This is a genomic window from Cytobacillus eiseniae, from assembly GCF_017874625.1.
Lineage (GTDB): Bacteria > Bacillota > Bacilli > Bacillales > Cytobacillaceae > Cytobacillus > Cytobacillus eiseniae.
The window spans coordinates 1-57671 of sequence record NZ_JAGIKZ010000018.1; the positions used below are offsets into that span (position 1 = coordinate 1).

Genomic DNA, 57671 nt, shown 5'->3' on the forward strand with positions numbered 1-57671 from the left:
GGCTAGAAGGTTGGTTTTTAACCTTCTGGACAGATTGGCTTGTGACCTCGAGGGGGTAGGCGCTGGAGCTAGACAATGAAAAGCGGAAGCGCCTTAATTTTAATCATTGTTTGCAAAAACAGCCTTAAAAAAAGAGATAGTAAAGGAGACTCTATGAGCAAGAAAACGAATCTATTTATCTCTATTTCTTTATGTACTTCATTAATATTGTTCGCGTCCTTTTTAATTTTTCATATGTACAATGAGAGCAAGGAAAAAGAACAAATCATTCACTCCATTCAAGCACATGCGACAAAACAATGCTTTATGGAAGCAAAAACATATAGTGAAATAATTACACTTGGAGCAATTGGAGATATCCTTATTCATGATTGGGTGTACAATGATGCAAAAACAGAAACAGGATATGATTTCACACCAATGTTCCAAGATGTTAAAACACTGCTCCAACAGCCAGATATTCTTCTTGCCAATCAAGAAACAATCCTTGGCGGAACTAAGATTGGTATATCTAGCTATCCAATGTTTAATAGCCCGCAAGAGGTTGGTGATGCATTAATAGATGCAGGCGTTGATATTGTCTCTACAGCGAATAATCACTCACTTGATAAGGGGGAGCGAGGAATTATCGCGTCACTTGATTATATGGATAAAATTAACCTGCCAAATGTTGGAACTTATCGAGATGATTCTTCTAAACAAGAGCTGCAAATATTAACGAATAAACGGATTAAGGTCGCTTATTTATCTTATACTTATGGAACAAATGGCATTCCTGTCCCTTCCGGAAAAGATTATCTTGTAAATTTAATTGATAAAGAGGCGATGAAAGAGGAAATCCACCGGGCAAATAATAAAGCAGATGTCATTGTGATGAGCATTCATTGGGGAAATGAGTATCAACGTTATCCTACTGTGGACCAAAAGGAATTAGCACAATTTCTAGTTGATGAGGGCGTTGATATTATTTTTGGTCATCATCCACATGTTCTTCAGCCAATGGAGTGGTTGACAACTGCCGATGGAACAGATGCACTTGTCGTTTATTCATTAGGGAACTTTTTATCGGGACAAAATAATAAATATAAAGATATTGGTGGAATGGCAACGATTAATGTGACAAAGACGATCGATCAGAGCGGGACAAGCATAAAATTAACAAACCCCAACTTTTTCCCAACCTATGTGTATAAAGTAAATAAAATACGTAATTATCGTATTATTCCATTAGAAAATGCCGGGAATTTCGGCATGGAAAATGCGAAAGGAAAATATGAAGAAATTCAGCAGCATATGTTAGGGAATTTGTAGAAAATGTTATATAACTTTCAAAATCTTTTAATAGTTCTTACTACCTATATATTATAATAGTAAGATAGAAAAGTTAATTAAGTTTTTAAGGGGGGATTATGTATGTCATTAAGAATTAAATTAATCGTTGGTGTTTTATCAACGATGGTACTTATCATCGCTGTGAGTTCAATCTTTACTTATACGTCTGTATCCCTTTTCTCAAAAAATGGAGAGGAATTAACGAATGGACTCTCTACTGATGTCAAAAGAGATGTAAGCGGGTTTGCAGAGCATTATGCAGGCACATTAACCTATCACGAAACAAAGAATGTGAAAGCCTCGATCCAAGATATTCTTACGAGAGCGAAAAGTGATTTAGCAACTGCCGCAAGTTTCAGCGAGGTATATACAAAACAGCCAGATGAACTCACGTCATTATTCGAAAAAATTGCTGGGCAAAATGATATTATTACGAATATGTATTTAGGGACTGAAGATAAAAATTTTATTATTTATCCGAATGATTATCCATTGCCAGCTGACTATGATCCAACAACAAGACCTTGGTATGCACCTGCTCAACAGAAAGAAGAAAGAGAATATATTATTACAGATGCGTACCTAGATGCTGGAACAAATCATTATATGATTACCGTTAGTTTGCCGCTTTATATTGATAATAAATTGTATGGGGTTCTTGGAGTTGACATTACCCTCGAAAAAATAACTGGAACAATCGCCGATACGAAGGTTGGAAATACAGGTTATGTCATTTTAACTGATAAAAATGGCTCTATTCTAGGCTATAAAGACACAGAGGCCGTTGTAAATAATGAAAACATCTCCTCTCTTCCTATTTTTAAAGAGAAAATCGATGGCAATGTGTATTTAGATATAGAACAAGTTACATATGTAAGTGATAAAGATGAAGAAACTGGATGGGAGATTTTTTCTGTTATCACCCAAGATGAAATTGCCTCCTTCTCTGACCAAATCTCTCAAAATATGAGCAAAAGAATTACTGAAGCAGATCAGGATTTGCAATCTATTTTAACCAAACTATTTTCAACCCAGATCATTATTATCATTATCCTGCTTCTAGTATCCATCTTAGTTAGCCTGTTTTTCGCTAAATACTTCATTGGACCAATCAAGAAACTATCCGGATTTCTAGCAAACGTTGCAAATGGGGATTTATCTAAAAAAATGGATGCTAAATCTAATGATGAAATTGGCATTTTATTTACTTCTGTGAATACGATGATTGATAGTTTAAGAAACATGGCTAATAAAATGAATCAATTGATTCAAGAGGTCGAAAAGGATTCAATTGTTCTTAAAGATCAAACAACTGTTTCAACTCATGTGACAAATACTGTAAGCTCTGCGATGAATGAGGTGGCTACTGGTTCTGAACAGCTTGTCTCAGATATGGTTAATATTTCATCTCATATTGAAAATAATGATGTTGCTGTTCAATCTATGTCCGAACGAATCAGTAAAATTGTTGAACAAGCACAAGAAACAAAATCAGTAACCGCTGATGGACAATTAGCCATGAAAAATATGAGTAATAAAATGAATAGCATTGTATCCCAATCCGTTGAATCTTCTTCGATCATGATGGCACTTGATCATAAGCTTCAAACAATTAATGAAATTACAGCTTTAATACAGGGTATTGCTGAACAAACAAACCTCCTTTCGCTTAATGCTTCCATAGAAGCAGCACGAGCAGGAGAACAAGGTCGAGGATTTGCAGTCGTTGCACAGGAAGTGAAAAAACTCGCTGAACAAAGCAGTGATTCTGTCGGTAAAATTTCCGGACTGATAACAGAAATCCAAGAGGATTCCTCTAAAGCACTCGTTAATATTACTATTGGACGGGAGTCAGCTGTTCAAGGTGCTGAAATGGTGAATGAGACAGAAAATAGTTATGCAAATATGTTCCAATTTATAGAAAGCCTTGCAAATGATATCGATGAAATTGCTGGTTCAAGTGAAAAGCTTTCAGTAAATAGTCAATCGATTGCTGCTTCAGTTGATAGTGTCATTTCCATTTCCGAACAAACATCTGCTGGGGTTGAGGAAGTAACGAGTATGACAGATGAACAAGTTCAATCTGTTCAAGAAGTAAAAAATATATCCGAGAGCTTGCACAAGCTTGCTTATGAGTTAAGAGAATTAATTGAACACTTTAAAGTCTAAAAGGGAAAGGCTCCTTTCTAAAGGATTGTTGCTTTTAAATCAAAGATTTGAATGAATCTGGTTGATCAACTAGGTCGGTTGATTGGAGCGGAAGGTGCGAGATCCTCGAAAATGCATTCGCATTTCCTTCGTGCGGTGTGAAATCTAAGAAGCCAATTCCAATGTCCTGCGGGATGCGTGGGACAGCTGAGACCTAAGCAGGAGCGGATGCTCCGAGGAGGCTAAAGCGGACCACCCCGCGGAAAGGGAGCATCCTGGAGTGGAAATCAACCTTTACCAACTTTTTCTTAATAAGCAACAATGTTTGCGAAAACAACCTAGGGAAAAGAGCAAGGGCAGCCGCTCTTGCTCCTTCCTTTTTACATCGATAGCTGATTATATTATCCTTATTAAATGACTTAAAAGAAATGATGGGCTGAAAATGGCAAAATAACTTAGAAGATTTCTAAAGAGGTGACGGTATTGAGCAAACTTGAAAAGCAGAAAAATACTCTGCCCTTTATACAGCTAATCCTGTTTCTAGCAATCATTATAATTGTTCAATATAAACTTTTCATGCTTGCCTTTACGGTCCTAGCTATTTTTATTATTTATTCAGCGATTACAGGAAAACAAAAAAGAGTTTTCTTATGGATGTTAGCAGGTTATACAATAGGCTATGTGATTTTCTTATTCGGAGATCGTTTAATAGAGCTTTTGCCCTTTCATATCAATATATTAATGATCCTAAGTCGGATGCTATTACTCATTCCAATTATTATTATGATGTATATTGCCTATAAGTTTAATGAAAAGATGAATTTTTATTGGACAAAGCCGAATTGGCAAGCAAAAATATCCTTTCCTTTTATATGGACTGGATTTCATTCAATCTCTATCAAACTATTTTTAATCATTGCGATTAGCATAAATATCATCAGTTTTTTTCCTTTTATTTTACAAATGAGTCATCAATTAAGTACTTTCTTTATTCTATTTCTACTCTTATTTTCTAGTATAAATGCTATTTTAGAAGAAATTTTATGGAGGGGGATTATTTTAACTCGATTAGTTGATCTAGCTGGAGAAAAGACTGCTCTCCTTATCTCTAGCTTTGCATTTGGTCTTTCCCACTTAATATTAGGATACTCCTTTCTTACTTGTATGCTGTTTTCAATCGGAGGGATTTTCTATGCTGGAATGACCATTCGATCAGGAAGCATCTATCCAGCGATCATTTGGCATTTCATATTTAATATTTTGATGATCGCAAGTGGTTTAATCCCCTTCATCAATTAGATCGAATGAAAAAATGTCAATACAAAAAATAAGAGTTAGCTCACTTGAACAGCTAACTCTTTTCTAATCTGCTTATCATCTCCAGAAGACCTTCCCTTTGAAGAATGATTCTTTGATGATCCCCAATTAGATCAAAATGAGAATAGCCATCTTTTCTTTTATGTATCCATTCTGGACGTAATTTATGGCCTTTTCCCCATTGGGCTAACCTTTCTAGATCATCACAGCCCACCTTTGTCACTGTCGTACATCCGGGAAAGCGATCGTCTACCCAATAATGAGTCAGAAAAGCAATTTCTCCCCGATCAATTTTTTCTTTCCATGCTTGAAGATCCTTCCTCTTTAAACCAAAGGCCAACCGTTTCACCACCTTATTTAGAAAAGCGCAAAAAGCTTTTCAGTTCTTTGCGCTTAAAATCTCATTTAAACATCTGCTGTTTGTCTTTTTGCTTTTTCATATGCTTCGTGCCAATCAGGAAATTTTTTCCTAACCGAGATCGGGCGGAACGTATCCTTTTTAACACATACATGCTTAGTCATTCCTGTTACAGCTAGTTCTTCCTCTTCATTAAAAATTTCATATCCGTACTTCACACGTAAGCCATCATATTCATCAATCCACGTTTTCACAATCGCTTTTTGCCCATAAAGGAGTGGCTTTTTATAAGAGACTTGAACATCAAGAACTGGAGAGATCACCCCATCTTTCTCCATTTCAGCATAGTTAAAGCCTAGATCCTTCAATATTTGTGTTCTCCCTAATTCCATCCAAACCAAATAATTGGCATGATAAACAACACCCATCTGATCTGTTTCAGCATATCTCACTTCGATTTCTCTTGTTGAAACTAGCATTTTTACTCCCCTTTTCCTATCCGAATTAAAGCTGTTTCAAAGTCTTCCTTCTCTAAGATTGAAACACTTTCTATATTTAGGTCTACCTTCTCCTCAACCATTAACCTCATTGCTTGGGATTGAATTACTTCATCAATTAGATTTGTGGCGAAACGTCCATTTCCATTAATTTGAATTTTAATTAATGCTTGCTTTAGAAACTCTATAGCCTCTTTCGTTAAGGAATATTGATAAGACGAGGCATAAGTATGAATAATCTCCAATAATTCATCGACCGTATAATCTGGAAAATGGAAGAACTTTTTAAATCTTGATTTTAGCCCTGGATTGCTATTTAGTAATGCTTCCATTTCCTTTGGATAACCAGCTAAAATAACGACTAAATTTTCATTATGCTTAGTCATTTCATCTACAAGTGTATCAACAACTTCTTTTCCAAAATCGCTTTGTGATGAAGAAAGGAGTGAGTATGCCTCATCAATGAAAAGAACGCCTCCTAGCGCCTCACGTATCGCCTTTTTGGTTTTTATAGCTGATTGTCCAACATAGCCAGCGACAAAATCTCCTCGACTCGTTACAACTAAATGACCTCTTTTCAGCATTCCACATTCTTTCAACAGCTCTGCATAAATCTTCGCAACCGTTGTTTTTCCTGTTCCAGGGTTCCCTGTAAAAACGGAATGCAGCTGAATAGGTACAATTGGTAATCCTTTTTCTCTCCTTATTTTCTGGACTTTCACAAAAGAAATCAGCATTTTTACTTCTGATTTGATTGTTTCAAGTCCAATTAATTGGGTTAATTTCTCACTTGGATGAATGGATTGGATCGGTTCCTTTATTAAAAAATCTTCCTCTTCAAGAAGTGTATAAGCCAAAATATGCTTGTCCAGTCTTTCTTGTGCACCCTTTTTAAATATCGCATCTAGGATAATATTTCTAACAGTACGGGCGTTTCCAAATGTATCATCTACACGCTCTTGTTCTAATCGATGCTCAAGTTCTTGTAAGGCAGCTGTAGTTAGCACATAATCATTATCGGCTGCGAACTTCTCCGCAATTCTTCTAAGTTCCTGATTGGAGTAGTCAGGCAAATGAATATGATTGGCTAGAGGAAAGCGACTTCTTAATCCTGGATTTGCGTCTAAGAACTGTCTCATTTCATCTGGATATCCTGCAAGTATGACGGCAAACTTCCCACCATATTCTGAACTGCTCATTAATGACACAAGCGTATCAATTACTGTCTGCCCGTAATCATTACTCGTTTGTCCTTCTCTTTTTAAAGTGTAAGCTTCATCAATAAATAAAACACCGCCAACGGCTCTTTCCACAATGGCTCGAACATTCTCCTCTGTTTGACCGACAAAAGAGCCTACGAGCTGCGAACGATCCACTTCAACTACTTCCATATGAGGAAGTACACCAAGTTCATGATATATTTTTGCAAGTAGACGGGCAATGGTTGTCTTTCCTGTTCCAGGGTTTCCTGTTAGGATCATGTTTAAACTCAATTCATCCTTCACTTGATACCCTAATGTTCTTCTTTCCTTTTGATACTTTAAAAACCGATAATAATCGTTCACACGTTCTTTCACAGCGGTTAGTCCAACCATTTCCTCTAGCTCTTCGAGTGCACTAAGTTCTGCACTCTGCTCTTCTTTTTCTTCTTGAAACAAGTCAAGCCAATCTCTTTTGATCATTTCAATCTTATCTAAATGCATTTTCATTTCACTATAATAAGTTGATGTATAAAACATGCCGGCAATTGATTGATCATATTCCTCTGAAGCCTTTAATAACAGCACGGTTTCTTCAGTCACTGTTTCCACTAACGAAATCATCTTTTCGTACAATAAAAACAATGGATGATCCTTTTGGATATTTAATTTTTCCTTTTGCAGCAGATCCTGTTCTTCTTCTGCCTGATCAAGGAATTGTCTGCAGATGTTTAAAAATTGCTCTGCGGTTTTCTTTTTAGCTTGTCGATTATCTGTTTCTCTGAGTGGAGGAAAGGCTAATGTATCTAAAAGCGTCTTCTTACTTTTCCAATCAAATTGTGCTAAAAATTTTGTGGCTCTCAGATTATTTGCATTCATTTTGCTTGCCTTTTGCAGCAAGGCGATCGAAAGTGTCTCCTGCTTTCCATGCCCCATCTTTGAAAGTGCAGCAAGTGTTAACAGCTCTGAAATAAGCTCCTTCTCTTTCTCTTCGTCTAACGTTTTAATAATTGTAAATAGTTCTGCTTCATTTTTTATGTATCCGTTCGTAGTAATTTCCTTTTCCCATTGCAACTTCTTTGCCAATATTGAATTCGATTGTTGTTGGTTCATCATTTCTCACACTTCTTCTATTGTGTTTTCCATCACTATCATATCATATTTTTTTAATAGCAAGATTAGAAAAGACCTGTCTCTATATGAACAGGCCTTAAGCAAATGATTTATTGATACTCATTTTGATTATATCCATTTTGTCTAGCTTGGCTTTCGTCTTGTATCTCAGCTTTCATTGCTTCAATGCTTTCCTTCCGACGCTCGTTTTTTGCTTGAATTTTTTCCTGTTCTTCATTATTTGAAAGTGATAATGATTCTTCAGCAGCATTCATATTTTCTATTGTATTCTCAACCATTGTTTGCAATTTTTCTACATTATCATTTCGATTATCAGGATTCGGTTTATTATAAGCCATATTCATATTCCTCCTATGTTTCGTTTTGTACTGCGAGATTAGTTTGTGATTTCGGCAGCAAAAATATCAAGGAAAAGATTGGTTTCGTAAATATGTCCAGTGGACGGCAACAATCCGCCAAGCTATTGGCAAAACCTATTCATGTTAAAAGACTAAATTAAAAACCACCGCACAAGTTAGTGAGCGGTGGGGATCCTTCTTTATTCGCCTTTTGTTTGCATGACTTGTGGCACTCCAGCAGTATTGCTTTGCATTTTCTTGCCTTTATTGCCTCCATAGCCACGAGGCTGTGTACCAATATGATTTGGATTATATTTTCTTGCATCCCTTTTTGGATTACTCATAGAATATCCCCCCTCATTTAAAGTATTGCCACATGAGGAAGGATTCATTTATTGAAAATATTGTTATTCAGCTTTATTAAGATGCTTTTGCTCTAATCGCGCTTCTATTTTTTCCATAGCAGCTTGATCTTTTAATATTTGACGTTTATTTTCAGAAACAAGATCGGCGAACGAACGTTTTCTTGGTTTTCTCATTGTTTTTCACCTTCCTTTAATCCTATATTAACAGTTATTATTGACAAAACACTTTGTAATTATTACAACTTTTTGAAAATTTATATAGAGAGACATTTAAATCGTCAGCCAATTTGTTATTCAATCCTAATATATTCCAAGTAACCCCGTGCTTTATGGTAATATATAGTTAGGCATTTAAATAATACAGACATTTAATGGAGCAAGTGCGACATAATATTGTATCTGTTTGCGTTCTGTGTGTGAACTATTTATAGTGGGTATTTTCTGAAACATCAAAAGGAAGGTGATTGTGGTGAAAACAATGGGTATTCATTTAGGGTATTTCATCGCCCTTTTTATCCTCTCTTTCATATCCTTTTTTTTACTATTTGGTGCTGGGTTTGTAGGGAAAATTAACACATTTATTCTATTTATCCCTTTTGTTTTTAGTGTGTTGTGGATCAGTAGTTACATATGGTATATTTTCAGAAAAAATCTAAATAAGTTACCGTTATTCCATCTGACAAAAAGATGGGAGATGATCAGCTTATTGTTTTCAGGTATTTTTACAGTGTATAGTTTATTTTTAACAACTTTGATTCTTACTCCGATAGATGCTGCTCCTTTATGGATGTTTCTTGGAACACCTGTCATACTGCTTCTAATTTGGTTTTGGCTACTTTACACATACAAAAAGAATAAAAGTAAATATACTCAAAGAGTTTTTGGTTCGGTTCATTTTATCATTTCTTTAATGTATACTTATCAAATTTGCAGTTTTTATATAAACAATACTTAAAAATATAATAGTAACTGTGCTTAAAATACTGGGTGCAAATTTGAATTTTAATATACGAAACTTCACACATTCATCGGTTTCTTCTATACGCTTTGACACAAATTTCAATTCAAAAAGCTTGAGGCTCATTTTATTCCTCAAGCTTTTTAAATTACTGATTCATTTGATTTTTTGTCGATTATGACAAGACTGATTACTTTGAGATTGATTATCTATAATCCAGCATATTCCTTCATCATGTCAAAAGTCATTGCGCTTAAATGTTTATGGCGAATGATTCCTTCTTCATCAATAAAATAGGTAGTAGGAATTGTAAGGATTTTATAGATAGAGCTTACTTTATCCTGCTCATCAATTAGAATTGGAAAATTTACTCCCATATCTTTTGCAAAGCCTGCAACATCATTTTTCGGATCAATATTTACCGCAAGAATAACGACCTTATCTCCTAATTTTTCATGAAACTTTTGCATGTCAGGCATTTCCTTTTTACAAGGTGGACACCATGTAGCCCAGAAATTTAACATGACCTTTTGGCCGCTGTAATCAGATAGTTTCACTTTTTCTCCAGCCAAATTCATTAATTCAAAGTCGGGTGCCTTTAAACCAACTTCTAAGCCCGGGAGGTTGTTCACCTGAACAGATTGAGTTTGTTGGTCTTGTCTTTCTTCCTTTTCCATTGCTTGAACAATCATTACGGTCATCATTCCGAATAGAATGACAGCTGCTATAATCTTTTTTATCATGCTGTTCAACACCTTTATATATATCTATATAATCGTATTGTAACCTAGAGCCCTTGAAAAGATAAGGCGATTCGAGACAAAAAGCCATGGTTAAATGTGACAATTTAGTAAACAAAAAAGTGTTTGACTCCCAATAGGAATCAAACACTTTTCCGATAATAATTAGTTTGCTAATTTTTCACGAAGGACCATTTGTAAAATACCACCATGACGGTAATAGTCGATTTCTACTTCTGAATCGAAACGTACGAGTACTTCAAATTCCTTCTTGTTTCCAGCTTCATCTGTAGCTGTCACTTTTACAAAATCACGTGGTCTTACATGTTCATCGATTTGTACATCGATTGTTTCTTTACCAGTTAAGCCAAGTACTTCGGCATTTTCCCCATCCTTGAATTGAAGTGGAAGAACGCCCATTAATACTAGGTTTGAGCGGTGAATACGCTCATAGCTCTCAGCAATAACCGTTTTAATGCCTAATAAGTTTGTCCCTTTTGCTGCCCAGTCACGAGAAGAGCCCATTCCATAATCATTACCAGCAAGAACAACAAGACCAGTTCCATCTTCTTTGTACTTCATGCATGCATCATAGATTGAAGTCACTTCACCAGTTGGCCAGTAAGTTGTGAATCCACCCTCTGTGCCCGGTGCAATTTGGTTACGGATTCGAATGTTAGCGAATGTTCCGCGCATCATCACTTCATGGTTTCCACGGCGTGAACCATAAGAGTTGAAGTCACGTACTTCTACTCCATTTTCACGTAGGTACTTTCCAGCTGGCGTATCTTTTCCAATTGCTCCTGCAGGAGAAATATGGTCAGTTGTAACAGAATCACCAAATTTACCAACGACACGTAAACCATTTAATGGTTTTACTTCATCTGGATCAGGCGTTAAGCCTTCAAAGAATGGTGGGTTCTGGATATATGTTGATGTTTCATCAAAAGAGTATAGTGGTTCATTGCTTGTTTGGATTTTATTCCAAAGCGCATTATCGCCAAATACATTTTCATACTCTGTACGGAATAAGTCTGGTGTAACTGTACGTTTAACAACTTCATTGATTTCAGCTGTTGTTGGCCAGATATCTTTGAAGAACACATCCTTGCCATCCTTATCCTTACCAATTGCTTCATTTTGAAGGTCAATATCAACTGTTCCAGCAAGTGCATAAGCAACGACTAACGGCGGTGAAGCTAAATAGTTCGCTTTTACAAGTGGATGGATACGTCCTTCAAAGTTACGGTTACCAGAAAGAACAGATGTAACAAGTAGATCAGATTCTGCTACTGCTTTTTCGATCTCTTCTTTTAATGGACCTGAGTTACCAATACATGTAGTACATCCATAACCAACAAGGTTAAAGCCTAGCTGATCAAGATATGGAAGCAGCCCTGAATCACGAAGGTATCCTGTTACTACCTTTGAACCTGGTGCTAAAGATGTCTTCACAAATTTAGGAACTTCCATGCCAAGTTCAACCGCTTTTTTTGCAACTAAGCCAGCACCAACTAGAACATATGGATTAGAAGTGTTTGTACAGCTTGTAATTGCAGCAATCGCAACGGCACCAGTTTTCATTTGAGTAGAATCGCCAGTATTGAAGTTTACCGTTACTTCCTTGTCGATTTCTTTCTCATCTAAACCAAAGCCTTGGTTTCCTTGAGGAGCCGTAAGTGCTTTATTGAATTCTTGCTGCATTGCTGATAATGGAATTAAATCTTGTGGACGCTTTGGACCAGATAGATTTGCTTCAATTTCAGAAAGATCGATTTCAACGATGTTTGTGTAAACAGGCTCTAATGATGGATCAAAGAATAAACCATTTTCTTTGCTGTATGTTTCAACTACTTTGATTTGTTCTTCTGTACGTCCAGTTAAACGCATATACTCAAGAGATTCAGCGTCTACAGGGAAGAATCCACAAGTTGCTCCATATTCAGGTGCCATATTAGCAATGGTTGCACGATCAGCAAGTGGCAATGCAGGCACACCTGGACCATAAAACTCAACAAATTTGCCAACAACGCCATGAGCACGAAGAACTTGAGTTACTTTCAATGCAAGGTCAGTAGCAGTTGCTCCATCTGGAAGCGCACCTGTTAACTTAACACCGACTACTTCTGGAACAGGGAAGTATGAAGGCTGGCCAAGCATTCCTGCTTCTGCTTCAATTCCACCTACACCCCATCCTAGTACACCAATTCCATTGATCATTGTTGTATGAGAATCTGTTCCCACTAATGTATCAGGGAATGCTTCAAATTCACCGTCTTCGTTTTCAAGCGCATGCACAACATTTGCTAGGAATTCTAAGTTTACTTGGTGAACGATCCCAGTTGCTGGTGGAACAGCACGATAGTTATCAAATGCCTTTTGCGCCCAGCTTAGGAATTGGTAACGCTCTGCATTTCTTTCAAATTCTAATTCCATATTTAATTCTAATGCTTCTGCCGTACCGAATTTATCGACTTGTACAGAGTGGTCAATGACTAGGTCAACAGGCTTAAGTGGGTTGATTTTATCTGGATCTCCGCCCATATCAGCCATTGCTTTACGAAGGGATGCAAGGTCAACAACAGCCGGAACCCCAGTAAAGTCTTGAAGAATAACACGTGAAGGTTTGAATGGAACGTCAACCTCTCTTACTTCATCAGTTCCCCATTTTGCTAAGTTTTCAACATGTTCCTTCGTAATGACACGTCCATCATATTGTCGAAGAACAGACTCTAATAATACTTTAATAGAATAAGGTAGTTTTGAGACGTTACCAACACCAGCTTCTTCAAGTGCAGCTAGATGATAATAGTGATAACGCTTTCCGTCTAATTCAAATGACTTACGGGCTTTAAATACATCATTTTTCGCCATGGGTATATCCCCCTTTTACAGAATTTACAGGATCAATAATAGTAATTGTCGAAAAGTTGGAATTTTCATCTATCCTAACTTTTCTCACAATTCTTATCTTAATACAATGAATGACATAAGTAAATAACAAGAAAGTTATTGGCTTCAATAAGATTTACTTATGTTAAATTCACTTTCTTCCCGATTTTTAGGAAAAAAGCGAAAAGCAATGGAGATAGCAATTTATATTCACATTGATTTACTTCATTTATATTATCTTACGAAAGTATTTCTGCGTGCAAATGATGGGACTGATTAATCGCTGCATAATTTTCCATGTATAAGACAAACTTATACATGGAGGTGAAAGATTTGGCGAAAAAAAGAAAAGCAAAGCACGTGTCCCAAGGGATGAATGATGCCAATGGCCAAGGAATGGGTGCAGGGTATAACGAAGAATTTGCGAATGAACCACTGACAGAGGCACAAAAACAAAACAATAAAAAAAGGAAAAAAAATCAATAGCAAATGAAAGAATACCCAGCAAGTACGAGCTGGGCATTCTTTTTATACTCATAAATTATTGGAATTCATTTACTTCACGAACCATTGTGCCTAAATCCTGTTGGAATTTCTCTAATTGTGCACGCTGTGTTTCTGAGGCAACTTCAAGCGCATTTTCAATTTGCTCATATGCCTCATTCACTTCCTGCTTTAAATGCTTGAGCTGATGGCCATAGTTGGCAGAATCTCTTACAATTTCATAATATAGTTCCTCAGCATCTTCCATGCCCTGTTGTGCAGCTTGAAATGCTTGTTGTTTATTTTTATGATATGGCATAACCTTTTCACTCCTTCTTATTTTGTACAATTAAATTGTGCAGACCTTCAATAAAATATTCCGTATAAATTCCCATTACTCTCCCATCCTATTGGTAGGAGGGATGAATAAATGAATAAGAATGATGGCAAAGATATGCGAAAAAATGCACCTAAAGGGGTTAATTCTGGGCAACCCGAACCCCTTAGCGGATCAAAGAAAGTGAAAAATCGCAACCATACAAGACAAAAGCATAATTCAAACCATGATATGTAACGAAAAGACAGCTGTGGCTAAAACTGCCGCAGCTGTCACTTTAAAATCCAGAAAGTGCATGTAGAATTTGCTCTTCTTCCTTAGGTGTGACTGTCCTTAAGTCAATTAAAACCTCATCCTTTTGAATACGAACAATAATTCCTGGAGAAAACCCTAGTCTTAATTTTTTTTCAAGCTGGTCAGCTTGAAGGTGTTTATGTTTAATTGCAGCTACATAGGTTGGAATCTCTACATCAGGCATTGTTCCCCCACCTACTTGGCCAATACTCTCTTTTAAAACAGCAATATAATCGTGGGTGATATTTTCAAGCTTATGTACAAATGCGCTTGTCCTCTCTCTTAATTCTTCCTTTGTTAGGAGTAAATCTCTAATAACTGGAATAGCAAAAAACCCATTCTCTCCTTTTGCATAATCGAGTAATGTCCCTTCTAAAGCGGCTAATGTCATCTTATCGACACGGAGAACGCGTGCAAGCTGATGTTTTTTTAATTGATCAATCAGCGGCTTTTTCCCAGCAATAATCCCAGCTTGAGGACCACCCAATAATTTATCTCCACTAAATGAAACTAAATCAGCACCCATTTTGAGCACCTCTTTAACAATAGGCTCATCTCCTAGTCCATGTCGGTCAAATGGATAGAGGGCGCCACTTCCTAAATCTTCGTAAAATATCACATTCTTTTCTTTTGCAAGAATAGCTAACTCTTTTGTTTCGACTGTTTTCGTAAATCCAATGACTTTGAAATTACTCGTATGTACTTTTAATACCATTGCGGTATCTTCTGCTATCGCATGTTCATAATCAGAAAGATGTGTTTTATTCGTTGTTCCAACCTCTACTAGCTTCGCACCACTTTCTTCCATAATGGAAGAAATTCTAAATGACCCGCCAATCTCCACAAGCTGTCCCCTAGAAACAATGACTTCTCGATTAGTAGCTAACGCCTTTAAAATGAGGTAAACAGCTGCCGCATTATTATTAACAACCATAGTAGCCTCTGCACCAGTTAATTCTTTAACTAAAGCTTCAACATGACTATGTCTAGAACCACGTTTTCCTTCCTCAAGCTTATATTCTAAATTTGAATAGTTGAGTGCTGTTTCAACGACATGCTTGATCGCATTTTCACTTAAGCGTGCACGTCCAAGATTTGTATGGAGGATGGTTCCGGTCGCATTTATCACTTGTTTTATCGTATAGCTGTATTTTTTTTTCGTATCTTTTTCTAATGCTTGAAATACCCAATCATTAAACTCCTTGCTTCCAGGCGTTGGTCCTTGCCAAATTTCATTTAATAATTCTGTCCGAATGTCTTCAAGCAGTTGTTTTAATTGACTTGTTAGATGAATAGAATCAATCCCATTTTCCTGCATCAATAAGGTGAATTGCTTATCCTTTTGAAGTTCATGAACGGGAGGTAGATTTCTAAGCAGTTTCTTCATATATATCCCTCCAATCCTTCCCAATTATATTATATACTATTTGAAAATGTTTGCTTTATGAAGATAGACCATAAATTAGTTTACATAATTATATTATTGTAACTATATTTTCCGAATTAAAAAACCTCCTCCAAAAGCAGAGAAGGTTTCTACAAAATGATTATAGCATTTTTTCAATTATGTCCTTTGCCTTTGGAAATAAGCCGATTTCTCCCTTGGAATAAACCTTTTCTCCATTCACAATCACTTCGAATTCCCCACCAGACCCAGGAATTAATTCCATTTTTGTAATGTTTGAACGAAAATGTGTGAAAAGCTCTTCCGCAAAACTGGCTGCCTTTGGCGCATAATTACATTGCATACAAAATTCGATTTTTACTTCGTAGGTTTTCATTAGTAGGAACCTCCAAGAAAAATTCATTAGTAAATATCTATCATACACTTCCATTATTTCATAAAGGAATCATTTCAATCAAGTGATTTTCATTCTTAATAGAGGTATACTGATGAATGGAGGTGTTACTCGTGAGTGATCAAGAAATAATCCGCTTAACTTCTTTATCAACAAAAGCTGGCTGAGGCTGCAAAATTGGTCCTGAGGACTTGTCGCAAGTTTTGCGACTGTTGCCAAAGCAAGATCCAGTTCCAGAATTGCTTGTTGGCCATGAAACGAGCGATGATGCTGGTGTATATCAATTAACAGATTCAATTGCATTAATACAAACAATCGATTACTTTACCCCGATCGTCGATGATCCATATATGTTTGGTCAAATTGCTGCTGCTAACGCTCTTAGTGATGTGTATGCAATGGGTGGACAGCCGAAAACAGTGTTAAATATTGTTGGCTATCCTGTAAAAAAACTAGGACCTGATATGTTAGGCGAAATACTTAGAGGTGCAGCAGATAAAGTCAAAGAAGCAGGCGCAATTACGGTAGGAGGCCATTCAGTTGATGATCAAGAGCCTAAATTTGGTCTTTCTGTCACCGGGATTGTTCATCCGAATCATGTTTGGAAAAATGTTGGTGCCAAGCCAGGCGATGTGCTCGTCCTAACTAAGCCGATTGGTGTTGGAATAATGACAACAGGTATAAAGCGTGGGGTCGTTACTAAGCAACAAGAAGAAGAAGTGACTGAAACAATGGCCTTATTGAATAAATCTGCTGCTGAAATTTTATCTGCCTATTCTCCGCATGCGGTAACCGATGTCACTGGCTTTGGCTTACTTGGTCATGGCAGTGAAATGGCAGGAGGAAGTCATGTTAGTTTTATGATTGATTATGAACGCATACCGATGCTAGATGGTACATATATATTAGCGCAAAAGGATGTTATCCCAGGTGGATCAAAAGCAAATCATAAATGGCTAACAAATGAAGTATTCTATGGAAATCTCTCTACTAATGAACAACTTATTCTATGTGATGCCATTACTTCTGGTGGATTACTCGTATCCATGGACGAAGAAGATGCCACTCAGTATGTCAAGCAGTTACATGAGGCTGGACTCTCATATGCTTCCATCATTGGACGAGTAGTTGAAAAACAAGAAAAACTCATCTATATCAATAATTGAAGGTGATCAAGGTGAATGTACAGGCATACTTAAAACGGATTTCAGTTACGAAGGAAGAGCCGTTAACATTAGCATATTTAGCAAAACTTCAAAATAACCATATGGAAAACATTCCGTTCGAAAATTTAGATGTCACACGTAAAGTTGAAATTAAATTAATCACCGAACGCTTTTTTGAAAAAGTCATGGGAAATGGGCGTGGTGGATTTTGCTATGAGCTTAACGGATTATTCCAACAGCTATTATCAAAGCTAGGGTTTCATTCCCAACTCATCGCTTGTACCGTGAGAAAAACTGAAGGATGGGCAAAAGCTGATACTCACGCTGCAATCATTGTTCACTTAGACGAGCCTTATCTTGTTGATGTTGGCTTTGGTGACTCTGTAAGGCAGCCAGTTCCTTTAAATGGAGAGGAACGAACAGATGTTAGCGGAACCTATCGAGTGATGCAAACTGAACAAGAATCATTTGATTTACAACGCTTTGAGGAAAATCACTGGAAGACTCTCTATCGTTTCACAACCACTATGAAGTATATTGAGGATTTTGCTGAAGGATGTTTATATAATCAAACATCACCAGATTCGACTTTTACCCACGGGGATATTGTCACCATTGCAACTCCAGATGGCCGGATCACCTTATCTGGCTTAACCGTAACACAAACAAAAAATGGGCAAAAAGAAAAGTGGGAGCTTTCCGAGGAAGAAAAAAGTGCGTTTATTGAGAAGTATTTTCATATTCATATTTAAATAGTGCAGGAACTAGGTAAGCTTGAGGAATCTCTTCAAGCTTACTATTTATTAGTGCTGATCCCTTTTAAACCAATCTGCACTTTTTTTTGCCAATAGAATTGATATAAAACACTTGCTTTTTTCACTGATTTAGGTTGTACAATTGGTTATGCCATTGTTCTAAAATATTTACTATATTTTCTCGTACCTTTAAATAATCATTTTTGTATAGTAGTCGAAAATAAAAACCTCGTAAAAAGTTAACAACATTAGACCTCTTCCAAAAAAAGTTTAAGCTATAACCTTCGTTTCTTAGTAGTTCCTTTAGTGCATTTGAAATTGTTAATATCCAAATTTCAATATCACTTTCAGTTAATCCTTTCTCCATTAGGGCTTCTACCGCAAAAATTAGTCTTTCGGCTTCATCATCGACATATGGTAATTCATTTATGCTTTCTTTGAACAAACATATTTTGATTATTTCGAGACATTCGGATGATAAATCAAATTTAAAATGTGGATGCCTAATAGCTGCTGTTATTAAATCAGCTCCATGCGCAATACTATGTGCCCATCCTTTGCATTCTACATAGCCACGAATATCTTTTTCAAGTTTCAAATACTCAATACTTTCCTCAATTGCTTGTATCAAAATATTCTCTGACAGAAACCGCTTTACTGTGTCTTTTTCTAAGATTAGTGCAATAATTAAAGCGGAAAAAGAACGAGTAAATACTGAGTCACCCTCTTTTTGACCAATATCCAAAAATAAGTGACTAAGGCAAACCTCAAGAATATGTTCCATTTGTTTTATAGTTAAATAATCTTCTAATATTAGTTTTCCAAATGTATTATAAATTAGTGTATCCCTCAGTTTAGGGTCAACTGAGCCTACATTATCCAACATTCTGTCAATAAGATTATCTAAATTATTATGTTGTAGTGTTGTATTGAAATTTTTCAGTTCTGACTTTAATGTCATACTTTCATCCCTCTTTTAAAAGATCTTTTTACAATCCGATGTGTCATCAACAGCAGAAGCACATTTATATTCCATCTTCAGAAATTCAAATGTACTACCATTTGTATCTTGCATAAATGTCTCTACAACTTTAAATCCAACATTTATATATAGTTTTATTGCTCTTTGATTAAAAGTTGCTACTGATAATGTGATTTTTTCAGGTATATATTCTGATTGAATAAAGTTAATACATGCCTTTAAAAAAGCTATCCCTTTGCCGTTTCCAGTTAAATCTGGTCTCATTCCTAAACCAATATCAAAAGTTTTCTCGGCAACTTTATAAGTACTGAAAAAAGCTATCAATTCATTTTCTGTTGTTACGGCAAACGTTGTATTTCCTCGTTTTACTGGATTCAAAAATTCTTCTAAATCTTCTTGATCAGCTTCCATATTATAAAAAGAATACTCACCATCATAGTGCCAGTTATATGCAATAATCTCTGCTTGTTTTTGTGTCAAAACACTAAATATATAAGTCATATTCCCCTCCATCAACACAATAACTAATAGTACTTATTTTTCTTTTCCCTGTTTTAATAACCCTATAATTTCTTTTTTTTGTTCACGACAATCTTTTTTAACATTTACTATGAGCTCTTATATGAAACAAAGCAGTTATATAGTTTAACGCCCCTTCGAATGAGGGTCTTATCTTTTTACACGATTATTCCTTACACTTCTATAAAAGAAACTAAGTGCAAATATACCTACTATCGAAAAGATGAAAATCTTAAAAATCCCCTGCTGCCCACCAAAAGAACTAGTAAATTCGTATTTACCTTCTCTAAATGCCTTTATATATCTTCCTTCAGATTCTTCAATAGCAATCGCTTGTTCTGGATGAATGCCTTGAATCGAATAATACTTCGTTCCTTTTTTAAATGTATTTGAGAAGTTACCAGAATAAGATTCCATGTCTGAGTATCTAGTAACACGACCGATCTTTTTATCAATTTCATTCACATATTCATCACTTAAGACATAAATATATCCATCCCAAACGACAAATTGATAAGCCCATGAAGTCGCTAACGACTTACTTGGAATGAATAAAGTACTTAACAAAACAAATATTAATGATAGAGATAATAAATAGTTAGTCCTCATTTATAATTCCTCCCTATATAAATGAGACGAGAACAATTTATATTCATTGCAATCGTTCCTCATACTAAGTATCCCTCAAATGACATATATGAAGCGCCCTCTCACTTTACATCAATAAAATGTTTTAAATAACTGAAGCATCTTGTTAATCTATCACAGTTGCCGCTTCAATATAAATCTATGAAAAACGGATAGCTAAATTCTGTTCTATATTGAATAATTGCCTCAATTGGTTCATTGCTATTCGATTCGGTATTCAAAATAGTTTTCTCTTTAATAGATCCTTCGTACCAGATTTGGTTGTTATTATTTTTCTGTAACTCCTCTGTCCCTTCAAAATATATTTCAAAGTCTTCTGAATTATAATGTTCAAAAATTTCTCTTTCACTCAATTCAGTTATTACCTTTTGATAGACAACAAGGGTTGGATATCCTCCATTCCCCCATGGGCCACCGCCATAGATCACCCCATAATCAAAATCTTGATCAATAACTGTAGTTTTTATAGGAAGCTCAAATTCTAACAATCGGTTTGCATATTTCTTGGCGTAAACATATTCTTGACCAACGAAAACATAAACCATAAATAATATAAATAACCCGATCAAAAGAATAGTAACAGTTATTATCCACTTTACGTTCCTTTTCACGAAAAACACCGCCTGCAAAATGAAGAAACCTTTGTCGTTATCTAGAAAAAGCAATCATACTCTGTTGAAGAAAAACTCTTAATTATTCCACTTATAATAAACAAACTTTAAACGGTTCCCATTCATTTCAAAATCTTCCTCATCTGTTGATACATGCTTAAAGCCATTCTTCTCCAACACTTTTTGTGAGGCTAAATTGTTAGTTGTCGTTTTTGCTAAAATCTGTTCAATACCTTGCTCACTAATTGTGCTTAATAACAGCCTTAATACTAGATTTGCGATTCCTTTCCCCGTATAAGCTTCTCCTACTCTATAACCGATATAAGCCAACTGACGAGATTTATCAATATCTACTAAGTTCATTCTTCCAAGGATTAAACCCTTTTCATTCTTAATTAGATAATAATATGATAGCCCTTTTGCTTGTTCATCAAGCAAGGCTTCATTCCTTATTTTAAAAGTCTTCAAATTATAATACTCTTCTCCACGACCTGGTACCATTTTCTCAAAATAATCTCTGTTTTCAAGTTCAAATTCGTATAACTTTATTGCATCCGCTTGTTGTAATTTTTCCAGTGTAACTTTCATAATGATTCTCTACCTCGCAATGATCTCAAATTATTTTTAGTCTACTATCCTCCTACGCTAAATCTACTGTATCCTGTTATTTAATACTCCAGATCGATTGTAAGTTAACTTCAACAAAACAAGTGGCAATTCCCTTAGATTAACGCTTGTTTTTATTGAATTTATTTTTGATTTTCTTAACATTTACAGCTCGTCGTGATTGTTCTTTTAAATTTGGGTTTTCTTCAAGGTTAAATAATACTGTCTCACCAGCAGTTAATTGCTTAAACCCATCCATCTGAATATTACTAAAATGTACCCAAGCATCCTCTTCTCCTTCAATCGAAATCCATCCCCATCCCTCTTCAACATGAAAGATTTTACATACACCTTCTATGTTATATCTCATTTTATCCCCCTTTTCTCCATTTATATTTATTAATACAATTAAATAATTATAGATATATTTTCTCTATCGAATGAACAAATAGTATGCTAATATTTTATCAATATATTATTTTGGAATGATTTTAGTTAAATTAAACTCAAGCTTAGACAGAAAGTGGGAAATGTTATGCAAGAACAAAAGTTGGCAAGAGGCCTTAAAAACAGGCATGTGCAACTAATTGCAATCGGTGGGGCAATCGGAACTGGATTATTCCTTGGGGCAGGAAAATCAATTCATTTAGCAGGACCATCCATTTTATTTGCCTATATGATTACAGGCGTCATTTGCTTTTTGATCATGCGCGCACTTGGAGAACTGCTCTTAAGCAATTTGGAATATCATTCTTTTGTTGACTTTGTTAAAGATTATTTAGGTAATATGGCAGCTTTTATCACTGGCTGGACTTATTGGTTTTGCTGGATTTCAATCGCAATGGCTGACTTAACAGCTGTTGGACTTTATACGCAGTTTTGGCTGCCAAATGTACCACAATGGATGCCTGGGCTCATTGCACTTATTATTCTGCTTTTCATGAACCTGGCCACTGTAAAGCTTTTCGGTGAAATGGAATTCTGGTTTGCATTAATCAAAGTGATTGCGATTCTAGCATTAATTGTTATTGGTATATTCATGATTATTAAAGGTTTTGCTACTGATTCAGGTGCATCCAGTTTTGCAAACTTATGGAACCATGGCGGCATGTTCCCTAATGGAATAAATGGGTTCATCCTTTCTTTCCAGATGGTTGTATTTGCATTTGTAGGCATTGAACTAGTAGGACTGACTGCAGGTGAAACTGAAGATCCTGAAAGAGTGATTCCGAAAGCAATCAATAATATTCCTATTCGGATTTTAATATTTTACATCGGTGCACTCACCGTTATTATGAGTATTTATCCTTGGAATGCGATTAATCCAATGGAAAGTCCCTTTGTTCAAGTATTCGTTGCCGTTGGTATCGCAGCAGCAGCGGGTATTGTCAATTTTGTCGTACTCACATCCGCAGCTTCAGCATGTAACAGTGCTATTTTCAGCACAAGCCGGATGCTATACTCACTTGCTAAAGATAAAAATGCACCTGTGCCACTTACTAAACTTACTTTAAGTAAAGTACCTTCTAATGCATTGTTCTTTTCAACTGTAGTTATTCTCATTGCCGTTGTTTTGAACTATGTGATGCCAGAGGGAGTTTTCACACTAATTACTAGCATTTCTACTGTATGTTTCCTCTTCATTTGGGGGATTACTGTTATTTGCCATTTGAAGTATCGTAAAACAAGACCAGATTTAGCAAAAGTAAATAAATTCAAATTACCGCTTTATCCATTTGCCAATTACTTAATTCTCGTTTTCCTTGCATTCATTTTTGTTGTGCTCGCACTAGCGGAAGATACTCGTATCTCATTATTCATCACACCTGTTTGGTTTATTCTGCTAATTGTGATTTATAAGGTACGTGAAAAGAAAACAAATCTTGCAGATCAGTGTAACTCAGTCAAAAATTAAGATAAAACAAATCCCTGTCTGTTAATAGGACAGGGATTTGTTTTATCTTAAAAAGGAACAATGAACAGTCCTATTATCGTTCATTCCTTTCTTATATTTAGATACAAAACGATGAGATTAGAACATCTGGTTTGCCATTTCAATCAGTTCTTTATCCGATTGTTCCGAAGATATTTGTGTATTTAAATAAAATATATTAAAATTAGCATCGTTTACTTGGAAGAATATAGAGGTAGCATATTTCCTACCAACAATTCCATTTTTTAATTCTACTTCATGGTAATGAGCATTTTCAGGTTCCCGGGTAATATCACTTGGGAAGTAGGCTTCAATTTTAAGTATTATTAATTCTTCTTGATTTTTTGAATGAATATCAAAGGTAGTTACTAGTGTTTTTCCATCATTATTCATATCAATTATCCGTGCTGGCTGAAATTCAGTTGATTCGAATGGCAATCTTAGTGGCAATTTCATCTTGAAAGGAAGAGCCTTTAAACTATTCTTTATTGAAGTTGCTTCATATACTGCGAATGACACCTCCCCCTGTTCATTATAGGCAGTATCAATTATGTTCAGTTTTGATGTATCTAACTTTCCACTTTTGTTTTCTTGACACCCAACGAGGAGCAATAAAATAAGTAATGACAGCAATAACTTATTCAAAACATCCCTCCACCGAATGATTTAATCTGAATATTTATAATACATTTTTATTTTATCATACAATCTATCCTGTGTATTACTGAAAAGTGGCAAATGATAAGAGTTTTTACCAAACGCAACTTACTTGCCTATTGTTTACTTTTATAAAACATTACAAAAAGGTTGCTCTAGACCCACCCGCATTTCAAGTTGTATCATGTTCAAGGGATGATGGGAGGCAATGCGTAATGGAAGAACAAAAATATAAGAATCTTAAATTAGGAGAGCGTGGGGCAATCATTAGTATACTCGCCTATATCGGTCTTTCGATCATAAAATTAGCGGTTGCGTATAGTAGTGACTCTGCTGCATTAAAAGCAGATGGACTTAACAATACAACCGATATTATTGCATCAATTGCCGTACTCATTGGACTTAAACTATCGCAACGTCCGCCTGATAAAAATCATCGATATGGACATTGGAAAAGTGAAACAATCGCTTCATTGGTCGCCTCATTTATTATGGTTGCAGTAGGTATAGAAGTGTTAATTGAAGCGATCACCTCGATGTTTCAAGGGCAAAAAGAAACACCAAATATTACGGCAGCCTATATTGGTATATTTTCTGCACTAGTTATGTATATTGTTTATCTATACAACAAGCGGTTAGCAAATCAAATTAATAGCAAGGCTGTGATGGCAGCCGCAAAAGATAATCTTTCAGACGCGTGGGTAAGTATCGGAACAGCCATCGGTATACTTGGCTCCCAATTAAAAATGCCTTGGCTGGACACAGTAACTGCTGTAATAGTCGGATTATTAATTTGTAAAACAGCCTGGGACATCTTTAAACAAGCATCTCATGAACTATCAGATGGATTTGATGAAAAGAAAATTCAACTTTATCAGGAAGTCATCCAAAAAGTAGATGGAGTGAAAGGAATTAAAGAAATTAAAGGAAGAAACTACGGAAATAATGAGGTCATTGATGTAGTCATTCTTGTTAAATCCACGTTAGATATTAAAGAAGCACACGATATCGCTACACATGTTGAAAAAGTTATGATGAACGAATACGGGGTATATGATGTACATGTTCATGTAGAGCCGAATTAATTCATTAGCGGCAAGGTGCATCCGCTTCTCATGTGTATCTATCAATTCATAGTCCATTATTCTTTACTTTGTAATATTGAAACGCTTCTTAATTGAATAACTTCTCCAATACTAGGTTACTGATTATGTAATTTCACAAATAAAGTAATAATACTGAGTTAAGAGGATGGAGAAAGGATCCTATTTAACTCTTTGGAGGCAGTTTCAACGATTTTTCTGTTTAAAAGGGCTTCTATCTATCTTATTGAAGACACTTTCGACGATTTTTCTGTTCATTCAGGGCTCTATACACCTTATTGAAGACTCTTTCAACGATTTTTCTGTTCGTTCAGGGCTCTATGCACCTTATTGAAGACACTTTCGACGATTTTTCTGTTCATTCAGGTCTCTATACACCTTATTGAAGACTCTTTCAGCAATTTTTCAGTTCATTCAGGGCTCTATGCACCTTATTGAGGACTTTCGTCGATTTTTCTGTTCATTCAGGGCTTTATGCACCTTATTGAGGACTCTTTCAATGATTTTCCTGTTCATTCAGGGCTCTATACACCTTATTGAGGACTCTTTCGACGATTTTTCTGTTCGTTCAAGGCTCTATGCACCTTATTGAGGACTCTATCAATGATTTTCCTGTTCGTTCAGGGCTCTATACACCTTATTGAAGACACTTTCAGCAATTTTTCTGTTCATTCAGGGCTCTATACACCTTATTGAAGACTCTTTCAACGATTTTCCTGTTCATTCAGGGCTCTATACACCTTATTGAGGACTTTCGACGATTTTTCTGTTCGTTCAAGGGCTCTATGCACCTTATTGAGGACTCTTTCAATGATTTCCCTGTTCATTCAGGGCTCTATACACCTTATTGAAGACTCTTTCAACGATTTTCCTGTTCATTCAGGGCTCTATACACCTTATTGAGGACTCTATCAATGATTTTCCTGTTCGTTCAGGGCTCTATACACCTTATTGAAGACTCTTTCGACGATTTTTCTGTTCATTCAGGGCTCTATACACCTTATTGAAGATATATTCAAGACTTTGTTAATACAATGAAGATGGTTGCCTCTTTGTTTTTCTGAAAATTATCTGAACTAAAACCGTACATACAAAATCAATTCATCCATTCTGCTCTTCACTGTATTTTCCATAAAATATATGGAATAAAAAAACCCAATTCCCCAAAAGTGTATGGAGAAGTAGGGCTTTTTTCATTTCATGCTCAATAAATTACATTCTATATTGTATTAACACTCTTTATTCAAAAAACACATCTGGATATTCAACAACTCCCGAAATCTTGTTAAGTGCATTTTCATATAGTTCAATTGCCATAAATGCTTCATCTGGTACTTCGAAGGGTGCTTTTATCCTCCATATCGATGCTTTTTTGAACCCAAATTTCGGATAATAATCTGGATGACCTAAGACAACTACCGAATTGAATCCCATTTCTTTAGCATCCTCTAATGCTTTATGAATTAATTGTCTTCCTACACCTTGATTTTGATACGCTGGCAAAACCGAAATCGGGGCAAGTGCCAATGATTCTCCAACCATTTGATTATCATTCATAATTTTTATCTTAGATAAAAGAATATGCCCAACTAATTGATCGTTATCTTTATCCAATGCTACTAAAGATAATGCTGGAATAAATGCATCGGATTTTCTTATTTGAGATACTAAATTATGCTCATTTTGATCACTGTATTCTGCAGTTTCAAACGCATTTTTTACTACTCTTTCAGTTAATTCATAGTCCTCAACCCGCTCTTGCTCAATAATTATGTTCATCTTTAACGGCTCCTATTCTAGTACCAAAGTTCTCGTCCTATTCATCTCTTCATACCATCAATTTTCTCTTTGATCTCTATTCTTCCTTATCTCTTTTTGAATTTTACGTAGGGCTTTTTTCGAACCACGTTCGATATCATGCTGCATTTTTCTTGTTTTATAATCTACAAATAATGTTTCTAGATCATATCCTTCTGGATATAATTCCTCTGCCTGCAACTCAATGGCAAGCCGCTTCACATGTACATCAATCATTCCTCCATTATAAAACACTCCCACATTATTGTAATTGTCTATCTCTTTATATACAATTCCATAGTCATTATAGTCTAGTAACTTTACACGATCCCCTTTTTTGTATTCATACTCCACTTTGGAATTCTCACTGATAATCTTCGGCTTTCTCGTTTTCCCTTCCTTAACCGTATCTAAATGATACTCTTTATTCTCCATATAGCCTTTTGCTTTTTGCAGGACATTTTCTCGTATGTTCATTTTTTTAGAAATCCAAAGCGCATTGCTTTCTCCAGATTTGCCGATCAATAACTTATATTTTGGTTCCAAAGTTTCACTATTAAATTGCATCGCTGCATTCATAAAGTCGGTATGCATTTCTGAAAAGCGTTTGATTTCACCATAGTGAGTGGTTGCAACTGTGATACATCCCATATGATAAAATTCTTCTAAAATAGCGATCGCAAGGGCCGATCCCTCATTCGGCTCAGTGCCGCTGCCTATTTCATCAAATAGTAAAAGTGTATGATTATTGGATACTCTCATTATTTCTGAAAGGTTTTTCATATGTGATGAAAAGGTACTTAAAGCATTTTCTATGCTCTGATTATCGCCAATGTCTACAAATAGATTATCGAAAACGGACATTTCCGTCTCCTTGTCCGCGACAATGTGTAAGCCTGACATGACCGCTAATGATAACAGTCCAATTGTTTTAAGAACAATCGTTTTCCCGCCAGCATTAGGCCCCGTTATAATTAAGCTGCGATAATTATCCCCGATTTCAAAATGAAGGGGCACAACTTCTCCTGATAAAAGAGGATGTTTGCCATTTACTATTTTTATAAACCCATAATCATTTAATATAGGCTCGATACCATCCATCTGTTTGCTATACTTTGCCTTTGCAAATACCATATCATATTGACTAATCAGCTCTAGATTAATCTTAATGGCATAAATATTCTCTAGGATCATTCCTGATAAAGTAGCTAATATTTGATATTCTTCAATTGCCTCTTCAGCTTTGAGCATAGCGTGTTCTGTATTTAATTTTGTAACAGTACTTGGTTCAATAAAAACGGTTGACCCTTTAGAAGAAACTTCAATAATTGTGCCTGAAACTTGATTTTTAAATGAAGCTTTAATTGGAATCGTGTATCGATCATCTTTCTTGCTAATAAAGAATTCTTGAATGTACTTTTTATTGGCACTATTATTTAAAAATTTATTTAAACGTTCTGTCACTTTCTCTTCTACTGAATCAATGCTACTACGTATTCGTCTTAGTTCTCTGCTTGCAGCTGAATCTACTCGATTCCCTTTAATTGCAAAATCAACCTCTTCTTCGATATTTTTAAATTCTGCTATTGAATGAGCATACGATGAGAGGACAGGTGCAAAAAACTCTTTATCCAGCATAAACTTTTTAATTTTCCTACATCCTCTTAAAAAATCCGAAACACTAACTAACTCACTTGGACCTAAGATCACGCCTTTTTCTAGGTTTTGAATCGTATTCTCAATATTGGATACGCCTAAAAATGGCACATGACCGACTGTATCTATTATCACTCTTGCCTCTGTCGTTTCATTTAAACGATTTTTAACTACTTTCAGATTTGAACTTGGTTTCAATTGATCAATCATTCGTTTTCCTAATCCACTAACACAATAGGATTTAACTATTTCTTTTAACTCGTTATATTGCAACTTTTCAAAAGTCATCTGATTCATTTCTTTTTTCCCCTCACTATGATTATTTTGAGTCATATATGAAGATACCTACCCATTAGACTTCAATGAGGAATCAAAAAGTGGATAAGTTGTTGAATCTCTATAAAATAAACACAAAAAAAGCTGCGAAGGATACCGCAGCTTTCTTACAATTACAAGGCAAGTGTACAATGCATATACATTGAAATAGGCCAAATAAAAGGATCGGCCCAACAAATGATCGTTACACGCTTTATAAAGTAATGTAGGTATCTTCATAGGTATTGAAATAAATGCATGACAAAGATAAGGGTATAAATTGTATAAAATTTCCCTTTTGTCATTCAACTTATTTCATTTAATTTTTTCCTATTTAGAACCTACTACACTCATAAAAATACCTCTAATTTAATTATAGTTTTTTCATTAAAGTCTAATTTACATTATTGTACTTAATGTTATTAAGAAAGTAAAGGTGAAATACACACAAAATAAGATGAGTCTACGCCGAAACCAACTTTAACATCTTACATACTTACGTTTGAAACCAAGTCTTCCTTTATCTATTTCTTTTTGTATACTTTCGTTCGCGTTTAGGAAACTGCTTTTTTTCTTTTCCCGTTTCATTTCTACGATCCCCACTTCTTTTGCAACTTCGATTGCCTTTTCATGTAGTGGGACATATGAAATGCCTGCAGTGAATAGAAAATTATTCATAGCAGATTTTGTTCGTTCTGGTGAATCATGAATCGAATTTTTAACAAGCTCAAGCATATTGGAAATTTTACTTTCGGAAAATTCATGATCTTTGCGATTCCCTAAAAGCCAGCAGTAGCAACTCCAGCCTGCTGACATTCGTAGTTCGTCCCCGCTTGCAATCCATTTATCTGCAACGTCTTGGGCAATATCGGATTCTGATAATGTAACTGCCACCACATAATCAGACAGCATGTAAAAGTATGCTCCATCCATCCAACGATCATAATCTGATTCAGTCATTGCCTTTGGATCTGCAATAATGCCTGCAAAGTACATGGCATCGTAGTTACCTGTGGCATAAAGCTCCTCAGCCAACTGTTGATTGATTTTTATTTTTTTGGCGATTGGTTTCATTGCACCTGTTGCCACACCAAAAAGCGGCTCGCGTGCACCGTTGGATATGTATATTTTTTTCGTTCGCTCCTTGCCTAGGGATTCAAGCTCTAGCATAACTATTTCAAAATCCATTTTTTTGCCCTTCTTTCCTAGTTAAATATATATTTTTATTTAACCATATTTCCGTTTATTTCTCCTCTATTACATTTCATAAAAAGAGGCTGGGACATAACTAATTTAGCTGTGTACAAAGCCGAATGGTAAATTCATTTTTTTATTATATAAATACAGAAAGCCGAACTATTGCAGAATGCTGTGTTAGCATTTCTAATAATAGTTCGGCTTTTTTAGTTGCTGAGCACCTTTTGTCCCAGCCTCTTTGATTTTCTAACTATCCCTTGCAACGGTGTCAAACTTGGTTTACTTCCCTAATTTCTCCAACATATCCGTTGTCATTTTTACTAAATCATATTCTGCTTTAAAGCCCCATTCTTCCTTGGCAGCACTCGCATCAATCGAATTTGGCCAGCTATCAGCAATTTTCTGACGAACAGGATCAACTGCATAATTCATTTCAAAGTTTGGCATATGTGTACGGATTTCCGCAGCAATTTCCTCTGGATCAAAGCTCATTGCTGTTACATTAAATGAATTTCGGTGTATTAATTTCGATGGATCAGCTTCCATTAAATTAACGATCGCATTTAAAGCATCAGGCATATACATCATATCCATATAAGTTCCTTTATCGATATAAGATGTGTAGCGTCCTTTTTTAATCGCCTCATAATAAATTTCAACAGCATAGTCTGTCGTCCCGCCGCCTGGTGGTGTCACATAAGAGATTAACCCTGGGAAACGTAATCCTCTCGTATCAACACCAAATTTATGATAGTAATAATCAGCTAGTAACTCACCAGCTACTTTATTAACTCCATACATCGTTGTCGGACGTTGAATCGTATCCTGTGGTGTAAGATCCTTTGGTGTAGAAGGACCGAATGCCCCGATTGAGCTCGGTGTAAAGAACTGGCAGTTTAATTCTCTTGCTGTTTCTAACGCATTCATTAGTCCACCCATATTTAAATTCCACGCAAATACAGGGTTTGCCTCTGCAGTAGCAGATAGCAATGCTGCCATATGAATAACAGTATCAACATTATATTTCTTTGCTATTTCAATCATTGTTTTTGAATCTGTTACATCAACTACTTCAAATGGGCCGCTCTCGGCTGCTTCTGATTCATTTTTTCGAATATCTGTTGCAATAACATTGTCTGCACCATATATATTTCTTAGTTTAACTGTCAATTCAGAGCCAATTTGACCTAGCGCACCTGTAATAAAAATTCTTTTCATCGATTGCCTCCATCCTCTTCCTATTTTGAAAAAGTTTTCTCTATTTTAAGAAGTATTTTCTTATATAATGCCCATCTCTTTGCCTACTTTTTCATAAATGGCAATTGCTTGATCTAGCATTTCCTTTGTATGTGCAGCAGACGGCATGTTTCTAACACGACCAGTTCCTCTTGGTACAGTTGGAAACACAATTGACTTCGCATAAACACCTTCTTCATTCAGCTTTTTACTGAATTCTTGTGTTTTTACTTCATCACCGATAATACATGGTGTAATTGGTGTTTCACTGTTCCCAATATCAAATCCTAATTTCTTCAAACCCGCTTTTAAATAATTCGCATTTTCCCAAAGCTTTTGATTTAGTTCTGTGCTTTCCATTAATAATTCGATCGCTTTCGTACTAGCAACGACATCTGCTGGTGTTAATGATGTTGAGAATAAAAAAGGACGACTGCGTACCTTCAACCAATCAATCAATTCTTTCTTACCTGCAACATAGCCGCCAACAACCCCTATTGCTTTTGAAAGCGTTCCAATTTGGAAATCAACTTTATCAGATAAGCCGAAATGCTTAACCGTACCAGCACCTTCTCCTAATACACCTGATCCATGTGCATCATCTACATAAGTGATAAGATCAAATTCTTCTGCAATTTTAACAATCTCTGGAAGCTTGGCAATATCTCCATCCATTGAGAAGACACCATCTGTAATCACCATGATTTTGTTATAAAGGCCAGATTCTTTTGCTTCTTTCGCTTTCGCTCTTAAATCTTCCATATCGGAATGATTAACACGGATAATCTTTGCTTTTGATAAACGGCATCCATCAATAATTGATGCATGATTCAGTTCATCCGATAGAATCGCATCATTCTTGTCCATGACAGCTGAAATCGCCGCCATATTACAATTGAACCCAGATTGATAAGCAATTGCAGCCTCTGTATGCTTGAATTCAGCAAGCTTTTCTTCCAGCTTAATATGAATATCAAGTGTTCCATTAATTGTCCGAACAGCTCCAGCACCAACACCGTATTTGTTGATCGCTTCTATCGCCGCCTTTTTCATACGCTCATCTGTCGCTAGACCTAAATAATTATTAGATGAAAGATTCACTAATTCTCTGCCATTAATTGTAATCATTGGGCCATTTGGGCTTTCTAGTGGATCAATTACATTATAAAGACCTTTACTCTTTAAATCCTCAAGGTTTTCATTTAAAAATGCATCTAATATGTTGCTTGACATCTTTACATCCCCCATTTGGTTTATTAGTAATTGTCGCCTATCAGGATACAATTGTATCCCTCACAAAGACACGAATTTTCTTGCTATGTAAAGGATTGATACATAATACTTTAGCATATTTTTTCACTTTGTATATACCTCATGGACAGAATAGCAATTATTTTTTCATCTACTTCTATCATTTTATAGTTTGCTCATTTTATTAAAAAACTACAAGTAAAATAGCTTCTTAAATTGTCATTTATTTTTCCCTTCTTTGGCAGGAATTAATGAAAAAAAAAGGAATGTAGTATATAAGTTCAATCAGTTCTTTATAAACAGCTTCCTTCATATATTTAGATTGATGAGTACACTTTGGACATCCTGTCATTTCTAAATATTTTTAGATTATATTCGTTTTTATTTTATATTAATTATAAATAAGTATTGATTTTTTGTTGAGAAGTGTTATCATTGTAATCATGAAGTAACAATATAATTTTCTATGAGGTGATTGTATTATGACGAATAATAAACTAACTACTAGCTGGGGTGCTCCTGTAGGAGACAACCAAAACTCAATGACAGCTGGCTCACGCGGACCTACTTTAATCCAAGATGTACATTTACTAGAAAAATTAGCTCACTTTAACCGCGAACGTGTTCCTGAGCGAGTTGTTCATGCAAAGGGTGCTGGTGCACACGGTTACTTTGAAGTGACAAATGACCTTACTAAATATACGAAAGCAGATTTCTTGTCAGAAATAGGCAAACGCACACCAATGTTTATCCGTTTCTCAACAGTTGCCGGTGAGCTTGGTTCTGCAGATACAGTTCGTGACCCGCGTGGATTTGCCGTAAAATTCTATACAGAGGAAGGAAATTACGATCTTGTAGGAAATAACACACCTATTTTCTTCATTCGTGATGCGATTAAATTCCCTGACTTTATTCATACACAAAAAAGAGATCCAAAGACACATTTGAAAAACCCTACTGCTGTTTGGGATTTCTGGAGCCTATCACCAGAATCACTTCATCAAGTAACATACTTAATGGGAGACCGCGGAATCCCTGCAACACTTAGACATATGAATGGATATGGAAGTCATACATTTAAATGGACGAATAAAGATGGTGATGGTGTATGGGTAAAATATCACTTTATAGCTGATCAAGGTGTTAAGAATATGGACGTCAATCTAGCTGCTAAGCTTGCTGGTGAGAACCCTGATTACCATACAGAAGATTTATTTAATGCAATTGAAGAAGGCAATTTCCCTTCATGGACATTAAAGGTTCAAATCATGCCTTTAGAAGATGCAAATACGTATCGCTTTGATCCATTCGATGTAACAAAAGTATGGTCACATAAAGATTATCCACTAATTGAAGTTGGTAAAATGGTATTGGATCGTAACCCTGAAAACTATTTTGCAGAGGTTGAGCAAGCAACATTCTCACCTGGCACACTCGTACCTGGAATCGATGTTTCACCTGATAAAATGCTTCAAGGCCGCTTATTTGCTTACCATGATGCACATCGTTACCGTGTAGGTGCAAATCACCAAGCACTTCCAATTAACCGTCCGAAAAATGAAGTGAGCAATTATCAACGTGACGGGCAAATGCGTTTTGATAATAACGGCGGCGGTTCTGTATATTACGAACCAAATAGCTTTAGCGGTCCAACAGAAGTTCCTGAGCATAAACAAGCTGCATATGCTGTATCAGGAATTGCTGAAAGTGTATCGTATGATCATAATGATCACTATACACAGCCTGGTGACTTATACCGCTTAATGTCTGAAGACGAACGCGCTCGTACAGTTGCAAACATCGTTGGTGCAATGAAGCCTGTCGAAATCGAAGAAATCAAATTACGCCAAATCCAGCACTTCTATAAAGCAGATCCAGAATTCGGAACTCGTATTGCTGAAGGTCTTGGCTTGAAGGTTCCACAAGAAGTAAAGTAATAGAATAATAGAAAAAGGCATCCATTTAAATGGGTGCCTTTTTTCTGCTTAAATACTTTTAGTGCCCTATTTCAGTCTTTTGAATTTACGCATAAATTGATTATTGCAATCAAACATCAATAATTTATACCTGCATTTCATTTTCCATTACTTTTTCCACCTCACACTCCCCTAAAGTCTAGTCGAATGATTAAAAATCTTGTATGATGTAAAAATGAATTACTTTTGAAAGTTGAGGAAATAAAAAAATGAGCTTATTAAATGTAGAGAATTTGAGCCATACGTTTGGTGATCGTACGTTATTTAAAGATGTATCATTCCGATTATTAGCTGAGGACCATGTCGGGCTTGTTGGAGCCAATGGTGTTGGAAAATCAACGTTAATGAATATTATTACTGGACAGCTGATCCATGATTCGGGTCGTGTAGAATGGACACCGAGTGTTCATTACGGATATCTTGATCAGCACACCATTTTAACACCTGGAAAAACAATGCGTGATGTTCTAAAGGATGCATTCCTTCCCCTTTTCGAGCAAGAAAAGGCGCTTAATGAAGTAACAGCAAAAATGGCTGATGCTACACCTGAGGAATTAGAAGATTTACTAGAAGAAATGGGGAAAATCCAAGATCGCTTAGATGCTGGCGGCTTCTACACACTCGATATAAAAATTGAAGAAGCAGCACGTGGACTCGGACTAGATGCAATCGGTCTTGATCGTGATGTGACTGCCCTAAGCGGCGGACAGCGTACGAAAGTATTATTAGCAAAGCTATTACTTGAGCAGCCACAAGTTTTACTTTTAGATGAACCGACAAACTATTTAGATGTCGAGCATATTCGCTGGCTGACAAACTATCTGAAAGAATACCCATATGCCTTCATTCTTATTTCACATGATACGGAATTCATGAATCAAGTATCTAATACGATTTTCCACTTAGAATTTTCTAAGCTGACTCGCTACACTGCAAGCTATGATAAATTCTTGGAATTAGCTGAAATCAATAAGAATCAGCATATTCATGCTTATGAAAAGCAAAAGGATTTCATCAAAAAACAAGAAGACTTTATTGCGAAAAATAAAGCACGCTATTCAACAACTGGTCGTGCAAAAAGTCGACAAAAGCAGCTAGACCGAATGGAAAGAATTGATCGCCCTGAAACGGCAATGAAGCCAACCTTTGATTTTAAGGAGTCACGCGGAAGCAGCCGATATGTTTTTGAAGGCAAGGATTTCGAAATCGGCTATACACATGCTTTATTGCCAAAAATGTCAATAACAATCGAACGTGGAGAGAAAATTGCCATTGTCGGTTGCAATGGAGTCGGAAAATCGACTCTGTTAAAAACAATGCTAGGAAAAATTAAACCAATCAGCGGGAATGTAGAACGTGGAGACTTCCTCTACCCTTCCTATTTTGAACAGGAAGTAAAGGCAGATAATATCACACCAATTGATGATGTTTGGAATGAGTTCCCTTCCATGGATCAGCACCAAGTACGGGCTGCATTAGCAAAATGCGGATTAAAAAATGAACATATTTCCCGACCTTTAAACCAGCTAAGTGGTGGAGAACAGGCAAAAGTTCGTTTATGCAAACTGCTAATGAATGAAAGCAATTGGCTTCTATTTGACGAGCCTACTAACCATCTTGATGTTGTAGCAAAGGAAGAACTAAAACGTGCATTAAAAGCCTATAAAGGAACAGTTGTTTTAGTGTGCCATGAACCTGATTTTTATGAAGATTGGGTAACAAAGGTTTGGGATGTAGAGGAATGGTCACAGCATCTTCCTTCCTAATAGTGAACCCTCTGCAATGCAGGGGGTTTTTGTCTTTTTTTAGAAAACTGAAATTTAGTGCTATTCTATCTTTGAAGATAGTTATTTTACCAACATATAAATGTGTCTATTATTTGAACTTCGATTAATTATAGTGTAAACGATTTCAATAGTGTATAATTGAGAAGCTTAGATTTAACCTTATTCCTCTTCATGTATAGAAGAAAATTTCTTTTATGAACATGCCTTTTATCAGGTAAATACTTAATAAAGGACTAACTAATTTATGACTGAAAAAAAGATAGCCTGGATTACTGACAGTACTGCTTTTATTACTGAAGAATTAAAGAATCATCCAGATGTGTATGTTATTCCTCTTTCCATTTCATTTGGTAATGAAACATTTGAAGATGGTATTGATTTAAATACAGAGCAATTATATGAACGAATTAATTCCTCAAAAGAAGTTCCTAAAACATCACAACCTTCTGCAGGTCGATTTGCAGAGCTTTTTGAACGCTTAAAAGAAAAATATGATACAGCTATTTGTGTGCATATTTCTAGCAAATTAAGCGGAACGATTAATAGTTGTCTTTCTGGTGCTGAACTTGCTGGATTCCCAGTTGAGGCAGTTGATTCTAAATCGATGTCCTACGCCATTACCACTCTGCTTTATAAAGGAATGGAACTGGTCAATAAAGGAATGTCGAGCAAAGAAATTGCTGCATTTCTTCAAAGGGATGCGGAAAAATCAGAAAACTATATTCTTTTAGGAAATCTTGATCAATTTTACAAAGGCGGAAGAATGTCTGGTACCTCCTATCTAATTGGCAGTCTATTAAAAATTAAACCAATTATTCGTATTAATTCGAATGGGGAGTTTGAACTATTCGATAAAGTCCGTTCAGAAAAAAAAGCGGTTAAGCGGATGTTAGATTTGCTTGGCGAATCGTATAAGAAGCATTCCATTTCACAAGTACAAATATTACATGGAAATGTCTCTGAGAAAGCAAAAGAGCTTAGTGCTGAAATTAAGGCTCTATTCCCTAAGCTGGATATCTTCATTGGCGAAATCAGTTCTACGATTGCTGCTCATTCCGGAGAAGGTACACTTGCAACGATTTGGCATAATGAATAGCTTCCACATATAAAAAGAGCATCTTTTATTGAAGATGCTCTTTTCTTATACTTTATACCCATGTAAACATATAGTTTTCATCTTCAATCTCTTTTGCTTGTTTCACAACCTTCAATGGTCTAAATGTATCAATCATCACTGCAAGCTCCAATGTTTCCTTTTTTCCGATGCTCGCTTCGGTCGTTCCAGGGTGTGGCCCGTGAGGAATGCCGCTCGGATGCAAAGTAATTGATTCAAGATTAATCCCTTTTCTGCTCATGAAATTGCCCTCTACATAATAAAGAAGCTCATCACTATTGACGTTGCTATGTGTATACGGTGCTGGAATTGCCTCTGGATGATAGTCAAATAATCTTGGAACAAATGAACAAACGACAAAATTATGACCTTCAAATGTTTGATGTACCGGTGGTGGCTGATGGATTCTACCAGTGATTGGTTCGAAGTCTGCAATATTAAAGACCCATGGATATAAATAACCGTCCCACCCTTCTACATCAAGTGGGTGATGATTCAATACATGCGAATGAAGATACCCTCTTGTTTTTGTGATAACTTCATATTCGCCTTTTTTATGATAAGTTTCTAGACTTTCAGGTCCGCGAATATCACGCTCACAAAATGGACTATGCTCCAACAGCTGCCCATATTCATTCCGATATCTTCTTGGTGTTGTTATTTGGCTAAATGATTCAATGAATAGCATCTTTGTTAGTTCATTATTGTTAGGGAGAATCCGGTAAATTGTTCCAATTGGTATAACGACATAATCGCCCGATCGATAATTAATTGTACCGAACATTGTTTCAATTTTCCCTGTTCCATAATGAATAAATAGCATTTCATCGCCATCACCATTTCGATAATAGCTATTCATTCGTTCATTTATGGTTGCTGTCCCAATGAATAAATCTTCATTTCCTAATAAATAAGTTCTAGCCTCTAATCCATCCCCTTTTTTATCTATTTGATTTGTCATTAAATGACGATGCTTTAAAGGTCCTTGCTCTTCATAATCTGGTAAATACTTCCCAATTAAATTCGTTTTTATAATTTCGGTTGGCATAAAATGATGATAGAGTATCGATTGCGTTCCCGAAAACCCCTTCGTCCCCATCACTTGTTCTCGAAAAAGACTGCCATCCTCTTTTTTAAACATTGTATGGCGTTTATTTGGAATCCTCCCCATTTGCCGATAAAACATATGTCCACCTCACATTTCTTAGATAATCACATTCTTCAATACGCCTAGTGCTGCAATTTCCAATTCAACCTCATCACCTGGCTCGAGCCATCGATGCACATCTGTTCCTAGTTCTAGAATACAGCCGCTCCCGACTGTTCCAGAACCAATTATTTCACCAGGATATAAGGTGACACCTTCCGAAGCTCGCTCAATCATCTCTCCAAATGAATAGTAGATTTCCCTCATGTTCCCCTCTGAAAGCTGTATCCCGTTTACGCTTGCTGTCATTCGTAAATCATATCGGTTCTCAATCAAATATGGATCTAATTCATCCTTCGTTACGATGTAAGGACCGATAGAAGTAGCAAAGTCTTTCCCCTTTGCTGGCCCTAGTCCAACCTTCATTTCCTTTCTTTGTAAATCTCTAGCACTCCAATCATTTAAGATACAATAGCCGAAAATATATTCATCCGCATTTTCTGCTTTAATATCCGAGCCTTCCTTCCCAATCACACAAGCAATTTCCAACTCATAATCAAGCCACTGACATTTTTTAGGTCGTGCAATTTTTTCATTTGGCCCTCTAATCGCTAAATGATTAGAGAAATAAAAGACGGGCATTTCATACCACTCAGGAACCATCTCAAGTCCTCGATTTCCTCTTGCTACTTTTACATGCTCTTCAAATGCGTAAAAATCGCGTAAGCTTTTTGGTTGTGGGAGGGGCGCTTTCAATTCAACTGCCTGAAGCGGGTATACTCCATGATTATTAATAAGAAATTTTTGTTCAGTGGCAATATAATTCATAAAGAAAAGATGATTTTCAAGAAATGAAAGCATATCTTTTGGCAGGATTCCATTTGAAGCCTCATACATATCAATTACTTCATCCTTGTTTTTCATCCATCCTGCTCTCAACGATCCATCCTTCTTTTGAAAGGTTACGAATTTCATAGCATCACCTTGATAGATTTATTCTTAGTCCATATCCACTGGCTTACGCTTTTGTTTAACTAGCTTCAATGCTAGTATCTACCAAACTTTCATTCCCCTTCCTGTACTAAGTCCATAGTTTTTTGCTTTCCTAATCCGTGTTTCCTTCATTCCAGTCAGGGGAGCTTTCAGTTTGTAAAGCAGAACCTTCGTATTTTACGCTTTTCTGATCAATTCAAATGTTTCCGTGAGTGGTTTTGTGTATATATGACCAGCCATTCTTCCGATCGGTTTAAGCTCTTCCGTTGAAATTCGGCCATTATTATATAGATTACTTGCTACATGAACATGTTCTACTTTTCCAATGACTAGGCTGCCAGCGCCTATATGTTCACCGAAATGGTGGACTTGGTAGAGCGAGCACTCCAGATGCACCTTAGACTCCTTTACACGTGGGGGCTTAACAACATGACTATTTTCCTTTGTCAAACGAGCCATCTCAAGTTCATCGATCTCAGAAGAATATGCTGTTGCACAAATATTCATTTTCTCGATCCAGTCCTCACTAACAATATTTATAACAAACTCCTTCGTCTGCTCAATGTTTGTGAGTGTATCCTTTTTATTCCCGTCCGTTCCTCTTCTCATTGGCGAAAAACAAATCAACATGGGGTCTGCACAAATGGCGGTAAAGAAACTAAATGGTGCAGCATTTACAATTCCCTCATTGTCGACAGTGGTAACAAACGCAATTGGGCGAGGCAAGATTGACCCAACAAGTAGCTTATATGCCTCTTTCCATTCAAGACTGTCTGGGTTTATTTCCATTACTTACACCACCTTTTCATTACATAGCCTTTTAAGTACAGCTAGAAAAAAATCATTATCTTCTCTAGTACCTAGAGTAATCCGAAAGGCATCTGCGTAACCAGTTAGTTTCATTTGACGAACAATCAGTCCATTTGTGATTAACTTCTCGGAAACTAGTTGATCCGTATACACATAGATGAAATTAGTCTCGGATGGAAAATAGCCTAATCCTAGTTCTCTCAATTGTTCACATACATACACTCTTTCTCTTTCGTTTTTCTTCTTACAATCAATGATAAAGCTCTTATCATCTAATGCACATTCTGCAGCTAATTGAGCGAGTTGATTGACATTAAATACTTCTTTTACCTTCTGAAGTTCGCGCACAATTTCCGAATGCATCATGCCATATCCTACTCGCAAACTAGCTAATCCATATATTTTTGAAAAGGTACGTAGGATCACAAGGTTCGAATACGTATTGAGAAGTGAAATCGATTCAAGATAATTACTTGAGCTTACGTATTCATAATAAGCTTCATCAAGAATGATCAGGATATTTGATGGAATCATTTGGATAAAACGTAATAGCTCTTCCTTTCCTACAATGGTCCCTGTTGGATTATTCGGATTGCAAATGAAGATCATTTTTGTTTTTTTCGTTATTTTTTTGTACATTGCTAGTAGGTCATGAACTCCATTTTGCAGCGGAACAGCAATTGATAGGCCGCCTTCAATCACCACATTTGTCTCATATCGTGGAAATGTTGTCGCAGCCATAATCGCTTCATCTCCATCGTTAATGTAAGCTCTCGTAAGCAAGCGAATAATTTCTTCAGATCCATTGCCAATCAAAAATTGATCCTTATTTAACTGATAATAGGAAGATAATTGGTTGATTAGCTTTGCCGTTGTACCATCTGGATATAAATATAGATTGTGCATATTATTTATGATTGCTTCCTTCACTTGACTGGAGCAGCCATAAATGTTTTCATTATCAGACATTTTTCTAACTACTTTTAGATTGTACTTTTCTTTTATTTCTTCTGGTGAGTCACCAAGAGGATACGAGCGAATTCCCTCTATTACACGTCTCGTTTGAATGTTTCCCATGAAATGCACCTCAATCATTAGGCAGAATAACCATCTATTTTGGAAGGAATCTTTTGTATTTTGTAGGAAATTAAAAATTAAAATATTGTGGCTAACTTTGCGATATGTTCTTCGTCCAGCTCCACAAGGAATCCTTCGACAGCATAAGCATCGCACGACTATAAGTGTATTTCTTATAGGAGGAGCGCCTACCCCCGACGTACAGGATGTACTAGTGTCGACAATGCGACAGGACGTCGCGTTTTTGTCGACCTCGAGGTCACAAGCCAATCCTCTAAAGATAGGTAAAGGACACCTTTCCGTGAGGCTCATCTTGTGCTATGCCTGAGGCTGAACAAGGCGCTTGCGCTTTTGTTCTTTACAAAACTCCCTTTTATAAAGGGAGTCTGCTCTTTTTATAAATTCCCTCTTTTCTCTTGTTCACGTTCAATCGACTCGAATAGGGCTTTGAAGTTTCCTTCACCAAAACCTCTTGCTCCTTTGCGTTGAATAATTTCAATAAATAAAGTTGGACGATCCACAATTGGCTTTGTGAAAATTTGCAGTAAATAGCCTTCATCATCCCTATCTACTAAAATACTTAACTCTTTAATTTTGTCTATTTCCTCATCAATTTCCCCGACACGTTCTGCTAATGCATCATAATAAGAAGAAGGTGTACTCAAGAATTCAACCCCATTTTTCTTAAGGGTACTAACTGTACTCACAATGTCCTCCGTTAAGATTGCAAGATGCTGAACCCCTGGGCCATTATAGTATTCTAAATATTCCTCAATCTGTGATTTTCGTTTTCCTTCAGCAGGCTCATTGATCGGAAACTTAATTCGGCCGCCGTTATGCATGACCTTTGACATAAGCGCGGAATATTCGGTTGTAATATCCTTGTCAGTAAAATGCTTCATTTCTTTAAAGCCCATTACATTTGCATAATAATTGACCCATTCCTCCATCCGTTCTACATTGCCAACGACATGATCAATTCCGATGAAACCAGCATCTTCAACAGGAACATTCATCTCTAATGGTTCGTATCCTGGCATGAACACACCCTTATAATCTCTTCGTTCCACAAGCGTGTGTATCGTGTCACCATATGTACCGATGACTGCCTTTTTAACGCTGCCATGCTCATCCTTTATTTCAAATGGTGGAACAATTTCAATCGCTCCTCTTGAAACTGCTTCTTTATACGCTTTCTCCACATCGTCCACTGTAAGGGCAATATCCTTCACACCATCTCCATGCTTCTTTACAAAAGATGCAACTCTGCTGCTTTCATTTAATGTGCCAGTAATAACAAGTCGTATTTTTCTTTGTTGAAGGACATATGAGACTGTTTCTCTATTTCCTGTTTCTAGCCCTGAATAAGCAACAGGCTTAAATCCAAATGCTGAACAAAAGAAATAGCATGACTGTCTAGCATTCCCCGAGTAAATTTCCAAATAATCTACTTCTTTTACAGGAAAAAATTCCTCTACTTTTTCTTGTTTGGCTACCTTATTTTCTTGCATGTTCATCCCTCCTGTTTTTAAAATTATAAATATTCTGAACTATATTAATAATATATGAAACGTGTAAATGTTCTCAAGAGTATAAGTTAAAGCTATGATGCATATATGCACTAAAGTAAAATTAGCGTTATATTATACGTTAGATTTTTCTCTTTTCATCATTGGCGGAATATGAATTGCCTGTTTCTTTATAGCTTCAAAAGCTTCTGCTATACATTCATTCACACTTGGGTGCGGGTATGCTGGAAACAACAAATCCTCATCACGAGCAGCCATTTCTAATGAGAGGATTCCACTCGTTATCAGTTCAATTGCACCATATCCTAGAATATGCATACCTAAAAAGAGGCTAGTCTTCTTATCCGTAATGACTTTGATGAATCCTTCTTTTTCCCCCCGAAGCCCAGCAAAACCGTTTGCTGAAAGTGGAAATTGGCCAATATCCACTTCATATCCATGCTTAATTGCTTCCTGCTCAGTCAATCCCACACTCGCAATTGGCGGTGTTGTCTGGGCGATGATTGGGAGAAAGCGTAAATCAACTTCAGAAGATAGTCCAGCAATGGCTTCTGCAGCTGTTTTCCCTTGTTTAATCGCCTTTGATGCTAAGTGAGGACCTTCTGTTACATCCCCAATCGCATAAATCGTCGGGATAGACGTTCGGCATTGCTGATTCACTTCAATAAAATCTCGATTTGTCCGTTTGATTCCAATTCGATCAATCCCCAGATTTTCGATATTCGGAGAATGACCTAATGAAATAAATAAATGAGTGCCTGTCATTTTTTCATTTCCAAAATAAATAGAAACAGTATTTTGCTCTACATATGCTTCAGATATAGAAACATTTTTAATTATTTTTATTTTATTCTTCTTCATCAGTCGCATTAGCTCCATGTTTATCGACTGATCGAAAGGAAAGTCCTCCCCGTCCAGTAAAATGGTAACAGCTGAACCAAAAACACTAAAGGCCATCGCCATCTCCAGTGCAATATAATCACTACCTAAGACGAATAGTTTTTCCGGTATGGCAGAAAGTTTCGTAATCGACCAAGAATCTACAATCTGAACATGATCAACCTTCAATCCTTTTGGGATCTTTGGTGAACTGCCGGTGGCAATGATCGCCTGTTTAAATCGATAAACCTCATAGTGATCCCCAGATTCAACACCAAGTCGATCCTCCGATAGAAAAAAGGCAGACCCCTTAATCAGCTCCACTTTGTTTGCTTTGCATAAAGCAGTAACTCCTTCTCGCAGCTGAAGAATCGTATTTAATTTGTAATTTTGTAGTTTAGCTAGGTTAAATTCAATCGAATTCGTTTCAATCCCAAAGTCTGCAGCTTTTCTCGTACTACGCAGCTTCTCCGCACCTTCAGTCAAAACCTTAGTAGGGATACAGCCTATATTCAAACAAACACCGCCAAGCTCTTCTCTTTCAATGAGCGTAACTGATTGACCGAGTTGTGCAGCACGGATCGCTGCATTATAACCGCCTGGACCACCGCCAATAATGATCAGATCGCGTTCATATGCTAGTTCGCCAACAACCATTTATACCATCTCCAGCAACAGTAATTTCGGATCTTGAATCAGCATAGCAAAGCGGTTTGTGAACCGTACTGCAGTTGCTCCGTCTGCTACTCTATGATCAAAGGACATTGATAAATTCATGATTGAGCGAATAATGATTTGATCATCATCTGTAACAACAGGCATTTTCTTATGTTTATGAAAGGAGACTAACGCAACCTCAGGGTATTGGATAATCGGTGTTGCCCCAATACTTCCTCCAAGCGGACCAACATTACTAATTGTAAAAGTGCCACCCGAAATATCTGTGATTGATAATTGATTATTCAAAGCTTTATTTGTAAGCTGCTTCATCTCTGTATGAATCACGCGTATAGATTTCTCTTCGATATGGCGGAGCACAGGGACAATTAATCCTTCTTCTGTATCAACTGCAATACCGATATGATGCTCTTTTTGCAACTGGATGACTTCATTCTCTTCATCAAGAACGGCATTAAAAATCGGAAATTCTTTTAGACTAATGGATAATGCTTTTAAGAAAAAGGCAGTAATCGAAATAGGCTGGTTTACTTTCTTTAACTCACTACAGAATTGTAGAAGATGTGTTACGTCTATCTCTTCAAAATGTGTACAATGCGGGATCGTGTATATCGACTGGACCATCTTTTTAGCAATTTGCTTTCGTCTGCCCCTAAATGGGATGGTGTCTTTTGTTTGTGGGGGTTGATGTACAGATACAGGTATATATACTGTATCTTTTGTAGTCTGTTCATTCTTTTTCAGTGATGCAGCAGTCATATACTGGTAAATATCTTCATCTGTAATCCGTCCAGCAGGTCCTGATCCATCTATCTTATGGATATCAATGCCATTTTCACGGGCAATTTTTCTAGTAAATGGTGAAGCAATGATCCTCTTTGGCTGGTTTGTTTTCTTTTCAGCAGCGAGATCATCTAGTAGCAGTAATGTAGAACCGACTGACACTGTTTCACCAGGCTTAACTGTGAATTCTCGGATAATCCCTGCTCTTGGAGACGGGATCTCCGCAGTCATTTTATCCGTTTGTACTTCTAACAGTGGGTCATCCGCTTTAACAATATCACCTGGTTTTACGAGAAAACAGTTGACTTCAGCCTCAGTCATCCCTTCTCCAATATCATGCAGCTTTACTTCCATTCCATCTCATCCCTCCTCTAAAATGATGTCACCTTTCTAATCGCATGCATAATTCTTATTTCATTTGGTAAATAATGATCCTCAAAGCCAAAATATGGAACAGGTGTATCAAATCCTGTGACCCGTTCAGTTGGGGCTTTTTGATACAAAAAGGATGTATCATTAATAACTGCTAATATGTCATTCCCAACACCACCAGTGGCATGTGCCTCATGAACAATTACCATGCGACCTGTTTTTTGAATCGATTCAGCGATCATCTCTTTATCAATCGGATAAAGAGTCCGTAAATCAATGACTTCACAATGAATTCCTTCTTCCTCCATTTCCATTGCTGCATTTAACGCCACCTGGACCATTGCTCCCCAGCATACGACTGTAACGTCGTCCCCTTCTAACAGCTTGTTCGCCTTCCCAATTTCTACCTTGTATTTCCCATCAGGCACTTCTTCCTTTGCAGCTCGGTACATGCGCATCGGTTCTAGAAATAAAACAGGATCAGGGTCTTCAATAGCAGCAATAAGGAGGCCCTTCGCATCATATGGACTGGATGGACAAACAACTTTAATTCCTGGCATATGTGTGAATATTGCTTCGGTGCTATCACAATGAATCTCTGGTGCTCTTACCCCTGCACCATAAGGGGCTCGTATGACCATTGGAACCGTGTAATGCCCCATCGTTCGCATCCGTAATCTTGTAGCATGTGTCATAATTTGCTCGTAAGCCGGGTAGATGAAACCTAGAAATTGGATTTCAATGACAGGAAGAAAACCATTAACTGCCAGCCCAATTCCAGCTCCGACAAAACCAGCTTCACTTAATGGAGTGTCCATCACCCTTGTCTCTCCATACTTTTCTTGCAAACCATCAGTTGCCCGAAAAACGCCACCGTTTTTCCCAATATCCTCCCCCATCAAAATAACCTCTTGCCGCTCAGCAAGCATCGTATCGAGCCCATCGGTTATTGCTTGAATGAGTGTCATCGTCTTTGTTCTAAGTGATGTGCTCAATTCCGCACACCTCCTATCAATCTAAGATACTCTTCTTTTTGCTCTTTTATCTGCCAGGTTGGTTCTGCAAAAACATGATCAAAGATATCTGCTGGATTGGCTGGAGGAAAAGCTTCCATATCAGCAACCGCTTCTTCAATTTCCTTAGAAGCCTCCTCTTCGATTTCACGAACCCATTCTTCTTTAAAGATTCCTTCATTTTTCATCCATTTTTCTAATCGCAAAATTGGATCCGTTTCCAATCTTCGACTATTGCTGTCTGATTGATTACGATATTTCGATGGATCATCAGCTGTTGTATGAGCACCATACCTCCATGTCACCGCTTCAATTAACGTCGGTCCTTCTCCATCTCTCGCTCTTTCCAATGCTTTCAATGTTTCAAAGTAGACGATAAAAACATCATTGCCGTCCACACGTATACCTGGAATATCATAGGCAATCGCTTTTTGAGCAATCGTCTTTGTATTCATTTGCTTTTCGATCGGTACTGAAATCGCATATTGATTATTTTGATTAAAGAAGACAACAGGAGCTTTGCACACACTTGCGAAGTTTAACCCTTCATGAAAATCTCCTTCCGATGTGGCACCATCCCCGAAATAGGCAATTGCTGCATGACTTGTGCCTTTCATTTTTTCTGCTAAAGCTGCTCCTGCTGCATGTGGAATTTGTGTTGCAATCGGTATGCCCGGCGGAAAGATCTTTTTGCCGATTGGAGGTATACAACCTTCATTTCGGCCATTCCAAAATAATAAGATGTTTCGTAAAGAATGACCGAATACAAATGCAGCACCGTGCTCCCGATAGGTAGGGAACATCCAGTCAGAAGGCTCCAATGCAAGCGCACTTCCAACCTGGGAAGCCTCTTGGCCTTCAAAAGGTGCATACGTGCCAATGCGTCCTTGTCGCTGTAAGCTAATCGCTTTACGGTCAAATAGACGAATTCTTACAAGCTGCTTGTAAAAATCTTTTACAAGATTTTCGTTTATTCTCTCTTCATATTCAGGCGAAACAACCTTTCCGTTAGCGTCCATTATTTGCTGGATAGGAAACTGATTAATCATTTTCTCACCCTTTACATTTATATTAGCTACGATAGACATCTTTCTACCGTAATAATGTTGTTTTCTATTTAAAATTAAGTTCGTACTGCCCATTTAGGTCTTTTTATGTGAGAGAAGAAGCTATTTCTGCGTGATCGAGCTTCAATTCTTCTTTCGCAAAATTGATTGGCCGCCTCCATTGTTGTAATTCCCTTCTCACTCGCATACTCGTAAATATTCAAAAGAGAATTATAGATGGCTTTTGTTTTTTGCAGAACTCTTTCCTTATTCGGGGTATAAAGTTCATCAGCAACTTGAATGAGTCCACCAGAATTAACAATATAATCTGGGGCAAATAATATGCCCTTTTCTTGAAGTTTTTCGGCATGACGGAGTTCCAATAATTGATTATTGGCTGATCCAACAACTGCCTTCACCTGCAATTGTTCAATTGTTTCATCATTTACAATTCCCCCCATTGCACATGGGATAAAAATATCTGCTGGCGCTTGATAAATCTCATCTTTATTTACTACTTTTACTCCTGCACCTAGTTGTTTTGCTTTCGTAAGTAATGTATCGATTGCCTGCTGGTTAATATCTGTCACATATAAATCAGCACCTTCCTCTATCAATCTTTCTGCTACTTTTAACCCGACTTTTCCCAAGCCTTGAATTGAGTAGCTTCTATTTGCTAATTCATCAGAACCTGTTAATGCTCTATTTGTTGCCTTGAGGCTGTAAATAACTCCTTGTGCAGTCGGGATCGAGGAATCGCCACTTCCGCCGTACACCTCATCAACCCCAACAATGCAATTCGTTTCCTTAAGTGCATGAACAAAATCCTCTGGAGTTGTACCCATATCAGTTCCCGTGTAGAAACGACCATTTAGTGATTCAACAAATTGACCAAACGCCCGAAATAATTCGGGGGTTTTATCCTTATTTGGATCGCCAATAATTACTGCTTTTCCTCCACCGAAATCAACATCAGCTGCCGCACATTTATATGTCATCCCTTTAGATAGACGAAGAACATCCTCCAATGCTTCTTCCTCGCTAGCATATGGGAGCATTCTACATCCCCCAAGAGCAGGACCAAGCCTTGTGCTATGGATTGCAATAATTGCCTTCAAGCCCGTTAGTTCATCATTACAGAATACAACCTGCTCATGCTCTCTTATCTTTGAAAACATATTCATAGTCAATTACCTCCCACTCGATTGGTACCGCTTACAATTCATTTGAATTTCAATCATCTTCAAGTAAGCTAGCTATTTTACTTTTTGGCAAAAGAATTTGTTTCACTTCACCCATTCCAATTAGTTTCCCTCTATTACTAACTGTCACTTCTGTGATGACATGACTCCCCTTTACTTCATTTACAATTGCCAAGATAACCAACTCCGCACCTTCAGCAGATGGAGCAAGATGCTTAGCTGAAACAGCAGCCCCCATCCCTTCTTCATCTTCTTCCAAAAAGGGAAGAATAATCATTCTAGAGACCCATTCCATATGGTAAATCATTGATACAGTTGAATAAGCACGGTGAACAACCTTTCCATCAAATTGAGCAAACATATCAGGAGTAACGATAATCTTTAATTCTGCTTGATCTCCTATCTTCAAACCTGGCCTCATTCAATCCCCCCGATTTAATAAAGGTTCATTATATATGTATGACGTATATTCAACGATATAATAACATTTCGTTAAATGAATAGTCAATTAATTGTAAAAATTAAGAAAACTATATATATATAGATCAATTGCTTCGTATGATGTTTACTTCCAAAAATTGAAAAGGATTAACTAGCTAAAAAGCATCATTAATCCTTTTATTAATTATGAAAGAAGAGCCCGATCACTTGCCATTTTAACTCCTCTAATTCTTTGAAATTCACTTAATAGCTGTTCAATCGATAAATTTGCTTTTTCACTTTCGTCGACTTCTAAAATAATTTGCCCTTTATCCATCATGATTAAACGATTGCCAAGATCAAGTGCCTGCTGCATATTATGAGTCACCATCAATGTCGTTAACTGATACTGTCCGACAATTTCCTTTGTTAATTGAGTGATCAACTCCGCACGAGCAGGATCAAGTGCGGCAGTATGCTCATCTAATAATAATATAGAAGGTTCAGTAAAGGTTGCCATCAGAAGGGAGAGTGCCTGCCTTTCACCACCAGATAGCAGGCCAACCTTTGCATTTAACCGGTTTTCTAATCCTAAATGGAGTGTTGCCAGCACCTCTCGGAAATACTCCCTTCGGCTTTTCGTTACCCCTTTTCTTAATGTACGTGTCTTATTTCTTGAATAAGCCATTGCTAAATTCTCTTCAATCGTCATACTTGGCGCTGTTCCTGCCATCGGATCCTGAAAAACCCGGCCGATATATTGCGCTCTTTTATATTCAGAAATGGAAGTGACATTCTCCCCATCAATCAATACCGTTCCGATATCCGGTGTCATCACCCCTGAAATCATATTCATTAACGTTGATTTTCCAGCCCCGTTGCTGCCAATGACTGTTACAAAATCACCTTTATTCAAAGTTAAATGAATTTGATCAAGCGCAATTTTTTCATCTGGTGTTCCTTCATTAAAAATCTTATGAATTTGATTTAATTGAAGCATCTGCCTCCCCCTCCCTATCCTGAGGTGACTGACTGAAAGCTAAGAGCTCTGCATGTTTTCTTGCTTTTCGCTTTCTTTCTTTTGATGCATCAATAAATTTTGGCATAATGAGAGCTAAGATAACAATCGTAGCAGTAATCAGCTTCATATCACCTGGCTCTAGGAAGTCCACCCGAAGCGCCAATGTTACAACAATTCGATAAATGATTGCACCGCCAATGACTGCTAAAGTTGTTCTCGCAATCGTTTTTGTACCGAAAAGTGCTTCACCGATTATGACCGATGCAAGACCAATTATGATCATGCCAATTCCCATTCCAACGTCCGCAAATCCCCCCTGTTGAGCAATAAGCGATCCAGAGAAAGCGACCATTGCATTGGAAAGGCCCAGACCAAGGATAACAGTTAAATTTGTGTTTGCTGAAAGGCTGCGAATCATCCTCTTATTGTCGCCTGTCGCTCTAATTGCTAGACCAATTTCCGTTTGCAAAAATTTATCTGTGAGTAATTTAATTGTAAATGTGACAATGATCATAAAGAGGACAATTCCCCAGGTTCTTGGAAGGCTATCTCCAAGTCCAATCGCTGTGTAAATCCCATTAAAAAAGGAATCAATCCCTAATTTACTTGAAAACTCACTCATACTAGTCATTATTGAATCTTGGTTTAATAAGGGGACATTGGATTTCCCCATTATTCTAAGATTGATCGAATATAAGGCAATCATCATTAAGATCCCAGAAAGCAGTGCATTAATTTTTCCAAAAGTATGAAGGACGCCCGTAATACATCCCGCAATAAATCCTGCAATCAAGGCAACGGTTGTCGCGATAAAAGGATTAACCCCACTGACAATCATCGTTGCTGAAACGGCTGCTCCTGTCACAAAACTGCCATCTACCGTTAAATCTGGAAAATCAAGCACTCGAAAGGAGAGATAAACACCAAGTGCCATAATCGCATAAATAATGCCTGATTCAAATGCTCCAAAGACAGCAGTAGGCATTAAGAATCACACCCTTTTTTATTCGCCTTCGTAAAATTCAGCAATATTCTCCCACTCCTGTTTTACTTCCAGCCCTTGTGCTTCAGCCGCATTTTTATTGATCATTAATGTTAAACTATTAGGAAGCTCAACTGGAATTTCAGAAGGCTTTTTATTCCCTTTAAGGATATCTGCAGCCATTTTTCCAGACTGATACCCAAGCTCAAAATAATCAAATCCACTAGCAGCAATCGCTCCACGTGCCATCGAATCAAGTTCACCAACAAACAGAGGAATCTTCTCATTATTAGCTACAGCAATGACAGATTCTAAAGCTGATACAACCGTATTATCAGTTGGAACGTAGATCGCATCCACGCGTCCTACTAATGATTCTGCCCCTTGCTTCACCTCTGCTGAAGTGGAGATCGATGCCTCTACAACTGTTGCACCAAATTTTGCTGCCAGTTCCTTTACTTGAGCAACTTGAACTTCTGAGTTTTGCTCACCAGCATTGTAAATAACCCCAATCGTTTTGGCACCCGCTTCTTCAACGATAAATTTAATCGTTTTCTCCGTGCCATCTGGATGATTATCTGTCGTACCCGTGATGTTAGCTCCAGGCTTTTCAAATGATTCCACAAGCTCCGCACCAATTGGATCCGTTACTGAAGTAAATACTATCGGAATATCCTTCGTTGCATTTAACGCACTAACTGCACTTGGTGTGGCATTAGCAAAAATTAGATCCACCTTGTCGCCAACAAAATTATTGGCAATGGTTTGTGTATTATTCATATCAGCCTGTGCGTTTTGAAAATTATACTCCACATTATCTCCATCTTTAAAGCCTGCATCCTCCATCGCTTTTTTAAATCCTTCTGTTGCCGCATCTAAGGATGGATGTTCAACAAACTGCGTAATCCCTACTTTAAATGTTTCCTTGTTCCCCTGCCCAGAAGATGACTCATTCCCACACCCACTTAAAACTAGCAAGCCCGCTGCTAACAAAAGAGAGAATGGCTTTACAAACTTTTTCACACTAATAAACCCCCTTATATTTTTAAAATAAAACACTACCAATGATTGATAGTGTGAATACCCTATGTAGATAAAAGCAGGATCATACTTTGCAATGACATAGCTATGGAGTCAAAATAAGTGAGATAGAGAACAAAGCAAGTGTTGTTTTATATGATAACTACTGTGATTAACGTATTTATAACGTTATATTATCACCCAAAGCAACTAATAGTCAATAATATTCTAAAAATTTTATATATTTAGATTACTGTTTGTAATATATGATAATAAGAAGAAAAGCATACAGAAAAACTATTAAGTAGTTCAGTTTTTATGGAGAAGCAAATAAATTTATATCAATTATCAGGCTAAATTGTATAGTGATTTGAGTGACAATAATTGTTATCATCTTAAAATTAATCTTTTTTACTATTTTGATTAGATTGTAAGCAAAATTATCATATTAGGCGTTATTACTAGGACACAAGTTCCGCTATTTACAATAATGATTGTGTTTTCACCTTTTTATCGGACATACGTTCCGTTAGTTTCTAAAAGAGTATTCTTTTTACTAAATTATTAGCTAATAGCGGACCCAATGTCTGAACACTCTCCAAAATTGAATGATTTATGAAAATAACGGACTCAGTGTCCGCAAAAAATCAAACGCATGGATTTCATACTGAATCCATGCGTTTTGCCTGCTATTTCTATTGCTTTTTGCGCTATAATTTCGAATGATTTAATATTCCTTACAATACATGGCTGTTCGCTTTTTATGTTTTTGGTATTTAAATCTTTACACGAGCCTGTTGAAGCTGCTTCTTTGCATCATCTATTATTTTTTCCAATAATTCTTTAACAGTTGGAATATCACTAATTAATCCAGCAATTTGTCCACTATTCATAAAGCCCGCTTCTTCCCTGCCATCAATGGCACCCAATCGATGGAATTTCTCTGAGGTGAGTTCATTAAATTCATCAAGAGATATTCCTTTCGACTCATAGTTTAATAGTTTTTGAGCATATTCAGAATCTAGTACTCGACGAATTCTTCCTACTGATCGACCAACAATCAATGTGGCATGATCAGACGCTTCTACTATTTTCTGTTTGTAATGCTGATGAAAAGGCGCCTCCTTCGTTACGATAAATCTTGTCCCCATCTGAACACCACTTGCACCTAATGTCAGTATGGCTGCAAGTCCCTTCCCATCGCCAATTCCTCCTGCAGCAACAACGGGAATCTTGACTGCCTCAACAATTTGTGGAATTAAAACAAGCGTTGTTGTCTCAAGAGATGAATTAATTCCAGCAGCTTCATATCCTTCTGCAACAATCACGTCTGCCCCTGCTGCCTCTGCTTTTTTTGCTTGATGAACAGATGCACAAACAGTGATTACCTTTGTCCCTTGTTCATGGAACATAGGGATATAGGGAGCTGGATTCCCTGCTGAAAGAGAGACAATTGGAATTTGATATTTACGAACGAGTGAAAGAACTTCTTTCACATATGGAGAAACGGAAAGAGCAATATTAAGTGCAAATGGTTTCGTCGTTCGATTAATCGTTTCTTTAATAATCTCCTCTACTTCGTCTGGCGTCATCGTACCTGCACCAATTGTCCCTAGTCCTCCCGCTTCTGACACTGCTCCAGTTAAGATGGCGTTACTTATATTCCCCATCCCCCCTTGAATAATTGGATATTCAATCGCCAATATTTGAGTCAGTGCATTCATTTTGTCTCCCCCTTTCCTTCATTTTAATCAACAATATATGGATGGGTTAAGACATTGTAGTCTTCGTCTTTATTCGTCAGCTCATTCCCCTCTTGAAACACACTTTCAAAGAAGCGGGAAGCTGGTTCTGCTAACTCTTTGTAATAATCGCTAAATAAAGCAGCTGCATGACTCCCTAACCATTTTTCTGGGAGCAGTTCTTCTGGCAAACCTGGATCGACAAATAGAAATTTACGATATTCGTGAACAAGCTTTGTACGATCGACAAAGCAATCCGCATCCGTTTTATTTCCCTTTAGAATTTTGTTTTTATCAATAATATACTTTTGACTGTATTCAGAAATAAAATCTTGATATTTTGCATTAATTTCATCTAAATTCCAGCTTTTTTCAACTAATTGACTGTTTTCATGCGGACCAACATATTTTGAAATAAAGAAGTCAACATAGTCGCTTATTTCATACTTCTCTATTAAATCAAATACTTGTTTTTCAAGATCATTTGCAGAAATCCAGCAACTCGTTGACAGGGTCCCGAATCCACTCCAAACGAGTTCTTTTCTTAATTCATCTCTAATATTCCTAATTTCTTCAGGAATGTTATACATGAAAATCCGCCAATTTCCATCCCATTTTTCAGGCATTAATTTAAAAATCCGTTTCCCAGCTTCATCAATTCTTCTTTGACCGCGATCGGTTAACGAATAATAGCTTTTATTCCCAACCTTTTCAGACTGCACCCAGCCTTGCTTATTCATCCTTGAGATCGCCGCTCTAACTGACTGATCATTATGACCAAACTCACTTAATAGCTTAATAAGACTGCCTATCCAAATTTTACTTCCATAATGGGATATATAATCACCGTATAATGTAAATATCATCGATCTAGTATTCATGCTTGTTCAACCTCATTTCATGTATGAACTTGTTCGGGGAAAATTCGTTATACTCCTATTCTACTAGATCATTTTCTATTTTCAAAAAAGTTTTCTTATATAATAAAAAAACGGACTAACGGAACTGCGTTTCCCTATGTTTATAGCGAACTATACCCCTTCAACAATGGTCGATATCCCTTGCCCTACTCCTATACACATTGTTGCTAGCCCGTATTTTGCTTTTCTACGTTTCATTTCATATAAAAGAGTCGTTAAAATCCTTGCCCCACTTGCACCAAGCGGATGGCCAAATGCGATCGCTCCCCCATTCACATTTACTATTTTAGTATTAAGGTTTAGTAATTTTATACATGCTAAAGATTGTGAGGCGAAAGCTTCATTAAGCTCTATCACATCCAATTCATCGATTGTAAGCCCTGCTCTTTGCAATGCCTTCCTAGTAGAAAACACCGGTCCTACTCCCATAATTGACGGATTGACACCAGCAACTGCAGAGACAATATATTTGCCTAATGGCTTTAACCTCAGTTTTCTTGCCTTTTCAGCAGACATTATGAGCAATACAGATGCCCCATCATTTATACCTGATGCATTTCCAGCTGTTACCGTTCCATTTGGAAGAATGGGCTTCAGCTGTGAGAGCTTTTCAAGAGTCGTTTCAGGACGGGGATGTTCATCTGCTGCAATGATTACTTCCTTTCCTTTTCGATCTGTATATTGAACCGGAATAATCTCCTGCTCAAACAATCGATTTTCAATCGCCATTTTTGCCTTTTGTTGACTTTCAAAAGCAAAACTGTCCTGTTCTTCGCGTGAAACCATGTACTCCTTCGCCACATTTTCAGCCGTTTCTGGCATACTGTCTACCCCATACATACTCTTAAGCTGGTGATTAATAAAGCGCCAGCCAATGGTCGTATCATGTAACTCCATATTCCCTCTAGGAAACTCCACTTGAGGCTTTGCCATGACAAAAGGGGCACGAGACATACTCTCGATCCCACCTGCAATATAGACATCTCCTTCTCCTGCTAAAATCGCCCTTGCCGCATAATTAACTGCATCTAAGCCTGAACCACATAATCGGTTAACAGTCGTACCTGCGACCTCAACAGGAAGCCCAGCGAGGAGAGCTGACATACGTGCAATATTACGGTTATCCTCACCGGCTTGGTTCGCATTTCCTATGACGACTTCCTCGATATCCAATGGATCAAGTGCCGAATTTCGCTCAAGCAACGCCTTTATGACGATCGCACCTAAGTCATCTGGGCGGATATTTCTTAAATTTCCATTGTATCGGCCAAAAGGCGTTCGAACTGCATCAACAATGACAACTTCTTTTGCCATCATTCATCCCTCTTCTCCTTATAATCATATACTCCTCTGCCTGACTTCCGACCAAGTCTGCCGGCATTCACGTATTGTTCAAGGAGTGGAGCTGGACGAAATTTCTCACCTAATTTTTCATGGAGATACTTCAAATTATTTAATCGGGTATCAAGCCCAACAAGATCACCCAATTCAAATGGACCCATTGGATAATTTAGTCCTAACCTAATCGCCTTATCAATTTCTTCTGGTGTGCCAACACCTTCCTGTAACATATAGAAGGCTTCATTCCCGACGAGCGCACTAATCCGACTTGTAACGAAGCCAGGGAACTCATTGATCACAACTGTCTCTTTCCCCATTTTTTCTGCAGCCTGCCTTATGGAAATGACCGTAACCTCACTCGTCTCCAAACCTTTGACGATCTCCACGAGCGGCATTTTGTGAACAGGGTTAAAGAAGTGCATGGCAATCACTTTATCTGATCTCTTCGTGAAAGAACCGATTTCTGTTGGGCTCATCGTTGAAGTATTCGTTGCAAAAATACAGTGCTCTTTGGCATGCTGATCAATCACTTCAAAAATATTACGCTTAATTTCGATGACTTCAGGCACGGCTTCAATGACTAAATCTGCTTCCATCACATTTTTTGCTAGACTAATTGAGTAGGTAAGTCGTTTTTTCGCTTCCTCCATTTCCGCGAATGAAAGCTTGTTACGTGCAACCCCTTTTTCAAAAATTGCTTGAATCTCTTTCTCAGCTTGCTTTAATTGATTCTCATTAATGTCAATTAATGTCGTAATAAAACCACCAACCGCACTTACGTAGGCAATTTCTCTTCCCATTACACCCGAACCAATAACAACGATATTATTCAATCCATTTCACCCCTGTCAAATTAAATAGATACATGCTCGGTCGAACAAATTGCCTGAATAATATAGAATGAAATAAAGAGACGAGCACTCGATTTCAATGTGCTCGTTTCTTATCAATTATTTACCAATAAATACCGGTTTTCTTTTTTCAATAAAGGCTCGCACACCTTCTTTATGATCAATCGTCTGGCCAGCAATCCGCTGTGCCTGTGCATCATTTTCTAGACTGGCTTCTACGCTTACGTTCCAGCTTGCCTTTACATTTTTCTTAATTAGTGCTATGGCGGTCGTTGGCATTGCTGCCAGCTTTTCGGAAAATGCTGTTACCTCCTCATCCCATCGATCGAGCGGAACAACTTTTGT

54 protein-coding genes (1 of these 54 running past the window's edge) are annotated in these 57671 nt (G+C 37.0%); 12 read left to right on the forward strand and 42 right to left on the reverse strand.

Annotated elements, in window-relative coordinates; genetic code table 11:
* The first annotated feature begins 153 nt into the window (after nt 1–153).
* The 3 genes from J2Z40_RS13950 to J2Z40_RS13960 all read left to right on the forward strand — a co-directional run bounded on the left by J2Z40_RS13950 (nt 154) and on the right by J2Z40_RS13960 (nt 4779).
* Entirely contained in the window at nt 154–1311 is a 1158-nt protein-coding gene (locus J2Z40_RS13950; protein ID WP_066399269.1) for a CapA family protein, read from the forward strand.
* Nucleotides 1312–1413: 102 nt separating this feature from the next.
* A complete protein-coding gene (locus J2Z40_RS13955) occupies nt 1414–3501 on the forward strand; it encodes a methyl-accepting chemotaxis protein (RefSeq protein WP_066394102.1) in 2088 nt (695 codons plus the stop codon).
* Between the two features lie 462 nt (nt 3502–3963).
* Nucleotides 3964–4779 carry a CPBP family intramembrane glutamic endopeptidase gene (locus J2Z40_RS13960; RefSeq protein WP_066394099.1) on the forward strand — a complete coding sequence of 272 codons (816 nt, stop codon included), beginning with the start codon at nt 3964–3966 and terminating at the stop codon, nt 4777–4779.
* A gap of 52 nt (nt 4780–4831) precedes the next feature.
* On the opposite strand, the gene J2Z40_RS13965 is transcribed toward J2Z40_RS13960, so the two are convergent.
* The 8 genes from J2Z40_RS13965 to acnA form a co-directional block, all read right to left on the reverse strand.
* Nucleotides 4832–5137, reverse strand: coding sequence for a hypothetical protein (locus tag J2Z40_RS13965; protein WP_066394097.1), 306 nt, complete (start codon nt 5135–5137; stop codon nt 4832–4834).
* 65 nt (nt 5138–5202) lie between these two features.
* Nucleotides 5203–5634: an acyl-CoA thioesterase gene (locus tag J2Z40_RS13970; RefSeq protein WP_066394095.1), complete on the reverse strand. Its 432-nt coding sequence runs from the start codon at nt 5632–5634 to the stop codon at nt 5203–5205.
* 2 nt (nt 5635–5636) lie between these two features.
* Nucleotides 5637–7964, reverse strand: coding sequence for an AAA family ATPase (locus tag J2Z40_RS13975; RefSeq protein ID WP_066399266.1), 2328 nt, complete (start codon nt 7962–7964; stop codon nt 5637–5639).
* Between the two features lie 110 nt (nt 7965–8074).
* Entirely contained in the window at nt 8075–8323 is a 249-nt protein-coding gene (tlp, locus tag J2Z40_RS13980) for a small acid-soluble spore protein Tlp (RefSeq protein WP_066394093.1), read from the reverse strand.
* Nucleotides 8324–8523: 200 nt separating this feature from the next.
* Nucleotides 8524–8667 carry an acid-soluble spore protein N gene (locus J2Z40_RS13985; RefSeq protein WP_066394091.1) on the reverse strand — a complete coding sequence of 48 codons (144 nt, stop codon included), beginning with the start codon at nt 8665–8667 and terminating at the stop codon, nt 8524–8526.
* Between the two features lie 63 nt (nt 8668–8730).
* The gene (locus J2Z40_RS13990; protein WP_066394089.1) at nt 8731–8862 is read right to left on the reverse strand and encodes an FbpB family small basic protein; all 132 of its coding nucleotides are present in this window, start codon (nt 8860–8862) and stop codon (nt 8731–8733) included.
* A 993-nt stretch (nt 8863–9855) separates the two neighbouring features.
* On the reverse strand, nt 9856–10389 hold the full coding sequence (locus tag J2Z40_RS13995) for a peroxiredoxin family protein (protein WP_066394085.1): 534 nt from the start codon (nt 10387–10389) through the stop codon (nt 9856–9858).
* Between the two features lie 162 nt (nt 10390–10551).
* Nucleotides 10552–13260 carry an aconitate hydratase AcnA gene (gene acnA, locus J2Z40_RS14000; protein ID WP_066394076.1) on the reverse strand — a complete coding sequence of 903 codons (2709 nt, stop codon included), beginning with the start codon at nt 13258–13260 and terminating at the stop codon, nt 10552–10554.
* A gap of 336 nt (nt 13261–13596) precedes the next feature.
* Here acnA and sspO point away from each other — a divergent pair, with 336 nt between their 5' ends.
* Nucleotides 13597–13764 (forward strand): small acid-soluble spore protein O, encoded by a 168-nt coding sequence (gene sspO / locus J2Z40_RS14005; protein ID WP_066394073.1) that lies wholly within the window; start codon nt 13597–13599, stop codon nt 13762–13764.
* 55 nt (nt 13765–13819) lie between these two features.
* Here sspO and J2Z40_RS14010 read toward each other — a convergent pair whose 3' ends face one another.
* Nucleotides 13820–14080 carry a hypothetical protein gene (locus J2Z40_RS14010; protein ID WP_066394072.1) on the reverse strand — a complete coding sequence of 87 codons (261 nt, stop codon included), beginning with the start codon at nt 14078–14080 and terminating at the stop codon, nt 13820–13822.
* A 111-nt stretch (nt 14081–14191) separates the two neighbouring features.
* Between J2Z40_RS14010 and J2Z40_RS14015 the strand changes: the two genes are divergently transcribed.
* Nucleotides 14192–14335 carry a small acid-soluble spore protein P gene (locus tag J2Z40_RS14015; protein WP_066394071.1) on the forward strand — a complete coding sequence of 48 codons (144 nt, stop codon included), beginning with the start codon at nt 14192–14194 and terminating at the stop codon, nt 14333–14335.
* A 40-nt stretch (nt 14336–14375) separates the two neighbouring features.
* On the opposite strand, the gene selA is transcribed toward J2Z40_RS14015, so the two are convergent.
* Together selA and J2Z40_RS14025 are read right to left on the reverse strand one after the other, a co-directional pair.
* The gene (gene selA / locus J2Z40_RS14020) at nt 14376–15779 is read right to left on the reverse strand and encodes an L-seryl-tRNA(Sec) selenium transferase (protein ID WP_066394067.1); all 1404 of its coding nucleotides are present in this window, start codon (nt 15777–15779) and stop codon (nt 14376–14378) included.
* Between the two features lie 160 nt (nt 15780–15939).
* Entirely contained in the window at nt 15940–16173 is a 234-nt protein-coding gene (locus J2Z40_RS14025) for an Rdx family protein (RefSeq protein ID WP_066394066.1), read from the reverse strand.
* A 116-nt stretch (nt 16174–16289) separates the two neighbouring features.
* Between J2Z40_RS14025 and selD the strand changes: the two genes are divergently transcribed.
* The gene (selD, locus tag J2Z40_RS14030) at nt 16290–17357 is read left to right on the forward strand and encodes a selenide, water dikinase SelD (RefSeq protein WP_083953888.1); all 1068 of its coding nucleotides are present in this window, start codon (nt 16290–16292) and stop codon (nt 17355–17357) included.
* Nucleotides 17358–17368: 11 nt separating this feature from the next.
* Complete coding sequence (locus tag J2Z40_RS14035) at nt 17369–18109, forward strand: arylamine N-acetyltransferase (RefSeq protein WP_066394063.1); 741 nt, start codon at nt 17369–17371, stop codon at nt 18107–18109.
* A gap of 124 nt (nt 18110–18233) precedes the next feature.
* Here J2Z40_RS14035 and J2Z40_RS14040 read toward each other — a convergent pair whose 3' ends face one another.
* From J2Z40_RS14040 to J2Z40_RS14065, 6 genes are all read right to left on the reverse strand, one after another.
* Nucleotides 18234–19073 (reverse strand): DUF2785 domain-containing protein, encoded by an 840-nt coding sequence (locus J2Z40_RS14040; RefSeq protein WP_066394061.1) that lies wholly within the window; start codon nt 19071–19073, stop codon nt 18234–18236.
* 15 nt (nt 19074–19088) lie between these two features.
* Nucleotides 19089–19595, reverse strand: a complete 507-nt coding sequence (locus tag J2Z40_RS14045; protein WP_066394059.1) for a GNAT family N-acetyltransferase — start codon at nt 19593–19595, stop codon at nt 19089–19091.
* Between the two features lie 168 nt (nt 19596–19763).
* Nucleotides 19764–20222, reverse strand: a complete 459-nt coding sequence (locus J2Z40_RS14050) for a hypothetical protein (RefSeq protein WP_066394057.1) — start codon at nt 20220–20222, stop codon at nt 19764–19766.
* Nucleotides 20223–20389: 167 nt separating this feature from the next.
* Nucleotides 20390–20872, reverse strand: coding sequence for a hypothetical protein (locus tag J2Z40_RS14055; protein WP_066394055.1), 483 nt, complete (start codon nt 20870–20872; stop codon nt 20390–20392).
* Between the two features lie 78 nt (nt 20873–20950).
* Nucleotides 20951–21460, reverse strand: coding sequence for a GNAT family N-acetyltransferase (locus tag J2Z40_RS14060; RefSeq protein ID WP_066394053.1), 510 nt, complete (start codon nt 21458–21460; stop codon nt 20951–20953).
* A gap of 139 nt (nt 21461–21599) precedes the next feature.
* Nucleotides 21600–21848: a cold shock domain-containing protein gene (locus J2Z40_RS14065; protein WP_066394050.1), complete on the reverse strand. Its 249-nt coding sequence runs from the start codon at nt 21846–21848 to the stop codon at nt 21600–21602.
* A gap of 165 nt (nt 21849–22013) precedes the next feature.
* Here J2Z40_RS14065 and J2Z40_RS14070 point away from each other — a divergent pair, with 165 nt between their 5' ends.
* Nucleotides 22014–23393 (forward strand): amino acid permease, encoded by a 1380-nt coding sequence (locus J2Z40_RS14070; protein WP_066394047.1) that lies wholly within the window; start codon nt 22014–22016, stop codon nt 23391–23393.
* 117 nt (nt 23394–23510) lie between these two features.
* Here J2Z40_RS14070 and J2Z40_RS14075 read toward each other — a convergent pair whose 3' ends face one another.
* Nucleotides 23511–24056, reverse strand: a complete 546-nt coding sequence (locus tag J2Z40_RS14075; protein ID WP_066394045.1) for a hypothetical protein — start codon at nt 24054–24056, stop codon at nt 23511–23513.
* Nucleotides 24057–24283: 227 nt separating this feature from the next.
* Here J2Z40_RS14075 and J2Z40_RS14080 point away from each other — a divergent pair, with 227 nt between their 5' ends.
* On the forward strand, nt 24284–25153 hold the full coding sequence (locus J2Z40_RS14080; RefSeq protein WP_066394042.1) for a cation diffusion facilitator family transporter: 870 nt from the start codon (nt 24284–24286) through the stop codon (nt 25151–25153).
* A 1257-nt stretch (nt 25154–26410) separates the two neighbouring features.
* On the opposite strand, the gene J2Z40_RS14085 is transcribed toward J2Z40_RS14080, so the two are convergent.
* From J2Z40_RS14085 to J2Z40_RS14105, 5 genes are all read right to left on the reverse strand, one after another.
* Nucleotides 26411–26950, reverse strand: a complete 540-nt coding sequence (locus tag J2Z40_RS14085; RefSeq protein WP_066394040.1) for a GNAT family N-acetyltransferase — start codon at nt 26948–26950, stop codon at nt 26411–26413.
* Between the two features lie 57 nt (nt 26951–27007).
* Complete coding sequence (locus tag J2Z40_RS14090) at nt 27008–28921, reverse strand: endonuclease MutS2 (protein ID WP_066394038.1); 1914 nt, start codon at nt 28919–28921, stop codon at nt 27008–27010.
* A 498-nt stretch (nt 28922–29419) separates the two neighbouring features.
* A complete protein-coding gene (locus tag J2Z40_RS14095) occupies nt 29420–30127 on the reverse strand; it encodes a DNA alkylation repair protein (RefSeq protein ID WP_066394037.1) in 708 nt (235 codons plus the stop codon).
* A 288-nt stretch (nt 30128–30415) separates the two neighbouring features.
* On the reverse strand, nt 30416–31354 hold the full coding sequence (locus J2Z40_RS14100) for an L-threonine 3-dehydrogenase (protein ID WP_066394036.1): 939 nt from the start codon (nt 31352–31354) through the stop codon (nt 30416–30418).
* Nucleotides 31355–31414: 60 nt separating this feature from the next.
* Nucleotides 31415–32605: a glycine C-acetyltransferase gene (locus J2Z40_RS14105; protein WP_066394035.1), complete on the reverse strand. Its 1191-nt coding sequence runs from the start codon at nt 32603–32605 to the stop codon at nt 31415–31417.
* 500 nt (nt 32606–33105) lie between these two features.
* Between J2Z40_RS14105 and katA the strand changes: the two genes are divergently transcribed.
* The 3 genes from katA (at nt 33106) to J2Z40_RS14120 (ending at nt 37482) form a co-directional block, all read left to right on the forward strand.
* The gene (katA, locus tag J2Z40_RS14110) at nt 33106–34560 is read left to right on the forward strand and encodes a catalase KatA (protein ID WP_066394033.1); all 1455 of its coding nucleotides are present in this window, start codon (nt 33106–33108) and stop codon (nt 34558–34560) included.
* Between the two features lie 248 nt (nt 34561–34808).
* A complete protein-coding gene (locus J2Z40_RS14115) occupies nt 34809–36365 on the forward strand; it encodes an ABC-F family ATP-binding cassette domain-containing protein (RefSeq protein ID WP_066394031.1) in 1557 nt (518 codons plus the stop codon).
* A 265-nt stretch (nt 36366–36630) separates the two neighbouring features.
* Complete coding sequence (locus J2Z40_RS14120; protein ID WP_066394029.1) at nt 36631–37482, forward strand: DegV family protein; 852 nt, start codon at nt 36631–36633, stop codon at nt 37480–37482.
* Between the two features lie 52 nt (nt 37483–37534).
* Here the strand turns inward: J2Z40_RS14120 and J2Z40_RS14125 are convergent, their stop codons facing one another.
* The 19 genes from J2Z40_RS14125 to J2Z40_RS14215 form a co-directional block, all read right to left on the reverse strand.
* A complete protein-coding gene (locus tag J2Z40_RS14125; protein ID WP_066394025.1) occupies nt 37535–38686 on the reverse strand; it encodes a homogentisate 1,2-dioxygenase in 1152 nt (383 codons plus the stop codon).
* Nucleotides 38687–38704: 18 nt separating this feature from the next.
* Entirely contained in the window at nt 38705–39622 is a 918-nt protein-coding gene (locus J2Z40_RS14130) for a fumarylacetoacetate hydrolase family protein (protein WP_066394022.1), read from the reverse strand.
* Nucleotides 39623–39817: 195 nt separating this feature from the next.
* On the reverse strand, nt 39818–40429 hold the full coding sequence (locus J2Z40_RS14135; RefSeq protein WP_066394019.1) for a flavin reductase family protein: 612 nt from the start codon (nt 40427–40429) through the stop codon (nt 39818–39820).
* 3 nt (nt 40430–40432) lie between these two features.
* The gene (hisC, locus tag J2Z40_RS14140; RefSeq protein WP_066394017.1) at nt 40433–41527 is read right to left on the reverse strand and encodes a histidinol-phosphate transaminase; all 1095 of its coding nucleotides are present in this window, start codon (nt 41525–41527) and stop codon (nt 40433–40435) included.
* 395 nt (nt 41528–41922) lie between these two features.
* On the reverse strand, nt 41923–43038 hold the full coding sequence (gene hppD, locus J2Z40_RS14145) for a 4-hydroxyphenylpyruvate dioxygenase (protein WP_066394013.1): 1116 nt from the start codon (nt 43036–43038) through the stop codon (nt 41923–41925).
* A 132-nt stretch (nt 43039–43170) separates the two neighbouring features.
* A complete protein-coding gene (gene lpdA / locus J2Z40_RS14150) occupies nt 43171–44592 on the reverse strand; it encodes a dihydrolipoyl dehydrogenase (protein WP_066394012.1) in 1422 nt (473 codons plus the stop codon).
* Complete coding sequence (locus J2Z40_RS14155; protein ID WP_066394010.1) at nt 44593–45750, reverse strand: dihydrolipoamide acetyltransferase family protein; 1158 nt, start codon at nt 45748–45750, stop codon at nt 44593–44595.
* Between the two features lie 17 nt (nt 45751–45767).
* Entirely contained in the window at nt 45768–46736 is a 969-nt protein-coding gene (locus J2Z40_RS14160; protein ID WP_180316798.1) for an alpha-ketoacid dehydrogenase subunit beta, read from the reverse strand.
* A gap of 23 nt (nt 46737–46759) precedes the next feature.
* Nucleotides 46760–47830, reverse strand: coding sequence for a pyruvate dehydrogenase (acetyl-transferring) E1 component subunit alpha (gene pdhA, locus J2Z40_RS14165; RefSeq protein ID WP_066394003.1), 1071 nt, complete (start codon nt 47828–47830; stop codon nt 46760–46762).
* A 74-nt stretch (nt 47831–47904) separates the two neighbouring features.
* On the reverse strand, nt 47905–49011 hold the full coding sequence (locus J2Z40_RS14170) for a Leu/Phe/Val dehydrogenase (RefSeq protein ID WP_066394000.1): 1107 nt from the start codon (nt 49009–49011) through the stop codon (nt 47905–47907).
* 49 nt (nt 49012–49060) lie between these two features.
* Nucleotides 49061–49450, reverse strand: coding sequence for a thioesterase family protein (locus J2Z40_RS14175; protein ID WP_066393997.1), 390 nt, complete (start codon nt 49448–49450; stop codon nt 49061–49063).
* A 204-nt stretch (nt 49451–49654) separates the two neighbouring features.
* Nucleotides 49655–50449: an ABC transporter ATP-binding protein gene (locus J2Z40_RS14180; protein ID WP_066393995.1), complete on the reverse strand. Its 795-nt coding sequence runs from the start codon at nt 50447–50449 to the stop codon at nt 49655–49657.
* Nucleotides 50424–51455: an ABC transporter permease gene (locus J2Z40_RS14185; RefSeq protein ID WP_066393993.1), complete on the reverse strand. Its 1032-nt coding sequence runs from the start codon at nt 51453–51455 to the stop codon at nt 50424–50426. Before J2Z40_RS14185 ends, J2Z40_RS14180 begins: the two co-directional genes overlap by 26 nt.
* A gap of 18 nt (nt 51456–51473) precedes the next feature.
* On the reverse strand, nt 51474–52475 hold the full coding sequence (locus J2Z40_RS14190; protein WP_066393990.1) for an ABC transporter substrate-binding protein: 1002 nt from the start codon (nt 52473–52475) through the stop codon (nt 51474–51476).
* Between the two features lie 773 nt (nt 52476–53248).
* Nucleotides 53249–54196, reverse strand: a complete 948-nt coding sequence (locus J2Z40_RS14195) for an NAD(P)H-dependent flavin oxidoreductase (RefSeq protein ID WP_066393986.1) — start codon at nt 54194–54196, stop codon at nt 53249–53251.
* Between the two features lie 23 nt (nt 54197–54219).
* A complete protein-coding gene (gene paaX / locus J2Z40_RS14200; protein ID WP_066393983.1) occupies nt 54220–55095 on the reverse strand; it encodes a phenylacetic acid degradation operon negative regulatory protein PaaX in 876 nt (291 codons plus the stop codon).
* 150 nt (nt 55096–55245) lie between these two features.
* Nucleotides 55246–56448: an acetyl-CoA C-acyltransferase gene (locus J2Z40_RS14205; protein ID WP_066399264.1), complete on the reverse strand. Its 1203-nt coding sequence runs from the start codon at nt 56446–56448 to the stop codon at nt 55246–55248.
* Nucleotides 56448–57308 (reverse strand): 3-hydroxyacyl-CoA dehydrogenase, encoded by an 861-nt coding sequence (locus J2Z40_RS14210; protein ID WP_083953886.1) that lies wholly within the window; start codon nt 57306–57308, stop codon nt 56448–56450. The genes J2Z40_RS14205 and J2Z40_RS14210 overlap by 1 nt, the downstream gene beginning before the upstream one ends.
* Before the next feature lie 117 nt (nt 57309–57425).
* On the reverse strand, nt 57426–57671 hold the 3' portion of the coding sequence (locus J2Z40_RS14215) for an enoyl-CoA hydratase-related protein (protein WP_066393977.1). 528 nt of this gene lie beyond the right edge of the window; only the last 246 of its 774 coding nucleotides appear in the window; its start codon lies off the right edge, out of view; its stop codon occupies nt 57426–57428.

Coding starts and splice junctions, on each gene's coding strand:
- J2Z40_RS14045 (WP_066394059.1), bottom strand. CDS start 19,595: ATGACTTATATATTTAGTGTTTTGACACAAAAACAAGCAGAGATTATT.
- tlp (WP_066394093.1), bottom strand. CDS start 8,323: ATGGCTTATAATAAACCGAATCCTGATAATCGAAATGATAATGTAGAA.
- J2Z40_RS14170 (WP_066394000.1), bottom strand. CDS start 49,011: ATGAATATGTTTTCAAAGATAAGAGAGCATGAGCAGGTTGTATTCTGT.
- J2Z40_RS14010 (WP_066394072.1), bottom strand. CDS start 14,080: ATGCCATATCATAAAAATAAACAACAAGCATTTCAAGCTGCACAACAG.
- J2Z40_RS14070 (WP_066394047.1), top strand. CDS start 22,014: ATGCAAGAACAAAAGTTGGCAAGAGGCCTTAAAAACAGGCATGTGCAA.
- J2Z40_RS13975 (WP_066399266.1), bottom strand. CDS start 7,964: ATGAACCAACAACAATCGAATTCAATATTGGCAAAGAAGTTGCAATGG.
- J2Z40_RS14115 (WP_066394031.1), top strand. CDS start 34,809: ATGAGCTTATTAAATGTAGAGAATTTGAGCCATACGTTTGGTGATCGT.
- J2Z40_RS14185 (WP_066393993.1), bottom strand. CDS start 51,455: ATGCCTACTGCTGTCTTTGGAGCATTTGAATCAGGCATTATTTATGCG.
- J2Z40_RS14090 (WP_066394038.1), bottom strand. CDS start 28,921: ATGAATCAGATGACTTTTGAAAAGTTGCAATATAACGAGTTAAAAGAA.
- J2Z40_RS14180 (WP_066393995.1), bottom strand. CDS start 50,449: ATGCTTCAATTAAATCAAATTCATAAGATTTTTAATGAAGGAACACCA.
- J2Z40_RS14085 (WP_066394040.1), bottom strand. CDS start 26,950: ATGAACATAATTATTGAGCAAGAGCGGGTTGAGGACTATGAATTAACT.
- J2Z40_RS14050 (WP_066394057.1), bottom strand. CDS start 20,222: ATGAGGACTAACTATTTATTATCTCTATCATTAATATTTGTTTTGTTA.
- pdhA (WP_066394003.1), bottom strand. CDS start 47,830: ATGATTAATCAGTTTCCTATCCAGCAAATAATGGACGCTAACGGAAAG.
- J2Z40_RS14130 (WP_066394022.1), bottom strand. CDS start 39,622: ATGAAATTCGTAACCTTTCAAAAGAAGGATGGATCGTTGAGAGCAGGA.
- J2Z40_RS13970 (WP_066394095.1), bottom strand. CDS start 5,634: ATGCTAGTTTCAACAAGAGAAATCGAAGTGAGATATGCTGAAACAGAT.
- lpdA (WP_066394012.1), bottom strand. CDS start 44,592: ATGGTTGTTGGCGAACTAGCATATGAACGCGATCTGATCATTATTGGC.
- J2Z40_RS14065 (WP_066394050.1), bottom strand. CDS start 21,848: ATGAGATATAACATAGAAGGTGTATGTAAAATCTTTCATGTTGAAGAG.
- J2Z40_RS14095 (WP_066394037.1), bottom strand. CDS start 30,127: ATGGATTTTGAAATAGTTATGCTAGAGCTTGAATCCCTAGGCAAGGAG.
- katA (WP_066394033.1), top strand. CDS start 33,106: ATGACGAATAATAAACTAACTACTAGCTGGGGTGCTCCTGTAGGAGAC.
- J2Z40_RS14025 (WP_066394066.1), bottom strand. CDS start 16,173: ATGAAAACCTACGAAGTAAAAATCGAATTTTGTATGCAATGTAATTAT.
- paaX (WP_066393983.1), bottom strand. CDS start 55,095: ATGAATACTAGATCGATGATATTTACATTATACGGTGATTATATATCC.
- J2Z40_RS13955 (WP_066394102.1), top strand. CDS start 1,414: ATGTCATTAAGAATTAAATTAATCGTTGGTGTTTTATCAACGATGGTA.
- J2Z40_RS14205 (WP_066399264.1), bottom strand. CDS start 56,448: ATGGCAAAAGAAGTTGTCATTGTTGATGCAGTTCGAACGCCTTTTGGC.
- J2Z40_RS13985 (WP_066394091.1), bottom strand. CDS start 8,667: ATGAGTAATCCAAAAAGGGATGCAAGAAAATATAATCCAAATCATATT.
- J2Z40_RS14100 (WP_066394036.1), bottom strand. CDS start 31,354: ATGAAAAGAATTTTTATTACAGGTGCGCTAGGTCAAATTGGCTCTGAA.
- J2Z40_RS14040 (WP_066394061.1), bottom strand. CDS start 19,073: ATGACATTAAAGTCAGAACTGAAAAATTTCAATACAACACTACAACAT.
- J2Z40_RS14105 (WP_066394035.1), bottom strand. CDS start 32,605: ATGTCAAGCAACATATTAGATGCATTTTTAAATGAAAACCTTGAGGAT.
- acnA (WP_066394076.1), bottom strand. CDS start 13,260: ATGGCGAAAAATGATGTATTTAAAGCCCGTAAGTCATTTGAATTAGAC.
- J2Z40_RS14125 (WP_066394025.1), bottom strand. CDS start 38,686: ATGTTTTATCGGCAAATGGGGAGGATTCCAAATAAACGCCATACAATG.
- J2Z40_RS14080 (WP_066394042.1), top strand. CDS start 24,284: ATGGAAGAACAAAAATATAAGAATCTTAAATTAGGAGAGCGTGGGGCA.
- J2Z40_RS14060 (WP_066394053.1), bottom strand. CDS start 21,460: ATGAAAGTTACACTGGAAAAATTACAACAAGCGGATGCAATAAAGTTA.
- J2Z40_RS14015 (WP_066394071.1), top strand. CDS start 14,192: ATGAATAAGAATGATGGCAAAGATATGCGAAAAAATGCACCTAAAGGG.
- J2Z40_RS13995 (WP_066394085.1), bottom strand. CDS start 10,389: ATGATAAAAAAGATTATAGCAGCTGTCATTCTATTCGGAATGATGACC.
- sspO (WP_066394073.1), top strand. CDS start 13,597: ATGGAGGTGAAAGATTTGGCGAAAAAAAGAAAAGCAAAGCACGTGTCC.
- J2Z40_RS14195 (WP_066393986.1), bottom strand. CDS start 54,196: ATGAATGCACTGACTCAAATATTGGCGATTGAATATCCAATTATTCAA.
- J2Z40_RS13950 (WP_066399269.1), top strand. CDS start 154: ATGAGCAAGAAAACGAATCTATTTATCTCTATTTCTTTATGTACTTCA.
- J2Z40_RS14120 (WP_066394029.1), top strand. CDS start 36,631: ATGACTGAAAAAAAGATAGCCTGGATTACTGACAGTACTGCTTTTATT.
- J2Z40_RS14155 (WP_066394010.1), bottom strand. CDS start 45,750: ATGGAAGTAAAGCTGCATGATATTGGAGAAGGGATGACTGAGGCTGAA.
- hppD (WP_066394013.1), bottom strand. CDS start 43,038: ATGCAAGAAAATAAGGTAGCCAAACAAGAAAAAGTAGAGGAATTTTTT.
- J2Z40_RS14175 (WP_066393997.1), bottom strand. CDS start 49,450: ATGAGGCCAGGTTTGAAGATAGGAGATCAAGCAGAATTAAAGATTATC.
- J2Z40_RS14160 (WP_180316798.1), bottom strand. CDS start 46,736: ATGACACTCATTCAAGCAATAACCGATGGGCTCGATACGATGCTTGCT.
- J2Z40_RS13990 (WP_066394089.1), bottom strand. CDS start 8,862: ATGAGAAAACCAAGAAAACGTTCGTTCGCCGATCTTGTTTCTGAAAAT.
- hisC (WP_066394017.1), bottom strand. CDS start 41,527: ATGGGAAACATTCAAACGAGACGTGTAATAGAGGGAATTCGCTCGTAT.
- J2Z40_RS14135 (WP_066394019.1), bottom strand. CDS start 40,429: ATGGAAATAAACCCAGACAGTCTTGAATGGAAAGAGGCATATAAGCTA.
- selA (WP_066394067.1), bottom strand. CDS start 15,779: ATGAAGAAACTGCTTAGAAATCTACCTCCCGTTCATGAACTTCAAAAG.